The organism is Streptomyces sp. NPDC028289 (assembly GCF_055565975.1).
The window spans coordinates 527,031-584,100 of the sequence record NZ_JBVHTI010000001.1 but is presented as its reverse complement, the minus strand read 5'-3'; the positions used below and the strand labels follow the sequence as shown (position 1 = coordinate 584,100).

Below are 57,070 nucleotides of genomic sequence, written 5' to 3'. Positions count from 1 at the left end.
AGGTTGCGGCGGATCAGGGCCCCGGTGTGCCGCAGGTGCCCGCGCAGCGGGATCCGGACATCGGTGGGGGTTGCGGTCGTGGCGCTCATACGGCGACCTCCTGACGGTCGTCGGCGGTCTTGGCGTCCTGCGGGGCACTGGCGCGGTGGCCGGTGAGGGACAGGAACACCTCGTCCAGGCTGGGCAGTTCGGTGACGATGGAGCTGATCGTGATGCCGCGGGCGGTGACGGCGCCGACCACGGCGGTCAGCTGCTCGTCGCTGAGGATCGGCACCAGCAGCGTGCCGTTCTCGCCGTCCACGGTGGTACCGGCGAGCCCGGTGATGCCCAGCTCGTCGATCATGGCGGCGAGCGGCCGGACCTGCAGCGGGTCGACGGGCCGCACCCGCAGCGTCCGCCCGCCGACCTTCGCCTTCAGCTCCTCCACCTTGCCGCCGGCGATGACCTTCCCGCGGTCCACGACGGTCAGCTCGGAGGCGAGGTACTCGGCCTCCTCCATGTACTGGGTGGTCAGCAGCACGGTCACCCCGTCGCCGACCATGGCCTTGACCTCCTGCCACACCTCGTTGCGGGTGCGCGGGTCGAGTCCGGTGGTCGGCTCGTCCAGGAACAGCACCTGGGGGTGACCGATCATCGAGGCGGCGAGGTCGAGACGGCGGCGCATGCCACCGGAGTAGGTGCTCGCCGGGCGCTTGGCGGCCTCGGTCAGCGAGAACCGCTCCAGCAGCTCGTCGGCCCGGGCCCGCGCGTCCTTCCTCGGCAGGTCGAGCAGCCGCCCGATCATGTACAGGTTCTCCCAGCCCGGCAGCTTCTCGTCCACGGAGGCGTACTGCCCGGTCAGCCCGATCACCCGGCGCAGCTGGCGGGGCTGGCGCAGCACGTCGTAACCGGCGACGGTCGCCTCGCCCGCGTCGGGCTGCAGCAGCGTGGACAGGATCCGCACCAGGGTGGTCTTGCCGGCCCCGTTCGGCCCGAGCACACCCATCACGGTGCCCTGGCGGACGTCCAGATCAACTCCGTCGAGTGCCTTGGTGTCGCCGTAGTGCTTCACCAGCCCCCGTACGGACACGGCGTTGTTGTCGATTCGCGTCATGGGAAGTACGGTGCCAGGCCCCACCGACAAACCACCGACAGGCCGCCTACACGGACCGACAGTGCGCCTACAGCCCACCGATACACCGCCGATAGCTCGCCAACCTCTCGTGCGAGACGCGGGTCCGGCAACGCCCCGTAAGGGGCGCTGGGGGCACCCCCGGCCGAAGGCTGGGGGAGGAAATGCGTGACCAGCCACGACGGCGCGGCAGACGGCATCCGGCGCACCTCGCCGCAGAAAGCAGAAAGGGGACAGCCCGCCGACGGGGGAAGATCGGCGGGCTGTCCTTGGTGTTTCCGCAGTGGCTCTGGGCAGCGCCCCGAAGGGGAGCGCTCAGTGGACGGAGTGCTCCTCCAGCGGGAACGTCCCTCCGACGACGTCCTCGGCGTAGGCCCGGGCCGCGTTGCCCATGACCTCGCGCAGGTCCGCGTACTTCTTCACGAACTTAGGGACCCGGCCCGAGGTCAGGCCGAGCATGTCCGTCCAGACCAGGACCTGCGCGTCGGTCTCGGGACCGGCGCCGATGCCGACGGTCGGGATGTGCAGCACCCGGGTCACCTCGGCCGCGAGCTCCGCCGGGACCAGTTCGAGGACGACCGCGAACGCTCCCGCGTCCTGGACCGACTTGGCGTCGCGCAGCAGCTGCTGGGCCGCCTCCTCGCCGCGGCCCTGCACGCGGTAGCCCATCGCGTTGACGGACTGCGGGGTCAGGCCGATGTGCGCCATCACCGGGATGCCGGACTCGACGAGCAGCCGGATCTGTTCGTGCGACCGCTCGCCGCCCTCCAGCTTGACCGCGCCGACGCCCGCCTCCTTCACCAGCCGGGTCGCCGAGCGCAGCGCCTGTACCGGGCCCTCCTGGTAGGAGCCGAAGGGGAGGTCGCCGACGATCAGGGCACGCCGGGTGCCGCGGACCACGGCCGCCGAGAGCATCGTCATCTCGTCGAGGGTCACGGGGACCGTCGACTCGTAGCCGAGGTGACAGTTGCCGGCCGAGTCGCCGACCAGGAGTACCGGGATGCCGGACTCGTCGAAGACGGACGCGGTCATCGCGTCGTAGGCGGTGAGCATGGGCCACTTCTCGCCGCGTTCCTTGGCGAGGGCGATGTCGCGAACCGTGATGCGGCGGGTGCCCTTCCCCCCGTACAGCGTCCTGCTGCCGTCGGAGGGGCTGTTCTGCACAGTCTGGGCAGCCGAAAGCTGCGTCATGACAACGGCTCCTTCAGTCATCTCGAGGCACCCTGACGGTGTCCCCGGATCCCTCTCATGGTGGCACTTCGTGCCGCCGACGGCCAGAGGACCCCCGTGTGATCCATCGGTCACCGTCCGCCGTCCACGGTCCCCGGGATCCGCCCGGCCCTGTCGCGTTCCGTAAGAGATGGGTAAAGGAATTCAGATACGAGACGGTGCCGTATTGAAATGGTCATAGGCTCGTCCGCATGACAACTCCTGCCGACCACGCTCCACCCGGCCCGCGCATACCCGAGGCGGTGCACCGGCGCCGCTGGGCGATTCTCGGCGTGCTCATGCTGAGCCTGCTGATCGTGGTGCTCGACAACTCGATCCTGAACGTCGCCGTCAAGACCATCTCCACCCCGGCCCCGGTCGGCCTCGGCGCCACCCAGAGCCAGCTGGAATGGGCGATCAACGCCTACACCCTCGTCTTCGCCGGCCTGCTCTTCACCGCCGGCCTCGTCGGTGACCGCCTCGGCCGCAAGAAGGTGCTCATCGGCGGCCTCGTGGTCTTCGGCGTCGGCTCGGCCCTCGCCGCCGAGTCCGGCTCCGCGGACCAGCTGATCGCCTTCCGCGCCCTGATGGCCCTCGGTGCCGCCTTCGTGATGCCCGCCACCCTCGCCGTCCTGATGAACGTCTTCGAGCGCCAGGAGCAGCCGAAGGCGATCGGCATCTGGGCCGGCGGCGTCGGCCTCGCCATCGCCATCGGCCCGATCACCGGCGGTGTGCTGCTCGACCACTTCTGGTGGGGCTCGGTCTTCCTCATCAACGTGCCGATCGTGATCATCGCGCTCGCCCTGATGGTCTGGCTGGTCCCCGACTCGCGCGACCCGCGCCCGGGCCGCCTCGACCCCGTCGGCGTGGTGCTCTCCGTCGTCGGCCTCGTCCTGCTGGTCTACGGCATCATCAAGGGCGGCGAGCTCGCCGACTTCACCGACGCCAAGGTGCTCGCGACCATCTTCGCCGGCATCGCGGTCCTCGCCGGCTTCGTGATCTACGAGAAGCGCAGCGACCACCCCTCGCTGGACGTCACCTACTTCAAGAACAAGGTCTTCTCGGCCGCCATGGCCGCCATCGCGCTGGTCTTCTTCGCGCTGATGGGCGTGACCTTCTTCTCCGTCTTCTACACCCAGAGCGTGCGCGGCTACTCGCCGCTGCAGTCCGGTCTGCTGCTGCTCCCGCTGGCCGCCGCGCAGATGATCTTCGCGCCGCGGGCCCGGCTGGTGGTGGACCGGTTCGGCAACAAGGCCACCACCGCGGGCGGCCTGGTGCTGATCGCCGCCACCCTGGCCACCTTCGCCACCTTCCAGGCCGACACGCCGATCTGGATCCTGGAGGTCGTCTTCTTCCTGATGGGCACCGGCATGGCGCACATCATGACGCCGACCTCGGTCGTCATCATGCAGGCCCTGCCCCGTGAGAAGGCCGGTTCCGCCTCCGCGCTCAGCAACACCTTCCGCCAGGTCGGCGGCGCCCTCGGCATCGCCGTGCTCGGCTCGGTGCTGTCGACGTCGTACCGCAACGGCATCGAGGGCAAGCTCGGCGCGCTGCCGCCCGGGCTGCGCGAGACCGCCGGCGAGTCCATCGAGGCCACGCTCGGCGTCGCCTCGAAGCTCGGGGCGCAGGGCAAGGCCCTGGTCACCCCCGCCAACGACGCCTTCCTGCACGCCATGCACATCACCGCCCTGTGCGGCGCGGGCGTCGCGCTGATCGGCGCCGTGGTCGTGACCCTCTTCCTGCCGGGCAAGCCGCCGGCCGGCCAGCAGGGCGACCGGGAGCAGGAGTTGGTCGTGGCGGCGGAGTGAATACGAACGACCGGAAAGACCGGAACCACCGGAACCACCGGAACGACTGAACGGACCGGCCGGCGCCGGCAGGAACCACGGGGGACGCCTGGGGACACCGGGGGACACCCCGGAGCCACGGGGGAAACCTCGTGGCCTACCACGGGGGGAGGCTTCGGCTGCGGGAGAATTCCCGCAGCCAGTGCACTGAGAGGACGGTACGACGTGACGCTTGCCGACAGCGGACCGCGGTCCATCACTCCGGCCCGCGGCCGCCCCCGCAGCGAGGCGGTGGAGATCGCCATCCTGGAAGGCGTGATGAAGCTCCTGGAGGAGGGCGTTCCGCTCGCCGAGGTCTCCATCGAGCGGATCGCCCGGACCGCCGGCGTCGGCAAGGCCACCATCTACCGCCGCTGGAACGGCAAGGAGGAGCTCTTCGTCGACGTCATGCGCGCCGCCGAGCCCCCCGATCCCGAACTCCCCGGCACCTCCATGCGCGACGACCTCGTCGTGCTGCTCGAGTCGCTGCGCCAGCGCGGTCTGATGAACCGTTCGTCGGCCATCCTGCACAACGTCTACGCCCAGATGAAGAGCAGCCCCCGCATCTGGAACGCCTACCACGCCAACGTCGTCAATCCCCGGCGCGAACTGGGCAGGGAAGTGCTGCGCCGCGGCCAGCGCAACGGCGAACTCCGCGCCGACGTCGACATCGAGCTGGCCAACGACATGTTCACCGGGCCGATGCTGCTCAGGGCCATCCTGCGCCCCGACGCGGAACTCCCCGAGGGCCTGGCCGAACAGATCGTCGACGAGGTGCTGGCGGGGCTGGGCCCCGTCACCTCGCCGTAGCAAGTGTTCGCGTTTCGTCACAGACCCCACCGACCCGCCGGTAACCGGAACCCCTCCTCTCGGCCCGTTCGTCATCCTCTTGCGTACGGCCGTCATGTGACGGCGGGAGAGGAGCCGATCATCCCCTAGGGTCGTAACCGGGGGACGACGGTGTGCACGGCAGGTTGTGAGGCAGGCGGTATGGCGCAGCAGGCGTACATGACGGAGACGGACAACGGCGGCTCGGGACCCGAGCGTCGGGGAGACCGGTTCCGACGCCTGGTGGAACGGCTGCTGAAGGGCTGGCGGAACGATCCGCGCATCTGGCGCCGGGGCGTCGTCACCGCCGTGGTGGCGCTGCTTCTCGCCGGCGTGATGCTGCTGCACTCCCGCATCCCCAATCGCGTCGGCAACCTCGGCAGTCTCACCGAGACCTTCCTGCCCTGGCTGGGCCTGCTGATCCCGGTACTGGTCCTGGTCGGCTTCCTGCGCAGGTCGGCGACCGCGCTGATCGCCGTCCTCCTCCCGGCGATCGTCTGGCTGAACCTGTTCGGCGGACTGCTCACCGACAAGCAGGGCACCGGCGGCGACTTCATGGTGGCCACGCACAACGTCAACGCCGACAACCCCGACCCGACCGGCACGGCCACCCGGCTCGCCTCCTCGGGCGCCGACGTGCTGGCCCTGGAGGAGCTGACGGCGACGGCCGTACCCACGTACGAGAAGGCGCTGGCGTCGACGTACAAGTACCACGCGGTCGAGGGCACCGTCGGCCTGTGGAGCAAGTACCGGCTCACCGGCGTCAAGGCCGTCGACATCAAGCTCGGCTGGACGCGCGCGATGCGCGCCACGGTCGCCACCCCGCACGGCCCCCTCGCCGTCTACGTCGCCCATCTCCCCTCCGTACGCGTCAAGATGAACGCCGGCTTCACCGCCCGGCAGCGCGACACGAGCGCGGACGCGCTGGGCGAGGCCATCGCCGACGAGACCCTGCCCCGGGTGATCCTCCTCGGCGACCTCAACGGCACGATGAACGACCGCTCCCTCAACGGCGTCACCTCGCAGATGCGCTCCACGCAGGGCGCGGCGGGCAGCGGCTTCGGGTTCAGCTGGCCGGCCGCGTTCCCGATGGCCCGCATCGACCAGATCATGGTCAAGGGCGTCGAGCCGGAGAGTTCCTGGACCCTCCCGAGGACCGGCAGCGACCACCTCCCGATCGCGGCGCGTGTGAACCTGACCACATCGGGTTCGTAGAAACCCCTGGTCAGCGCAGCCACTCTCGCTTTGTAAGGACAATCGGACACTGCGCCGTAACCTGGCGGAATACTTGGCCTGGGAGACTTTGTTCCGTAGCTGAACTTAGAACGCACGGACCCCTGCTCCCCGAAAGGCAAAGGCCCTTCATGCCTCTGGCCCTGCTCGCCCTGGCCGTCGGCGCTTTTGGTCTCGGCACCACCGAATTCGTCATGATGGGCCTGCTGCCCGACGTCGCCGACGACCTGCACATCTCGATCCCCACCGCCGGCCACCTGGTCTCCGCGTACGCCCTCGGCGTCGTCATCGGCGCCCCGCTGCTGGCCGCGCTCACCGCGCGCCTGCCCCGCCGCCGGGTCCTCATCTCCCTGATGGCCCTGTTCGTCGCGGGCAACGCGCTCTCGGCCCTGGCCCCCGGCTACGACTCCCTCCTCGCCGCGCGCTTCCTCAGCGGCCTCCCGCACGGCGCCTTCTTCGGCGTCGGCGCGGTCGTCGCCACCGGCCTGGTGGCACCGGAGCGCAAGGCCCGCTCGGTCTCCCTGATGTTCATGGGCCTGACCGTCGCCAACATCGCGGGCGTCCCGGTCGCCACCCTCATGGGCCAGCACCTCGGCTGGCGGGCGACCTTCCTGGGCGTGAGCCTGATCGGCGTCGCGGCGATGGCCGCGGTGTTCTTCCTGATCCACCCCACGCAGACCCCGGTCCCGACGTCCGGCCTGCGCGGCGAACTCACCGCCCTGCGCTCCCTCCCGGTCTGGCTGGCCCTCGCCACCACGGTGGTCGGCTTCGGCGCCCTCTTCTCCGCGTACAGCTACGTCACGCCGATGCTGACGGACGCCGCCGGTTACGCCGACTCGAACGTCACCCTGCTCCTCGCCCTCTTCGGCGTCGGCGCCACGATCGGCAACCTCGTCGGCGGCCGCCTCGCCGACCACGCGATGCGCGGCACGCTCTTCGGCGGCCTGGCGTCGATGGTCGCGGTGCTGCTCCTCTTCCCGGTCCTGATGCGGGCGGAGTGGAGCGCCGCGGCCGCGGTCGTCCTCCTCGGTGTCGCGGCCTTCGTCACCGGCTCGCCGCTCCAGCTGATGGTCATGGAACGCGCGGCCGCCGGCCCCTCCCTCGCCTCCTCCGCCAACCAGGCGGCCTTCAACCTCGCCAACGCCGGCGGCGCCTGGATCGGCGGCGTGGCCCTGGCCGCGGGCTTCGGCGTCACCTCCCCGGCCCTCGCGGGTGCGGCCCTCGCCGTCCTGGGCCTGGGCGTCGCGAGCGTGGCGTACGCGGTGGACCGGCGCCGGGACGTCCCGACGCCGACCGGCCACGTACGGGTGGTCGCCTCGCACGTACCGGAGACGGCGGAACCGGCGCACTCCTCCTGACCGGCTGGTCCACCGCGGCGCACTTGCGCGTCGCCGGATCCGGCCGTCAAGGAGTAGGCGCGGTGTTCACCTTCGGGTGAATCGGTTCAGACGGGGCGTCGGCGATCGGATCTGCCTACGATGATGCTCTCGACACCAGCCCCTGGGAGGCACGCGATGTCCGCCGCAGCCATCGAGCAGCCCTTCGACGACGAGCCGTTCTCACTCACGGCCATCGCTGACGAGATCATGGAACGGCATCCGGGCTACCGAGTCGAGATCATCGGAGGCCACCTCCTCGTGACCCCACCACCGGATGTCGATCACGCATTCGCCCTGACCGACCTAATGATCCCGTTTATTGCCGCAGGTCTGCACGGAGCGGAAACCAAGGTCGCCCAGAACGTCGGCCTCTGGCTGCCCACCGGAGACGAGGACTACGCCATCCCCGACCTCGCGATCGTGGACGCCGACATCGGCGACCACCTGGTCGAGAACAACGCCTATGACCCGGTCTGCTTCCGTCTCGTCCTTGAGGTCACCTCCAGCAACTGGAAGGACGACCTGAAGACCAAGGCCGTCGCCTACGCCCAGGCCAAGCTCCCGGTTTACGTCGTGGTCGACCGCAAGCACCAGCGCGTCCACGTGCTCACCGATCCCAGCGGGGAGAAGTACGAGCACCACCGGCCGTACTCACCCGGCGAGACCGTCACGCTGCCCGCCTCGATCGGCGCCGAGGTCACCCTCGACGTCGAACAGATCCTCAAGGCCGCCCTGAGGAAGACCGACTGATCAGCCGGCGTCGGCGGTCTGCAGTGCCTGCAGCGCGTCATCGAACACCTGGGTGAAAGTGCGCAGCTTCTCGTCGTCGCCGGACAGGCCGACGCGGTCGGTGCGGGTGAGCTGCCAGTACCGGCGGCCCTCCTCGTCGGTCAGCAGCCCCGGGGCGTAGGCGCCGAGCTGGTGCCGGGTCAGGGCACCGATGCGCCACCGCAGTTCCCAGGCGGTCACCTGAGCCTCGAAGAACAGGTGCCGACGTATCCCCCCGGGCTCCGCACCGCTGAGCCGCTGCCCGGCCGCGGCCCGGACCAGCTCCGGATCGACCGCTGCGGCCCGCAGCAGCTCCACCTGCGTCTGCAACACGGTGGCCCGCGCTGTCTCCCGGCGCTGCTCACGACGCCGCACCAGGAGCATCAGCAAGACGGCGACCCCGGCGGCCAACAACAGATCGAACAGAATCGGCACAGCAACTCCCCCGGAGCAAAAGGGGGCCGCACCCGCCAACGGACGCCGGATCAGGAAGCGTTCGCCGAGCCCGCGTACCCGACACCGAAGGTGAACGCGCGGCTCCTGCCGGGTTCGAGGGCGAGGGCGGCGGTCTGGTCCGGGCGGTTGAAGGCGTCGGTCGTCGTCTCGACGGGTTCGAGGGCGATGGAGGCGCGGCGGTCGCGGGCCAGGGTGTCGCCGGTGAAGACGTGCAGGTAGCCGCTGTGCTGCCAGACGCGCAGTTCCTCGCCGGTCACGGGATCGGTCAGTACCGTCTCGATCCGGCCGGCGGGGCCGGGAGTGAGGTCCGCGTAACAGGCGTCGATGACCACGCCGCCCAGTCGTCTCGGCGCCCGGAAGTCGAGGTCGGGGCGGTCGTCCAGGGAGATGCGGCCGTCCTCGCCGGGCAGCGGGATGAGGGAGGCGTCGGTGCGGATCAGGGTGTGCGCGGGGATGCGCAGGGTCAGGTCGTCGATGGGGCGGGACAGGGTGAAGTACGGGTGCCAGCCCGTCGCGTAGGGGGCGGTCGTGTCGCCCACGTTCGTCGCGCGGACGTCGACGGCCAGCTCGTTGCCGCTGAGGGTGTATTCGACCGTGAGGTCGATCGCGAAGGGATAGCCGGAGTATGCGCCCGGCCGGATGGCCGTGGTGCGCAGCAGCAGGCGGGCGGAGTCCGGTGTCGTGGCGGCGTGGGCGAGTGCGAAGGCGGTCTCGCGGACGAAGCCGTGGTAGATCAGCCGGTCGCCGTGGTGGCCCGGGAGCAGGTCGTGGTCGTGGCCGTCGTAGCGGTAGCGGGCATCGGCCACGCGGTTGGGGAAGGGGGCCAGCAGGCCGGCGCGGACGCCGTCCTGCGCCAGGAGCTCCTTCTCGTCGCGGTAGCCGTCCGTCAACTCCTTGAGTTCGCCGGTGACTTCGCTGCCGACCTGCCAGCTCAGCAGGGTCGCGCCGCGCAGGGCGAGGACGGCGCGTACGCGGTCGTCCGGTGCGGAGACGACGAGGGTGGGTTCGCCGCCGAGGCGGCTCTCGGTGATCCGGTACTCGGCGGTCATTCCCGTGCCGTTCCTTTCAGCTCGCCTCGGGGGCGAGTTTCTTCGCGCCCGTCATGATGGCCACCGCGTCCTCCATGGAGTGCGACTCGGGGGTGATGACGCCGGCGCGGGCGCCGAGGCGCTGGATGTGGATGCGGTCGGCGACCTCGAAGACGTTGGGCATGTTGTGGCTGATGAGGATGACGCCGAGACCCTGGTCGCGCAGGTCGCGGACGAGTTTGAGGACCTGGCCGGTCTCGCGGACGCCGAGCGCGGCGGTGGGTTCGTCGAGGATCACAACCCGGCCGCCGAAGGCGGCGGTACGGGCGACGGCCACGGACTGGCGCTGGCCGCCGGAGAGGGTCTCCACGGCCTGGTTGATGTTCTGCAGCGTGCCGATGCCGAGCCGTTTGATGTGGTCGGCGGCCTGCTTCTTCATCTCGCCGGTGTCGAGCATGCGGAACACCGAGCCGAGGACGCCCTTGCGGCGGATCTCGCGGGCGAGGAAGAGGTTGCTGGCGATGTCCAGGGCGGGGGCGACGGCGAGGGTCTGGTAGACGGTCTCGATGCCGGCGTCGCGGGCGTCCTGGGGGCGTTTGAAGTGGACCTCATTGCCGTCGACCAGGATGCTGCCCTGGTCGGGGACGAGGGCTCCGGACAGGCACTTGATCAGGGTGGACTTGCCGGCGCCGTTGTCGCCGATGACGGCGAGGACCTCGCCGGCGTGGAGGGTGAGGTCGACGCTGTTCAGGCCGACGACCCTGCCGAAGAGCTTGACCAGGCCCTTTGCTTCGAGAACGGGGGCGGTGGCGGTCGTCACGACTTCACACTCCGGATCCACTGGTCGACGGAGACAGCCGCGATCACCAGGATGCCGACTGCGAGGACTTGGTAGTTGGGGTCGATGCCGGCCAGCGCGAGGCCGTTGACGAAGACCTGGACGATCAGCGCGCCGATCAGCGAGCCGAAGACCACCCCGCGGCCGCCGAACAGGCTGGTGCCGCCGATCACCACGGCGGTGATGGACTGCAGGTTGGCGTTGAGACCGCTGTTGGGGTCACCGCCGCCGACCCGGCCGACCAGGATCCAGGCGCCCACGGCGATGGCGAAACCCCCCACCATGTAGGCGCTGAGCAGGACCCGGTTGACGGAGATGCCGGCCAGCCGGGCGGCCTCGACGTCGTCGCCGACGGCGTAGAGGTGGCGGCCCCAGGCGGTGTAACGCAGGGCGTAGCCGACCACCGCGTACAGCGCGATCATGAGGAGGACGCCGTACGTGAGGTTCAGCTGTCCGAGCGAGACGGTCTGGCCGCTCCACAGCAGGATGTTGCCCGGCTGCAGGGCGACGGTCTGGCCCTTGGCGTAGATGAGGGTGACGGCGGTGAAGACGCTGAGGGTGCCGAGGGTGACGATGAACGGCGGCAGCTTGATCTTGGTCACCAGTACGCCGTTGACGGCCTGCGCGGCGATCGCGACGACCGCCCCGGCCAGCAGGGCGAACACGCCGGGCCAGTGGTTGTCCGCGACGAGCTTCGACATGAGCAGGGAGGACAGCACCATCACCGCGCCGATCGACAGGTCGATGCCGGCGGTGAGGATGATGACCGTCTGGCCGACGGCGAGCGAACCGATGACGGCCACCTGCTGGGCGACCAGCGAGAGGTTCTGCAGCGCGTAGAAGCGCTCGTTCACCAGGGAGAACACGACGGCGGCGAGCACCAGGACGATGGCCGGGCTGAGGGCCGGCTGGCGGTGCAGCACCGAGTGGATGCGCTGGCTGGGGGTGGCGGGCCTGTTGAGGAACTCCTCCGCCGGTGCCGGTGTGGCTTTGTCCACGTGGGTGGTCACAGGGGGTCCTTCCGGTGTTTTCCCTGGTACGGGCTCATGGGCTCGTGGAGTACGGTGCGGCGCCGGTGCCGTGACGACGGTCCGCGGCGCCGCACCCGGCGGGGTGTCAGCTGCCCCAGCAGGCGGAGGCGGCCTGTGAGGGGGACTGCACGGTCAGGCCGTCCAGGGACTTGGCGGCGACGAGGGCGGTACCGGTGTCGTAGAAGGACTTGCCGTCGGTCACGCCGGGCTTGCTGCCGCCGCGGGCCAGCTTGGCGATCGACGTGACGCCGAGGGCCGCCATCTTGCCCGGGTACTGCACCGCGTCGGCGGCGAACTCCCCGCTGGTCACGTTCTTCAGGCCGGAGCAGCTGCCGTCGATCGCGTAGATCGCGGCCTGCTTCACCTTGCCGGCCGCGTTCAGCGCGTTGTACGCGCCCTCACCCGCGGGCTCGTTGATCGCGTAGACGACGTTGATGTCCGGGTTGGCCGACAGGCAGTTCTCCATCGCGGTGCGGCCGCCGTCGATGGCGCCCTGCGTGGGCTGGTGACAGACGACCTTGTACGTGCCGCCCTTGCCGCCGGTGTACTTGCCGGACTTGGCTTCCTTGCCGTTCTCGGTCTTGCTGCCCGGGTCGATGCCCATGCCCTCCAGGAAGCCGTGGTCACGGTTGATGTCGACCGAGACGACCTGGTTGTTGAACAGGTCGAGCATGGCGATGACGGCCGGCTTGCCGCCGAGGGCCGCCGCCGCGTACTGGCCGATGAGCTTGCCGGCCTGCTCGTTGTCGGTGGCGTAGGTGATGTCCGCGGTGCTCGCCGGGTTCGGCGCGGTGTCCAGGGCGATCACGAACAGGCCGGCCTGCTTGGCCCGGCCCAGGGCCGCGTTCACCGCGTCACCGTTGGTGGTGATGAGGATGCCCTTGTCGCCACGGGCTATCGCGTTGTCGATGGCGGTGATCTGGGTCTGGGTGTCGCCGTCGCTGGTGCCCGCCGCCACCGTGAGACCCACGTTGTCCTTGGCGGCCTGGGCCTTGGCGTCCTTCTCCATGCTCACGAAGTACGGGTTGGTGAGGGTCTTCAGGATCAGCGACACCCCCACCTTGCCACCGCCCCCCGAGGCGGACGAGGAGGCGCTCCCGTTCGAGGAACCGCAGGCCGCGAGCGTCGCGCCGAGGCAGACCGTGACGCCGATCGCCATCGCCCGGGTACGCCGGCCGGAGCGGCTCGACAGGTGACTGGTGGAGAAGTTCATGGCTCGATCCCTTTCGGATCCGTCCCTTGGCCGACGCTGAGACAACGTTGACTGGGCGAGATACTGGGCCTGTATGGACGAGCGCGTCAAGACGCTGATAAACATGCGTCGGCAACGAGTGGGTAACGCGAATCCGGTAGGAGACAACGATGACTCAGGGCGAAACGCCGCCCCGGTCCACCCGCAGCCGCCCCACCATGCGTGAGGTCGCGGCGCTGGCCGGAGTCGCCATCAAGACGGTCTCGCGCGTGTTCAACGGCGTCCCCACCGTCGATCCCGCGATCGTCGCCAGGGTCCGCGAGGCCGCCGACCAACTGGGCTACCGTCCCAACCTCACCGCGAGCAGTCTGCGCCGCGGCGACGGTCGTACCGCCACCATCGGCATGCTCGTCGAGGACGCCGCGAACCCCTTCTCGGCCGCCCTGACCCGCACCGTGGAGAACGTCGCCCGGGAACGCGGAGTCCTGGTGCTGGTCGGCAGCGTGGACGAGGACCCGGCACGCGAACGGGAGCTGGCCCAGGCGCTCGTGGACCGCCGGGTGGACGGGCTGGTCATCGTCCCGGCGGGACGCGACCAGAGCTACCTGATCAGCGAACAGCGCTCCGGCACCCGCATGGTCTTCGTCGACCGCGAGGCCGGTCTGCTGGACGCGGACGCGGTCGTCTCCGACAACCGGCAGGGCGCCGTCACCGCCGTCAACCACCTGCTCAAGGCCGGCCACCGCCGTATCGCCTACCTCGGCGACCGCGCCTCCATCACGACCGCCGCCCAGCGCTTCGACGGGTACCGGCACGCGCTGGAGGTCGCGCACCTCACGTACGACGACGAGATCGTGCGGCACGTGCCGGCCAGTGAGGAGGCCGCCGTCGCCGCCACCAAGGGGCTGCTGGAGCTGCCGGATCCGCCCACGGCACTGTTCACCAGCCAGAACCTGGTCACCATCGGCGCCCTGCGGGCCCTGCGCGCCCTCGGACTGCAGGACACCGTCGCCCACGTGGGCTTCGACGACTTCCCGTTGGCGGACATCCTCGACCCGGGCATCTCCGTCATCGCCCAGAACGTCGAGGAGGTGGGCAGGACCGCCGCCGAGATGCTCTTCCACCGTCTGGACGGCGACGAGTCGCCCACCCGCACCGTCATCGTGCCAACCCGGCTCATCGAGCGGGGCTCCGGCGAAATCCCGGCCGAAGGACCCCGCCATGACTGAAGCCGTACGAGCCGCCGCACAGCCCCCGGCCGTGACCGTGATCGGCGAAGCCCTCATCGACCTGGTCCAGCTCGACGCCCCCGGCGACTACCGCGCCCGGCCCGGCGGCAGCCCCTTCAACGTCGCCATCGGCCTCGCCCGGCTCGGCCACCGCACCGCGCTCATGGCACGGCTGGCCGACAACACCTTCGGCCGGTTGCTGCGCGCGCACGCCGCCGCCGAGGGCGTCGACCTGACCTCGGCCCCGGCCGCCGCCGAACCCACCACGCTCGCCGTGGTCTCCATGGACGGGCAGGGGCGGGCGAGTTACGACTTCTACCTGGACGGCACCGCGGACTGGCAGTGGAGCGAGGCGGAGACCGCGCTCGTCCCCCGGGACACGGCCGTACTGCACTTCGGTTCGGTCGCCTCCTGGACGGCTCCGGCCGACCGGCACATCCACTCCGTTGCCTGCCGCCTGCGCGCCGAGGGCACGACGCTGATCAGCTACGACCCCAACGTCCGCCCCGTCCTCCTCGGCGACCCGGAGCGCGGCAGGCAGGCCGTCGAACGGAGCGTCGGCACCGCCCACCTCGTCAAGGCGAGCCGCGAGGACGTCGAGTGGCTCTACCCCGACACGCCGATCGAGAAGACCGCCGCCCGCTGGCTGGAGCTCGGCGCACTCCTCGTCGTCATCACCGACGGCCCCGACGGCGCCCATGTCTACTCCGGCGCGGGGAGCCTGAGCCGTCCCGGACGGAAGGTCGCGGTGGTGGACACCGTCGGCGCGGGCGACGCGTTCACCGCGGGGCTGCTGGGCGCGCTGACCCGCCACGGACTGCACAGCCCGCGGGCGCTGGCCGCGGCCGACCCGGGCGCACTGCGGATCGCCGTGGACGACGCGATCCTCGTCTCCGCGCTGACCTGCGAACGCCTGGGCGCCGACCCGCCCACCGCCCTGCCCCGCCCCACATCGCCCACCCAGGCACCCCTGGAGGCGACGGACCTGACGTTCCCCGACGACAACCGCCGTACGGAAACGGACGGTCCGGCACCGCGCCCGACGCAGCCGACCGCGAGCTGACCGGGCCGCACGCGAGCCTGCCCTGGTCGCTCACTTCCAGAGGGACGCCAGTTGCCATGCCTTCAGCCGGCCGAGCTTCGCGGTGCCGGCGTCGGCGAAGACGCCGACGCCGGTGTCGGCGGGATCTGGGAAGATCTGGTCGGTGAGGACGACCTGTTCGCCGGATGCGTTCTGCACCCCACGTCGGTACGGCGCGGCGTGCACGGCGTCGAGGCCGCCCGGGAACTCCTCGCCCTTCCCCGGCCGCCCACCGCGCTCTTCTCCGCCCAGAACCTGATGACCGTCGGCGTGCGCAAAGCCCTCCAGGAACTCCGTCTGCAGCACGATGTGGCTCTGATCGGCTTCGACGACCTGCCCTTCGCCGTTTCCGGATGCTCCACCGCTTGTGTACACGGAGGCGTCCTACAGCGGAGACACCGTCGATGATCCGGCCCTCGTAGAGCGGTACCGCAAGGCATACGATCGGCTCAGGGCTGTCGCGTTGTCACCAGACACGTCCCTCGCCATGATCAAGGCAGCGGCGGAGGATTACCGAAATGGGAAGCAACCGGATCGACTTGACTGACGCTCTCTGGTTCAAGAGCAGCTACAGCAACGAGGACGGCGGCAACTGCGTAGAAGTCGCCGACAACATCCCCGGCCTCGTCCCCGTCCGCGACTCCAAGTCCCCCCAGGGCCCGGTGCTCGTCCTCCCCGCCACAGCCTGGACCCCCTTCGTCGCCTTCCTCAAGTAGCCCAGCACGAAGGGGCGTGCGGTCTGAGAAGACCCCACGCCCCTTCGTCGGCCGAGCCGCGCAGCGGGTCAGTGCTTGCGGTGTGCCTTCGTCGGCTTGTACGACGCGACGTAGCCGCCCGCCGGGGTGCCGACGCCGGTGACGTCGTCGTAGCCCTTGACCGCGGACAGGGAGCTGTCCTTGCCGAGGCTGCGGACCGAGGTCAGCAGGCCGTTGGTGGCGTCGTAGCCGTTGGCGAAGTCGACGCGGGCGACCGCGAGGCCCTTGCCGGTCGGGTTGTCGGTGACGTCGTGGTAGGCCTTGGTGCCGTACTTGGAGTAGATCAGCGGGTTGGCGAAGCCGATCGCCTGACCGCCGCGCGCCTCCTGGGCGAGGGCCTGGACCGCCGCGATCACCGGCGCGGCCAGCGAGGTGCCGCCGATGCGGTACTCGCTGTACGCCTCGGTGCCGTCCGCCTGGGTCTGGGTCTGGCCGACCTTGAAGCCCGTGTTGGGGTCGGCGATCGCCGAGATGTCCGGGACGACCCGGTTGCCGCCGGCGCTGTTGGCCGTGGCCAGGGCCTTCGGAACGACGTTCTTCTGGTAGTACGGCTCACCGACCGTCTTGCTGGTGCCGCCGCCCGCGCCCGAGGTGAACGCGCCGGGGAAGTTGGTCCAGCTCTTGCCGTCGGTGGACAGCGAGGCCTTCTCGGTGCCCCAGCCGGTCTCCCACAGGTACGTGTCGCCCTTGCCGACGGCGAGGGAGGTACCGCCGACCGCCGTCACCCAGGCGGAGTTGGCCGGGGTGTCGACCTGCTTCGTACCGGTGTTGGCGACCTCGTCGCCGTTGTCACCGGAGGAGAAGTAGAAGCCGATGCCCTGGACCGCGCCCAGCTGGAAGACCTGGTCGTAGGCGGCCGCGACGTCCGGGGTCTCGTTCGCCTCGATGTCGCCCCAGGAGTTGGAGACGATGTCGGCCAGGTGGTTGTCGACCACCTTGCTGAGGGCGTCGAGGAGGTCGTTGTCCATGCAGGACGCGGCGCCCACGTAGGTGACGTCGGCGTCCGGCGCGACCGCGTGCACGGCCTCGACGTCGAGGGTCTCCTCGCCGTACCAGCCGGAGGCGTCGCACTCGTCGGCGCCGGTGTTCGTGTAGTTCGCCGGCAGCACCTGGTGCAGCTGGCTCGTCTTCCATGCGGCGTCGCCGTGCGCCTTGGCGTAGGTGCCGGCGTCGAAGGCGATGGTCGGCGAGGCGAACGCGTCGGTGATCGCGACGCGCACGTGCTTGCCGGTGTAGCTGCCGGCGCCGTAGGCGGCCCGCAGCTGCTTGCCGGTGTAGCCCTGGACGGCGTACGGGATCTTCGTGCCGTACGCGTCCGGCAGCGTGCTCGCGGTGTTCGAGCCGTAGTACGACGAGAACGGCCCGGAGTTCTTGAACACGGTGGCCGGGGGCGGCAGCGTGTCGTCGTGGGTGGCCTTGTGCGGCGCGTTGTCCAGGCCGGTGACGGTCAGGACGGCGTCGCTGACGGAGGCCGGCACGGACGCGGTCTGCGCCGGGGCGCGGTAGGTCTTGGAGCCCTTGGCGTAGTTGTGCAGCTGGGTGCCGAACGCCTTCTCGGCGGCGGACACGTCGCCGGAGACGGCGATGTAGTGCTGGGTGACCTCGGTGACCTTCAGGCCGGACGCGGTCAGCCAGGACTTGACGGCCTTCACCTGGGCCTTGGTGGCGCCGTAGCGGGCCTGGACCTGCTTGGCGCTGAGGTACTTGCCGTAGAGCGGCGAGCTGGGGTCGGACACGGCCTTCGCGTAGGCCGCGAGGCCCTTGGCGTCCTGGCCGGCCAGGTAGACCCGGGCCTTGACCTGCGCGCTGTTCGAGGTGGCGCCCTTGTCCGCCTTGGCCGTGGCCCAGGTGGGCTTGGTGCCCTTCAGGCTGTCACGGGCCGGGCTGTCCGCGGCGTGCGCCGCGGGTATGCCGAGTGCGAGCGCGCCGGCGATCATCGGCAGTGTCGCTGCCATGCTCACGCTGGCCCGCACCTTGGCACGGTTGGATCTCATACTGCCCCCTGCTATGCGGTTCGACGCATGGAGTGGTCGGTCGTCCGTGGTCACCAGGAGGCCTGCGGCGGAACGGCCCGTGAATGGATCACACGGTGGACGTCACTCTTTCGGTGAACTGTTCATGCCAGGGGAATGAGAAACCCAAGGAAGTCCCAAGTGGGCGTTGATTAGGGGCTTTTGGTCCACTTTCGGCGGCGCGCAGAACATTACAGATCGGTTGCGATTGTTGTTGAATGCTTGCGGTGCCGTTAAGTCGACAAATCCCCCGACTTGTAAGGCGTGTTGGAGACCGCTCAGGCGCGCGGCTTCGCGCCCCGCTCCGTCAGCATCTGCTTCATCGCCGTCAGCTCCGACTGCTGCGCGTCGACCATGCCCTGGGCGAGGCTCTTCTCCACCGCGACGGTGCACCTGGCCACACACCCCTCGGCCATGTGGATGCCGCCCTTGTGATGGTCCGTCATCAGCTGGAGGTAGAAGACCTCCGCCTGTTTGCCGTTCAGGGTCCCCAGCTTCTTCAGCTCGGTGTCGGTCGCCATGCCCGGCATCAGCGAACCGTCCCCGCGCTCGGGCATGTCACCCATGCCCATCCAGGACATCGGCGGCTTCGCCGACACCTTCGGCAGGTCCCACAGGTCCAGCCAGCCCAGCAGCATGCCGCGCTGGTTGGCCTGCGTCTGCGCGATGTCGTAGGCGAGCCGCCGTACTTCCGTGTTCTTCGTGCGGTCGCGGATGATGTACGACATCTCCACGGCCTGCTGGTGGTGGACCGCCATGTCCCGCGCGAACCCCGCGTCCGCCCCGTCCGCGCTCGGGACCTTCAGGCCGCCGCCACCGCCGTCGCCGTCCTCGGCGACCGCGTAGGTGATCGCGCCGGCCGCGACGAGCACCGCCGCGGCGGTCCCGGCGATCCAGCCGATGTGCTTCCTCACGTCACATCGTCCCGCCCGTGCAGGAGGCCCCCGGCTCCGGGGTCTGCTTGCCCTGCACGTACGTCTCGAAGAACGTGCCGACCTTCGGGTCGTCCGCGCTCGTCACGCTCAGCTGGTGCCCCCACGCCGACAGCTCGATCGGCGAGGTCTGGTCCGCGTACGGGCTCATCAGCGAGTACGGCGTCTGCTTCACCTTCGCCGCCAGCTTGTCCACGTCGGACTTGCTCGCCTTGTCGGTGTACGTCACCCAGACCGCGCCGTGTTCGAGGGCGTGCACGGCGTTCTCGTCCTTCACGGCCTTGGTGTAGACGTTGCCGTTGCAGTTGAGCCACACCGGGTTGTGGTTGCCGCCGACCGGCGGGTGCATCGGGTACTTCACGGTCCCCGTGACGTGGGTGCGGGAGAGCTTGCCCGTCCAGGTCCGCACGCCGTCGCTGCCGGTGACGAAGTGCCCGGAGTCCCCGGAGTCGCCCTTCGCGTCGCTCGCGCTGTCGCTCTTGCCCGACTGCGAGTTGACGAGCACCACACCGCCGACGACGAGACCGGCCACGACCACCGTGCTCGCGGCGATGGTCAGGATCCGGTTACGGCGCTCGCGGGCACGCTCCGCCCGCCGCATCTCCTCTATGCGCGCCTTGCGCTCGGCGTTGCTGCTCTTCTTCGCGGAACCCATGGGATGTGTCCTTCTGGGGGAAAGAGACGTGGACGGTGGGGCTCGCTGATCGTAATGGGGGAGATGGGGTCGGCCGTAGGCAGGGCACAGGAAAGTCCTGTAAAGACCCGGGATCCGACAGGAAACCGATAATTTGAATGACGGATGCGTATTACCTACCCTGACCGGTATGCGGCTGCTGCGCTCCACCGACCTGGCCCTACGCCTGCTGATGCGGCTCGCCGTCGCGGGCGACGCCAGCCCCACGACCCGCGAGGTCGCCGGTGACATGGACGTGCCGTACACGCACGCCGCGAAGGTGGTCGCCGAACTGCAGCACATGGGCCTCGTCGACGCCCGGCGCGGCCGGGGCGGCGGGCTGACGCTGACCGGGAAGGGCCGCAGCGCTTCGGTGGGGGCGCTGGTGCGCACCTTCGAGGGCGAGGGCGACGTGGTGGACTGCGAGGGGGCCACACCATGCCCCCTCAACTCCGGCTGCCGGCTGCGGGGGGCCCTGCGCCGGGCCCAGGAGGCGTTCTTCGCGGCGCTGGACCCGGTGACGGTGGCGGACATGGTGGCGGAGCCGACGGGGCCGTTGCTGCTCGGTATCTCCAAGGGGCCGAGGGCGGTTTAGAGGTCCGCAACCAAGCGCGGGCCATGGCTTGCCCTGCGTAAGCCCCACCCTGTTCAAACATTCAACAAAGGGATCTCCGCTACCGACAAAGGGCTCTACCCGCATAGATGATCCCGGTGCTGTCATGCTCACGACCGCCCGGAACTCCTGCCGGGCACCCCACCGGGAGATCCCCCATGCCCCGAATATCCCGCTCCCTGGTCACCGCCCTCTCCTCCCTCGCCCTGGCCGCCGCCGGCCTCACGGTCGCCGCCGGCACCGCGCACGCGCAGAGCTGCAGCCAGGACTACCTCCCCCTCCCCGACCCCAGCTGCCAGCCCGGTGACTTCAACCCGGACGTCACCCAGTCCACCATCGACTCCACCATCTGCGTCTCCGGGTGGACCGCGACCGTCCGGCCGTCCAGTTCCTACACCACCGCGCTGAAGAAAAAGCAGATCGTCGAGTACGGCTACACGGACACCAGCACCTCGGACTACGAGGAGGACCACTTCGTCCCCCTCGAGCTCGGCGGTGCCCCCAAGAGCGAGCTCAACCTCTGGCCCGAGCCGGAGTACGGCACCAAGACCGCCGCCAACAAGGACACCGTCGAGAACAAGCTCAAGAAGGCCGTCTGCGCCGGCACGGTCACCCTCGCCGACGCCCAGGACGCGATCGTCACGGACTGGACGACCGCGCTGTCGGACCTCGGCCTGAGCTGATCCCGTCCGCCCGGCGCAAGGGCCGGCCACCTCCTCCGGGGGTGGCCGGCCCTTCTCGGCTCCTGCCCCGCGGATCAGGCCGCGGCCGCCGCCAGCCACAGGTCCGGACCGAAGACCTCGTAGTGGATGTCGGCCGGGGCCACGCCCTTGGCGAGGAGCTGGGTGCGGACGGCGCGCATGAAGGGGAGGGGGCCGCACAGGTACGCGCGCGTGCCGGGCGCGACGTCGACGTCGGTGAGGTCCACCAGGCCGGTGCGGGTGCCCGGCTCGGCGTCGCGCTCGTAGAAGACGTGCACGGCGGCGTCCGGGAGCTTGGCCGCGTACGCCGTGTGGTCGGTCCGCAGGGCGTGGTCGGCGGGGGAGCGGTCGCCGTGCACGACGGTGACCGGGGCGCGGTGGCCGTCGGCCGAGAGCGCGGCGAGCATCGCCACCATCGGGGTGACGCCGATGCCGGCGGAGGCGAGGAGGAGGGGCCGGTCGGCGGCATCGCCCAGGACGAGGTCGCCGTACGGCTCCGACAGCTCCAGGACGTCCCCTTCGCGCACGCGCGCGTGCAGGTGGTTGGAGACCTCGCCCTCGGGTGCCGTACCGCGGGGGTCGCCGGGCACGCGCTTGACGCTGAACTGGCGGACCGAGTCGTCCGGGGCGCCGGAGAGGCTGTACTGGCGTATCTGGCGGGCGCCGTCGGGGAGGGTGACGCCCACGGAGACGTACTGCCCGGCCCGGAAGCCGCGCACCGGCCCACCGTCGGCGGGCCGCACCCGGAAGGTCACGACGTCGGCCGTCTCCGCCACCCGTCCGACGACCTCCCAGGGCCGGAAGCCGGTGGCCCCGCTCTCCTCGTGCAGCCGCTTCTCGATGGCGATCAGTGCGTTGGCCATCAGCCAGTAGACCTCGTCCCAGGCCGCCGCCACCTCGAGGGTGACGGCCTCGCCCAGCACCTCGACGATGGCGGCGAACAGGTGCTCGTGGACGACCGCGTACTGCTCGGGGGTGACCCCGAGGGAGGCGTGCTTGTGGGCGATACGGCCCAGCATCGCGTCGGGGCGCTGGTCCGGACGGTCCAGCAGATGGGTGGCGAACGCGGCGATGGAACCGGCGAGGGCCTGCCGCTGGGTGCCGGCGGCCTGGTTGCCGCGGTTGAAGAGGTCGCGCAGCAGCTCGGGGTGGGCGGCGAAGAGCCGGGCGTAGAAACGCTCGGTGATCTCGCCGATGGCCGCGCCGACGGCGGGGAGGGTGGCGCGGACGGTGGCGGCTGACGGCTCGGACAGCATCGGGGCTCCTTGTGGCTCGCCGAACGGTTCGACACCTCGACGCTATTAAAACTTGCATCTCAGATTCAAATTTAGGAGCCGTGTCGTCGGTCACTCCGGATCCGGATCGGGCATTACGGATGCCGGTGCGAGCAGGCAAGATGGGCGGCAGGGCAGGACACCTGCCGTACGAGAGCCGTTCAGGCCGAGGTCGCTCGGGCGATCAAGGTGCGCAACGCGCGTGAAATGCTGTTGTGGTGTGATGCTCAGGTGCCCGACCGCCTCCTGCGGGACAGGAAGACAGGCGGCCTGACCAGCAAGGATGGGGAAGCGGAAGATGGACAAGCAGCAGGAGTTCGTGCTCCGGACCTTGGAGGAGCGCGACATCCGGTTCGTACGCCTGTGGTTCACGGACGTGCTGGGCTTCCTCAAGTCCGTCGCCGTGGCCCCGGCCGAGCTTGAACAGGCCTTCGACGAGGGCATCGGCTTCGACGGCTCCGCCATCGAGGGCTTCGCCCGCGTCTACGAGTCCGACATGATCGCCAAGCCGGACCCGTCCACCTTCCAGGTCCTCCCGTGGCGCGCCGAGGCCCCCGGCACCGCCCGCATGTTCTGCGACATCCTCATGCCGGACGGCTCCCCGTCCTTCGCGGACCCCCGGTACGTCCTCAAGCGCGCCCTGGCCCGCACCTCCGACCTCGGCTTCACCTTCTACACCCACCCCGAGATCGAGTTCTTCCTCCTGAAGGACCGTCCGATGGACGGCTCCCGCCCCACCCCGGCCGACAACTCGGGCTACTTCGACCACACGCCCACCAACGTCGGCATGGACTTCCGCCGCCAGGCGATCACCATGCTGGAGTCGATGGGCATCTCGGTCGAGTTCTCCCACCACGAGGGCGCCCCCGGCCAGCAGGAGATCGACCTGCGCTACGCCGACGCGCTCTCCACGGCCGACAACATCATGACGTTCCGGCTGGTCATGAAGCAGGTGGCGCTGGAGCAGGGGGTGCAGGCGACCTTCATGCCGAAGCCGTTCTCCGAGCACCCCGGCTCCGGCATGCACACCCACCTGTCCCTCTTCGAGGGCGACCGCAACGCGTTCTACGAGTCGGGCGCGGAGTTCCAGCTCTCCAAGGTCGGCCGCTCGTTCATCGCGGGCCTGCTGAAGCACGCCGCCGAGATCTCCGCGGTCACCAACCAGTGGGTGAACTCCTACAAGCGCATCTGGGGCGGCTCCGAGCGCACGGCCGGCGCGGGCGGCGAGGCCCCGTCCTACATCTGCTGGGGCCACAACAACCGCAGCGCCCTCGTCCGCGTCCCGATGTACAAGCCGGGCAAGACCGGCTCGGCGCGCGTCGAGGTCCGCTCCCTCGACTCCGGCGCCAACCCGTACCTGGCCTACGCCGTCCTGCTGGCCGCCGGCCTCAAGGGCATCGAGGAGGGCTACGAGCTCCCGCCGGGCGCCGAGGACGACGTCTGGGCCCTCTCCAACGCCGAGCGCCGCGCCATGGGCATCGAACCGCTCCCGCAGAACCTCGGCGAGGCCCTCACCCTGATGGAGAACAGCGACCTGGTCGCCGACACCCTCGGCGAACACGTCTTCGACTTCTTCCTGCGCAACAAGCGCCAGGAGTGGGAGGAGTACCGCAGCGAGGTCACCGCGTTCGAGCTGCGGAAGAACCTGCCGGTGCTGTAGGGGCAGGCAGCCAAGGTAGTCGCGGTCGGGGTCCTCCCGCTGGTCAGGACGCCGTGCGGTCGCGCTGGAGGACGACCAAGGCCATGTCGTCGTCCAGCCGGCCGCCCGTGTACGCGCGGACGTCGGCGGCGAGCTGCTCGACGAGCGGGGCGGGCGCCTGGTCCGCCCAGGCGGTGGCACGTTCGGCGAGCGGATAGAAGTCGCCGTCCGCGTTCCGGGCCTCGGTGACGCCGTCCGTGTACAGGACCAGCCTGTGGCCGTACTCGAACGGGAAGGTCGCCGGCGTGTAGCAGCCGCCCGCGCTCTCCGCGCAGTCCACGTCGGCGGGCCAGACGCCGAGGCCGAGCGGGGGCGACGGCTCGGGGACCGTCAGCGCCAGCGCCGACCTGGTGTGGCCGCGCAGCAGGAGCGGTGGCGGGTGGCCGCAGCTGATCAGGTGCACCACGGGCTCGTCGTCCGGGATGTCCATGACGGCGGCGGTCACGAAGCGCTCGGCCGCGTCCTCGTCCGGCTCCGAGAACTCGGAGAGTCCCCAGCGGACGGCGTCCTCGATGTAGGCGACCAGTTCCGGCAGCGGGATCCGGCGGTGTGCGGCGGCGCGGAAGGCGCCCAGCACGATCGCCGTGTCGCTGATCGAGGAGAACCCCTTGCCCCGGACGTCCCCGATGAGCAGCCGTGTGCAGCCGGGGATCCGGGCGGCGGCGTACAGGTCGCCGCCGACGGCCGTGTCCGCTTCGGCGCTGCGGTAGTGCGAGGCGAGCGTGACGGGACCGGCCTGCTTCGGCAACGGCCGCAGGACGACCCGCTGTGCCGCGTCGGACACCGAGCGCACCCGGACGAGTTCCCGCTCCCGACGGCCCCGCAGCCGGGTGAAGAGAACGAGGAACACGCATACGGCGAGGAGGGCGGCGAGTTCGACGAGAACGCTCTCGGTGGTCAGGGTCCGTCGTTCCAGGCCGGCGCTGACCAGTGCGAGGACCGCCAGCGCCCCGATCAGCGCCGTGGCGCGCGGCCCGCTGCCGACCGCGGTGACCGCCACGGCGACGACGAGGAGATGGGCGAGGTGGATGTCCGGCGGCAGGAACCAGTCGGCCACCGGGATCGCGACGATCAGCAGGAGCGGTCCCGTGAGCCGCAGCGGCCCCGGCGCGTAACGGCGCCAGGCCCGCAGGGTCTCGACCGCGGATGTCGTGGTGGTGGCAGCGCTCACGTCGTGCTCCGGTGCTCGTCTGCTGCTCTTCCTGCAACCACCAACCCATGGTCGTATGTCCCCCATTCCCGTTATTCCGGACTGGGGTCAGCCCACGAACGCGGGCGACACCGCCGAGACGCTGATCCGCCGCGCCTTCCCCGTGCCGTCCGCCGGGATCTGGTACAGGTCCGCCCCGTAGTCGCCCGGCAGGGCGTAGACGAGGGTGTGCCGGTCCTTCCACACGGCCTGGTCGTCGACGCTGCGGGTCTCGGCGAGCGGGGTTTCGCGCATCGTCCGGAGGTCGAGGACGTACAGGTGCCAGGGTGCGTCCTTCGGCAGGCCCTTCACCCGCTTCTTGTACGCGATGCGGGTGCCGTCGGGGGAGAGGGACGGGCATTCCACGTTCGGGTGGAGGGTGGTGACCGTGCGGGTCCGCAGGTCGCCCCGGACCAGGTAGGTCGAACCCTTCGTCGCCAGGGTCGCGTAGAAGGTGTTGTCGTCGGAGGCGAACGTCACGCCCCAGAAGTTGACGTCCGCGGACCGGTAGGGACGGCCGTCCCTGACGATGTGGAACTCCTCCAGGGAGGGGATCAGGGCGCCGGTGCGGGTGTCGGCGATCGCCGTGCGGGTCGAGAAGTTCGTGCCCGCGTAGGAGTCGCCGCCCACGAAAGCCGTCCAGGCCGCGTAGTGGCCGGTGGGGGAGACGCGGGCGCGGGACGGGATGCCCGGGACGTCGTAGTGGGCCCGTTCCTTCAGGTGGGCGTCCAGGATCAGGGCCCGGTACGTGTCCGAGACCGGGCCGTGGACCGCCTGGAGGCAGACGCCGGTGCCCGCGGCGGCGTAGAAGCGGAGGCATTTCACGCCGGAGGCGGTGCGCGGGCCGGAGGGGGCGGCGGCGGGGACCGTGGTCAGCTCGTCGCGGTGCGGGCCCCAGGCCATGTTGCGGAAGACCATGCGGCCGGGGGCCGTGAGGGTCACCGTGCCCGGGGTGACCTTCGGGCCGCCCGCCTGGGTGTGGTCGCGGCGTTCCGCCCGGGCGGAGGCGTGCAGGACGGAGGCCAGGGCCACGGCCGCCAGCACCGCGAGTGCCGACAGGAGGATCAGGAGGCGGGAGCGCAGGGTCATGCGGCGGCCTTCCGGAAGGGGCGCAGGGTGAGGGCGTACGCCGCGCACACCGCCAGGGCCACCGCCGACACGCTCAGCGCCGTACGGTCGCCCCACAGCGTCCACGCCGCCCCGAACCCCAGCGAGCAGGCGAACCGCGCCCCCGCCTGGCCGGTCTGCACGAGCGCCAGGCCCGACGAGCGCAGCGCCTCGGGGACGCTGTCGGAGGCGGCCGCCATCAGGACGCCGTCGGTCGCCGCGTAGAACGTGCCGTGCAGGGCCAGCACCGCGTAGGGCAGCGCCGTGCCGTGCCAGGACGTGAGCAGCAGGGCGTAGGTCAGGAGCAGGGCGCCGTGGCCGGCCAGGAAGACGCGCCAGCGGCCCCGGCGGTCGGCCAGGCGGCCCAGCGGGACGGCCAGCAGGAGGAACGCGGCGGCGGTGCCGAGGGGGAGGAGGGCGAACCAGCGGTCCGGTACGCCGAGCCGGCGTTGCAGCAGCAGGTAGACGAAGGAGTCGCTCACCGTCGCGAGGCCCAGGAGGAGGGCGCAGACGGTGATGCGGCGCAGGTCGCGGTGGGACAGGAGGCCGAGTGCCGCGCGCAGGGTGGGGCGTGCGGCGGATGCGGCCGCCCCGGTACGGCCGCCGCCCGGCACGAACAGGACCAGGACCAGCACGCCCAGCACCGCCACGCAGAAGCTCACCGTGAAGACCGCGTCGTAGCCGTCCACGGTCGCCCGGAGGATGAGGAACGCGGCCAGGGGGCCGAGCAGGGCGCCCGCCGTGTCCATGGCGCGGTGCACGCCGAAGGCGCGGCCCCGGGTCTCCGGGGTGCTGGAGAGCGAGATCAGGGCGTCCCGGGGAGCCGTGCGCAGGCCCTTGCCGGTGCGGTCGGCCGCCAGGATCAGGCCGATGGGGGTGAGGGTGTGGGCGATCAGCAGCAGGGGTTTGCAGAGGGCGGAGAGGGCGTAGCCCGCGCCCGCCACCCACTTGTGGCGGCCGCCGCCGCGGTCGGCCAGGTGGCCGCCGACCAGGCGTACGACCGCCGAGAAGCCGTTGTAGACGCCGTCGAGGAGGCCGAAGCCCAGCGGGGACAGGCCGAGGCCCGCCACCAGGTACAGCGGGAGGACCGCCGTGACCATCTCCGAGGACACGTCGGTGACCAGGCTGACCGTGCCGAGGGCGAGGACGGTGGGCGCGATCGTGGTGCGGTACCGCCCGGCCCGCGAGGGCCGGGCGGTACCTTCCACGGACGCCGTCGTCGGAGTGCTCGCGCGGCTGTCCGCTACGTACACGTCAGGACGCCCAGATCCCGGTGATGTCGGACGAGGACGCCGCGTTGCCCGCGTGCGCGCTCAGGCCCTGGCTGTCCTCCAGGGTGCGCAGCAGGTCGTAGTGGTCGTAGGTGGTGGACGAGGTCGAGCCCGCGGTGACCGGCTGGCCGTACAGGACCGTCGGGATGCGGTTGCCGGCCAGGCGGTTGTCCTCGTCCATGGTGACGACGAGGAGGCTGTTGTGGGTCTTCGCCCAGGTGGCGTACGCGCCCAGGTTGTTCTTCAGCCAGGTGTCACCGGTGGACACCGAGCAGTCGTGCATGTCGCTGCACAGGTTGGGGGTCACGAAGGACAGCTGGGGGAGGGTGGAGTAGTCGGTCGGGAACTGGGCGAACGTCTTTGCGGTCGAGGTCGGCACGTTGCTGAAGCCGAACCACGGGTTGTGCTTGCGCGCGTAGTTGCCGCTGCTGCACGTGGTCGAGCCCTGGCTGGGCAGGGTCTCGTTGTAGCTGGCCCAGGTGCGGCCGGCCGCGAGCTGCTCGGAGGCCAGGTTCGCCGCCGAGGAGAAGCCCGCGGTGTAGCAGCTGTCGTCGGTGATGCCCTGGGTGGAGCCGGAGAACAGGGCGAAGTAGTTGGGCTGGCTCGGGTGGGTCTCCGCGTACATCTGGGTCAGGTTGGCGCCGCCGGTCGCCAGCGAGTTGATGTACGGGGCGCTGGAGGAGCCGATGACCTGGCTGTAGGCGTGGTTCTCGAAGACCACGACGATCACGTGGTCCGGGGTCGGTACGGCACTCGCGGCGTGCGCGGACGTGCCGCCGAGCCCGGTCCACAGGCCGATGGCGGCCGCGGTGAAGGCGGTGGCGGACGCCACCGCCGTACGGGTGCGGCGCAGCATCCCGGAACGTGCGGAACTGCCGGACACATCAACCTCCGGTGCTGGGGAAAGGAGGGGGTGGGGGTGGCGGTGCGGACTGAGCATGCACACGCCAATAATCCCTCGCCCCACCGGACCCGGCCAGGGGGATGAAGAGCGGGTGAACTACTGGACCCGGTGCACTACTCCCACTTCGTCTGGCTGAACGGCTCGCCCTTGCCGAAACCGAGGACCTTGCGCGGCCGCACGGCGAAGACCAGGGCCCGCCCCGGGCCGTGGTGGAAGCAGCCGTCGGCGACCTCGTAGTGCCAGAACCGGCCGTACTTCGCCTCCCAGGCCGCCGCCAGCTCCCGCAGCCGGTCGTCGTCCGTGACCCGCACCGCCTCGCCCTCGACCGTCACGTCGTACCCGTCGGTCCAGCCGTTGGTGCCGGTCGTCAGGACGACGTGCGGGTTCCCGGCGAGGTTCGCCGCCTTGCGTTCGCCCGGGCCGGTGCCGAAGTGCAGGGCGCCGTCGTGCCACACCGCGAGCAGCGGGGTGACATGCGGGCGCCCGTCCGGGCGTACCGTCGAGATCCAGAACAGCTCGGACTCCGTCAGGACCTTCTCCGCCTCCGACCAGTCGTGGGCCGAGGTGCCCTCGCTGCTGTAGCGGGCGTCCAGTACGCCCTGGGGTTCACGCATGACGCCTCCCGTGGTCGTCTGCCCGTACAGACCACGATCCCGCGCGAAACTCATCGGCGCCCGTGACAGCCTCTGCGGTTAGGCTCGTCTGGCCAGCATGATCGTGATCCCAAGGGGAGGCCGCACATGACGCCGGGGCGCAGGAGCAGTACCTTCACGCGGCTGCTGCGGCACGGCTTCACCGATGCCTCGGCCGCCGAGCGGCTGCTGGACAGCGCCGAACTGGCCGCCGTACGCGACGACCCGGTGCTCCTCGAAGCCCTGGGCGCCACCGCCGACCCCGACCTCGCCCTGCACGGCCTGGTACGGCTCCTGGAGGCCCAGCCGGGCCCCACCGCCCGCCGCGAGCTGCTCGACACCCTGATAGCGGCCAAGCCGCTTCGGGACCGCCTGCTGGGCGTCCTCGGCGCCTCCGCCGCCCTCGCCGACCACCTCGCCCGGCACCCGCGCGACTGGGAGGCCCTGGTCACCTACGAGCCCCGCGACCTGCACCCGGGCGTCGCGGAGTTCGAACGCGGGCTCGCCGAGGCCGCCGACCCGGTCGCCCTGCGCGTCGCCTACCGCCGCTGCCTGCTGTCCATCGCCGCCCGGGACGTGTGCGGCACGACGGACGTCGCCCAGACCGCCGCCGAACTCGCCGACCTCGCCACCGCCACCCTGCGCGCCGCCCTCACCCTCGCCGAGGCCGCCGCGCCCGGGGACGCCGCCGCCTGCCGGCTCGCGGTGATCGCCATGGGCAAGTGCGGCGGCCACGAGCTGAACTACGTCTCCGACGTCGACGTCATCTTCGTCGGCGAGGCCGCGGAGGGGGCCGACGAGGCCAAGGCGCTGCGGTCCGCCACCAAGCTCGCCTCGCACATGATGCGGATCTGCTCCGAGACCACCGTGGAGGGGTCGATCTGGCCCGTCGACGCCAACCTCCGCCCCGAGGGCCGCAACGGCCCCCTCGTGCGCACCCTCAGCAGCCACCTCGCCTACTACCAGCGCTGGGCCAAGACCTGGGAGTTCCAGGCCCTGCTCAAGGCCCGCCCGGTCGCCGGCGACCCCGGCCTCGGGCAGGAGTACGTCGCCGCGCTCGCACCCATGGTCTGGAAGGCCGCCGAGCGCGACAACTTCGTCGCCGACGTGCAGAAGATGCGCCGGCGCGTGGTGGAGAACATCCCGGCCGCCGAGATCGACCGCGAGCTGAAGCTCGGCCCGGGAGGCCTCAGGGACGTCGAATTCGCGGTCCAGCTCCTCCAGTTGGTGCACGGCCGCACCGACGCCACGCTGCGCTCCGGCACCACCCTCGACGCCCTCCAGGCCCTCGCCGCCGGCGGCTACGTGGGCCGCGCCGACGCCGTCCAGCTCGACGACGCCTACCGCTTCCTGCGCTCCATGGAGCACCGCATCCAGCTGTACCGGCTGCGCCGCACCCACCTGGTCCCCGAGGACGAGGCCGACCTGCGTCGCCTCGGCCGCTCGCTCGGCCTGCGCACCGACCCGGTGACCGAGCTGATCCGCGAGTGGAAGCAGCACACCGGCGTCGTACGGCGCCTGCACGAGAAGCTCTTCTACCGCCCGCTGCTCGACGCCGTCGCCCAACTCGCCCCCGGCGAGGCCCGGTTGAGTGCGGAAGCCGCCCGGGAACGTCTTGAGGCCCTCGGCTACGCCGACCCCGCCGCCGCGCTGCGCCACCTGGAGGCCCTCGCCTCCGGCGTCACCCGCAAGGCCGCCATCCAGCGCACCCTGCTGCCGGTCCTGCTGGGCTGGTTCGCCGACTCCGCGGACCCGGACGCGGGCCTGCTGAACTTCCGCAAGGTCTCCGACGCCCTCGGCAAGACCCCCTGGTACCTGCGGCTGCTCAGGGACGAGGGCGCCGCCGCCGAGAACCTCGCACGCGTGCTGTCCGCCGGCCGTCTCGCCCCCGACCTGCTGATGCGCGCCCCGGAAGCGGTGGCCCTGCTGGGCGACGGCGACGGGGGCGGCCTGGAGCCGCGCGGCCGGGCCCAGCTGGAGCAGGAGATCCTCGCCGCCGTCGGCCGTGCCGACAACGCCGAGGACGGGGTACGGGCGGCGCGCGGCGTGCGCCGCCGTGAGCTGTTCCGGACGGCCGCCGCCGACATCGTGGACTCCTACGGCACCGAGACCAAGCCCGTCGAGCCCGACCAGGGCGCCCTGGTCGACCGGGTCGGCGGCGCGGTCTCCGACCTGACGGCGGCCACGCTGGCGGGGACCCTGCGCGCGGTGGTCCGGGACGGCTGGGGGGACACCCTGCCGACCCGGTTCGTCGTGATCGGCATGGGCCGGTTCGGGGGCCACGAGCTGGGCTACGGCTCCGACGCCGACGTCGTCTTCGTGCACGAGCCGCGGGAGGGCGTGGCCGAACGGGAGGCCGCCGACGCGGCGGGCAAGGTCGTCGCCGAGATGCGCCGGCTGCTCCAGATCCCCAGCGCCGACCCGCCGTTGCTCATCGACGCGGACCTGCGCCCCGAGGGCAGGTCCGGGCCGCTGGTGCGGACGCTGAACTCCTACGAGGCGTACTACCGACGCTGGTCGCTGGTGTGGGAGTCGCAGGCCCTGCTGCGCGCCGAACCGGTCGCCGGGGACGAGGAGCTGGGGCGCCGGTTCATCGAGCTGGTCGACCCGCTGCGGTACCCGGCGGAGGGGCTCGGTGAGGACGCGGTGCGCGAGATCCGGCGGCTGAAGGCCCGGATGGAGTCCGAGCGGCTGCCGCGCGGCGCCGACCCGAAGCTGCACACCAAGCTCGGGCCGGGCGGGCTCTCCGACGTGGAGTGGACCGTGCAGCTGCTCCAGCTGCGGCACGGGTGGGCCGAGCCCGGGCTGCGCACCACCCGGACCCGGGAGGCGCTGGCCGCGGCACAGGCGGCCGGGCTGCTGGGGACCGAGGAGGCCGCGATACTCGACGAGGCCTGGGTGCTGGCGACGCGGGTGCGCAACGCCGTGATGCTGGTGCGGGGGCGGGCCGGCGACACGTTCCCCACCGAGAGCCGGGAACTGGCCGCCGTGGGGCGGTACCTGGGGTACGGGGACGGGCACGCCGGGGACATGCTCGACGCGTACCGGCGTACCACGCGCAGGGCCCGGGCCGTCGTGGAGGAGCTCTTCTACGGGGCCTGACCGGGCTTGGCGGCCGTTCCGCGGGGGGCGGGAAGCCGGACGGTGACGAGGAGACCCCCTGCGGGGCGGGGCACGAGGCCGAGGGTGCCGTCGTGCGCCCGGACGACGCTGTGCACGATGGCCAGCCCGAGGCCGACGCCGGCGTGCTCGTCGGTGCGGACGCGTTCGGTGCCGCGCTGGAAGGGTTCGGTGAGGGTCGGCAGCAGTTCCGGCGGGAGCGGACGGCCCGTGTTCTCGACCTGCAGCACGCTCGTGTCGTGCTGCCGTTCGGTGTGGACCGTCACGGTGCCGCCGGCGGCGAGGTTGTGGACGACGGCGTTCTGGACGAGGTTCGTCACCATCCGCAGGATCAGCGCCGGGGAGCCCACGGCGTGTGCCGGCTCCCCGGTGACGTCGAGCGTGATCCGGCGCTTCTCGGCGAGGGGAAGCAGCGTCTCGGCGGCTTCCTCGGCGACGAGGGAGAGGTCGACGGGCTCGCGGGTGAAGCTCCTGCCGTCGGCCCGGCTGAGCAGCAGAAGGGCCTCGGTGAGGTCGATCGCCCGCGTGTTGACGGTGCGCAGGCGTTCGATGAGTTCGCCCCGGTCCCGCGTGGGGTCGTTGCGGGCGGCTTCGAGGAGCGTGCGGGAGACGGCCAGCGGGGTGCGCAGTTCGTGGGAGGCGTTCGCGGCGAACCGCTGCTGTTCGGCGACGTGGGACTCCAGCCGCTCGAGCATGGTGTCGAACACGTCGGCGAGTTCCCGGAACTCGTCCCTGGGGCCCGTCATACGGATCCGGTGGGAGAGCGATCCGCTCGAGGCCAGCCGCGCCGCGGACGCGATCCGGGCGAGGGGCGAGAGCATCCGGCCGGCGAGGATCCAGCCGCCCAGCAGGCCGAAGAGGAGGAGAAAGGCCAGTGCCGTGGCCGCGGCGGGGGCGAAGCCGTTCAGGAGGTCGGTGCGCCTGGGCCCGGTGATGATCACGGCGCCGAACCTCTTCTGGATGGACGTGGCGTCTTCGTTCGGCAGCCAGCGCAGCACGAACACCCACATCACGGCCAGCAGGAGAACCCCGGCGACGAGCAGGAATCCGGCGTAGCTGAGGGTGAGCTTCAGTCGGGCGCTGTGGTTCGGGCGTCTGTTCACGGTGCCCCCAGCGTAGGCAGGACGAGACACGGGCGGCAGGTGACTCATCCCGTCGGCGTCAGCGCGCGGCTCGGCCGGTCCGACGGCGCCGGTGCCGGCGTGCGCCACCAGGGGTGCGACGCCAGCCCGGCCAGCAGGGCGCCGGCGGTGTTGACCAGGACGTCGTCCACGGAGGACACCCGGTCCAGGCGCAGGACGTACTGCGCGGTCTCCACCAGGGCCGAGCAGCCCGCCCCGAGCGCCAGGATCCGCGGCACGGACGCCAGCGCCGCGAACCGCACCGGGGCGAAGAACCCCAGCGACGCGAAGACCAGCAGGTTGCCGGCGATCCCGAGCGTCCCCATCGTGACCAGGTCCCGGAACGGCACGAGACTCACCCGGGCGGGCGCGGTGCCGGCCCCCTCGCCCGGCATCATGGTCAGCCACACGAACGGCACCGTCCCGTGCACCATGCCCACCTCGGCCAGCGACGTCCGCCACGCCCACGGGACACCGGCGGCCCGCCGGCGGTGCGCCAGCGCCCACGCCACCAGCGCGGCGAGCGGCAGCGTGACCAGCGTCATGAGCACCACGCCGTTGAACGTGTCGAAGCAGCCGTGCCACTGCCCGGCCATGCACCTCGGGGCGGACATCATGAGCGGTCGCCGCAGGACGAACAGGGCGCCCGCCGTGAAGAGGAGCGCCAGGCCGGGGAGCACGATCCGGCGCGCGCGGCGGAAAGGTGCTGACGGGGTTGCGTTGTGGTTCACGCCCTTCATGGGACCCGGCGGGCCGTTGCCGCGGCGTATGCGTTTTTCGATACGCCCGCGATACACGGAACCTGCTAGAGCATCCGCTGGAGCAGGAGGTCAGCGCGGAAGCAGGGTCCGGGCGTGGTTCATGAGGCCCGTCAGGCCCACCTCGAAGGCGCGGTCCGCCCTGCCGTCCCCCACCGCCGCCAGGGCCCGTGCCAGGTGCGGGGTCGGTGTCCGGTCCGTCAGCTCCCACATCGTCTCCGGGGCCGCCAGGTCCAGCGCCGAGCCGAGCACCAGGTTCTCCAGGGCGATCAGCAGGGGCATCACGTCCGCCGGGGCGAAGCCCGCGTCCAGCAGTACCGTGACCGCCCGCTCGTACTGCTCCAGGACCCGGGGCGCCCGCACCGGCGAGGTCATCAGGAGCGGGATCGTCCGCGGGTGGGCGGCGAACGCGGCCCGGTAGGAGCGGGCCCAGGACTGCACGGCGGTGTCCCAGGGGGACAGGTCCAGGGTCGCCGGGTCGATCGCGGCCGCGACCCGTTCGCGCAGCAGCTCGACGATGCCGTCCCGGCCGTCCACATGGTGATACAGCGAACCGGCCTGGGTGCCGAGCCGCTTCGCGATCTGCGGGACGCTGAAGTCGCCCTGCTCGTCCACGAGTTGCAGCGCGGTCGTGGTGATCCGCTCCCGGTCGAGGAGCGGGGTGCGCGGCCGTCCCATGTGCGTGTTCTCCCCCAGGGGTGTGAAACGGGTCTTCCCGGATGTCCAGGAGGAGGCTACATTGCCAAAACCGAAAGGCTTTAGATTTACGGGTCCGGGGCAGCTCCTGCCCTGGTAGCGCCGGTCATCCCGCACGCCCGGAACCCTCCCGTCCGTCGCGCTCGAAGGGCTCCCTCCCCATGTCCGTCACCGCTCGTGAGGAGAGCACGCCACCCGCCGTGGCCACGCTCCGCTCCGGCTCGCTCGGCACCGCCGACATCGCCTTCTTCGTCATCTCCGCCGCCGCCCCGCTCACCGTGATGGCCGGCGTCGCCCCCCTCGCCGTCCTGCTCGGCGGCATCGGCGCCCCGGCCGGCTACCTCATCGCCGGCATCACCCTCGCCGTCTTCGCCGTCGGCTTCACCACCATGAGCCGGCACGTCAGGAGCGGCGGCGCCTTCTACGCGTACATCACCCGCGGCCTCGGCCGCCCCGTCGGCATCGGCGCGGCGCTGCTCGCCCTCGTCGGCTACAACGGCATGGAGATCGGCGTCTACGGCCTGCTCGGCAGCGCAGGGCGGGACACCGCCAAAGCCCTGTTCGGCCTCGACGTCCCCTGGCTGCCGATCGCCCTCGCCGGTCTCCTCCTCATCGGCTACGGCGGCTACCGCTCCATCGAGTTCGGCGCCAAACTGCTCGGCGTGCTGCTGGTCGCCGAGACCGGCATCCTCGTCCTGCTCGCCGGCGGGGTACTGGTGAAGGGCGGCGCGCACGGCCTGTCGGCCGCCTCCTTCGCCCCGCACCACGTGTTCGTCTCCGGTACGGCCGTCGTCCTGGCCTTCGCCTTCGCCGCCTTCACCGGCTTCGAGTCGACCGTCATCTACCGCCGCGAGGCCCGCGACCCCGACCGCACCGTCCCGCGCGCCACCTACGTGGCCGTCGCGTTCCTCGGCCTCTTCTACGCCTTCATGGTGTGGATCATCATCCAGGCCTTCGGGAACCAGGACGTCATCGCGGCCGCCGCCAAGGACCCCGGCGGGCTCTTCTTCACCGCCATCACCACCTACGTGGGCGGCTGGGCGGCCGACCTGATGCACGTCTTCATCGTGACCAGCATCATCGCCTCGCTCCTCGCCTTCCACAACGCGATCAACCGCTACGCCCTCGCCCTCGCCGAGGAGGGCGTGCTGCCCAGGGCACTGGGCACGATCCACCCGCGCCACCGCTCCCCGTACCTGGCCGGTGCCGCCCAGACCGTCCTCGGCTTCCTGGTCGTGCTCGGCTTCTGGGCGGCGGGCGCCGACCCGTACGACCAGCTGCTGCTGTGGGTCAACACCCCGGGAATGATCGGCCTTTTCGCGCTCCAGCTGCTCGCCGCCATCGCGGTGCCCTGCTACTTCCGCCGGGTACGGCACGAGGAGGGCACCCTGCGCACCGTGGTCGCCCCGACCGTCGCCGCCGTCCTCCTCGCCACCGCGATAGGGCTCGTCATCACGCACATCGACCTGTTCACCGGCGCGTCGAGCACGGTCAACACCCTGCTGATCGTCATCGCGCCCGCCGTCTTCGTCGCGGGCCTGGGCCTCGCGTGGTGGCTGCGCCGCGAACGGCCCGAGGTGTACGCGGACTTCGCGTCCGAACCGACCGAATAGCCCTGCCGAACAAAGGAGTTCCACCGCACCATGACCGCCACCGCCGCCCCCGACCTGATCCTGACCGGCGCCGAGGTCCGCACCCTCGACCCCGCCCGGCCGTACGCCACCGCCGTCGCCGTGCGCGACGGGGTGATCGCCGCCGTCGGCGACGAGCGGGACGTACGCGACTGGCGGGGGCCGGGCACCGAGGTCGTGGCGCTGGACGGCGCGCACCTGGTGCCCGGCCTGGTGGACGCGCACAGCCACCCGGTGTGGGGCCTGGACATGGCGACCGGCGCCGACCTGTCGGGCGTCCGCGACCTGGCGGGTCTGCGGGCGGCCCTGTCCGGGGCCGAACGGACCGGCGGCTGGGTGGTCGGCTTCGGCCTCGACCACAACGCGTTCGAGGGACGGCGCGTCGACCGCGCGCTCGTCGAGGACGTACTCGGCGGCGCGCCCGCCTTCCTCCGGCTCTACGACGGCCACTCCGCCCTGGCCAGCGGCGCGGCGCTCGCTGCGGCCGGGGTCACGGGCGCGCGGGCCTTCGCCCAGCGGTCGGAGGTCGTCTGCGACCCCGAGGGCCGTCCCACCGGGCATCTCGTCGAGCACGCGGCGATGCAGCTGGTCGAGCGGGCGATGCCCCGCCCCTCGTACGCGGCCCGCCGAGCCCGCCTCGTCGAGCTGCTCGCCGCGATGGCGGCCACCGGGCTGACCGGGGCGCACGTCATGGACGCGGGCGACGCGGAGCTGGTCGGGGCGGTGGCCGAGGAGACCGTGCTCCCGCTGCGGCTCCGCTTCGCCCCCTGGTGCATGCCGGGGGTCGACGAGGCCGGGCTGGCGGAACTGGTCGCGGCCCAGGGGCGGGGCGGGCGGCACTGGACGGTCGACGGGGTGAAGTTCTTCATGGACGGCACGGTGGAAGGGGGCACCGCCTGGCTGGAGCACGCGGACTGCCACGGGCAGGGCACGGAGGCGTTCTGGCCGGACCCCGAGGCGTACGCGGCCGCCGTACGGCACCTGCACGCGGCCGGGGTGCGCACGGCCACGCACGCGATCGGGGACGCGGCGGTACGGCATGTCCTGGACGTGGTGGCGGGGCTGGGCCCCGGCGCGGCCGGCCGGCATCGCGTCGAGCACATCGAGACGGCTCCGGACGCGCTGCTCCCTCGCTTCGCGGAGCTGGGGGTGGCTGCGTCCATGCAGCCGCCGCACACGGCGTACACCCGGGCCGACGGCACCGACGAGTGGTCGCGCCGGCTGGGTGCCGACCGCGCCGGACACGCCTGGCGCCTGCGCGACCTCCGCGACGCGGGCGCGACGGTCGCCCTCGGCTCGGACTGGCCCATCGCCCACTACGACGTACGCGCCGTCCTGGCGACGGCCCGCGCACCACGCGGCGCCGCGTCGGGCCCGGGCCTGACCGCCCTGGAGGCCCTGGAGGGCTGCACGAGCCACGCGGCCCGGGCAGCGGGCGAGGCGGCCGTCGCAGGCCGCATCGCGCTCGGCTACCGCGCCGACCTGACGGCGCTCGCCCTGGACCCCGTCGAGTCCGCGTCGGACGAACTGACAGAGGCCCCGGTACGGCTGACGGTGACCGGCGGCCATGTGGTCCACCGGGGAGAGCGGTAGGCGTCCGGGTGGGCTGAGCGGGGCCCGGCACCGCCGGTCACCGCCGTCCTGGTGGGGCGCCGTCGCGGCGGACGAAAGGGGTGCGGACCCAAGCCGGTCCCGGTCGCCCGCAGGGCGCCGGCTCAGCCGCTCGCAGGGCTGCGCAGCAGAGTCGTTCCCGTCGGCTGTCGGGGCAGGGCGTGCGGCAGGGTGCCGTACCAGAGGCGGGCCACCGCGAAGCCGAAGGTCAGGCAGAGGGCGCCGCCCACCGCGTCCAGCCAGAAGTGGTTGGCGGTGGCGACGATGACGAGGAGGGTGGCCGTGGGGTAGAGGAGGCCGAGGAGCCGGACCCAGGGGACCGAGGCCAGGGCGAAGATCGTCAGGCCGCACCACAGCGACCAGCCGATGTGCATGGACGGCATCGCGGCGTACTGGTTGGACATGTGTTTCAGGTCGCCGGAGGCCATCGAGCCCCAGGTGTGGTGGACCGTCACCGTGTCGACGAAGCGGCCGTCGCTCATCAGGCGGGGCGGGGCGAGCGGGAACAGGTAGTAGCCGAGGAGGGCCACCCCGGTGGTGGCGAAGAGGGCCAGGCGGGCCGCCGCGTAGCGGCCGGGGTGGCTGCGGTAGAGCCACACCAGTACGCCCAGCGTCACGACGAAGTGCAGCGTCGCGTAGTAGTAGTTCATGCCGATGATCAGCCAGTCCACCGAGTTCACGGCGCGATTGACCGACTCCTCGACGGCGATCCCCAGGTGTCGCTCGGCCGTCCAGATCCAGTCGGCGTTGCGCAGCGCCTGCGCCTTCTGCTCCGGGACCGCGTTGCGGATCAGCGAGTAGGTCCAGTAACTCACCGCGATCAGCAGGACCTCGAACCAGAGCCGGGGCCGGCGCGGGGTGCGCAACCGCCGTAGGAGTCCCTGTTCTCCCTCGCCCGTGACGGTCCGCGGAAGGGTCTGTGGTGCGCGACCTTCCGGCTCTGTCACGGTCGAGTCACTCATAGGCACAGAGTCTGCCAGAAAAGACGTTGTCGACAGATCATCCCAAGGTTGGGTTCACGGTGCACGTTCTACGGCAGGGCGACTACTTCCCGGGTACTGCCGCCGTGGAACCGCGTACCACCAATTCCGGCATGAAAACGAACTCGCTGTGCGGAGCCGGGGTGCCGCCGATCTCCTCCAGCAGGGTGCGCACCGCCGCCTGGCCCATCGCCGGGACCGGCTTGCGGATGGTGGTGAGAGGGGGATCGGTGAACGCGATGAGGGGGGAGTCGTCGAAGCCGACCACGGAGACGTCCCGGGGGACGTCGAGGCCGCGCTGCCGGGCCGCCCGTATCGCGCCGAGCGCCATCATGTCGCTGGCGCACACGATCGCCGTGCAGCCCCGGTCGATGAGCGCCGTGGTGGCCGCCTGGCCGCCCTCCAGGGTGTAGAGCGAGTGCTGGACCAGTTCGGACTCGATCGTGGCCGCCGGCAGGCCCAGCTGGTCCTGCACCGCCCGCACGAACCCCTCGATCTTGCGCTGCACGGGGACGAACCGCTTCGGGCCGAGGGCGAGGCCGACGCGGGTGTGGCCGAGGGAGACGAGGTGGGTGACGGCCAGGGTCATCGCGGCCCGGTCGTCGGGGGAGATGAACGGCGCCTGCACCTTCGGCGAGAAACCGTCCACCAGGACGTACGGCACGCCCTGCGCCCGCAGCCGCTCGTAGCGCTGCATGTCGGCCGTCGTGTCGGCGTGGAGCCCGGAGACGTAGATGATGCCCGCGACCCCGCGGTCCACCAGCATCTCGGTCAGCTCGTCCTCCGTGGACCCGCCCGGGGTCTGGGTGGCGAGCACGGGGGTGTAGCCCTGCCGGGTCAGCGCCTGCCCGATGACCTGCGCAAGCGCCGGGAATATCGGGTTCTCCAGCTCGGGCGTGATCAGGCCCACCAGGCCCTCGCTGCGCTGCCGCAGCCGTACCGGACGCTCGTACCCGAGGACGTCCAGGGCGGCGAGCACGGACTGGCGGGTGGTGGCGGCGACGCCCGGCTTCCCGTTCAGGACCCGGCTCACCGTCGCCTCGCTCACCCCCGCCTGCGCTGCGATGTCGGCAAGCCGTGTGGTCACGGCACTGGACTGTACCGGCCGTATGTCCCCTTGCACACCGATCGGGCGCCTGATGCGGCCTGGGGGGCGGCCCGTTCCGGGCTGCTGCGTCATCGCACTCCCTACTGAAACATGACGGCAAGAGCTTGCAGAGTCTTGCACAAGTGGCCGCCGCAGCGCTCTACCCCCGTAAACAAGCGTCTCACGGCGGTCGCCGACAGGTCACGCCCGGATAACTTCGGAGATCTCTTGCACTTTTTTGCTGCAAGGTCTTTCGCAAGGCTTACATCGCTGTTACGTTCCCTGACGCCCGGCCGCCGCAGCAACGGCGCAGTCGGCACGACAGCGGGACGGTGGACGGGACCACCCCCGCATCACTCGGGCTTAACCCTCAAGGAGAACTCATGCGGCGTGGCATAGCGGCCTCCGCGCTGGTGGCGTCCCTCGCCCTCACGGCGACGGCGTGCGGCGGGAGCGACAGCGACAGCAAGTCGGACGGCCCGGTCACCATCACCTGGTGGGACACCTCCAACGCCACCAACGAGTCGCCGACGTACAAGGCCTTGGTCAAGGAGTTCGAAGCCGCGAACAAGGACATCAAGGTCAACTACGTCGACGTCCAGTTCGACCAGGCGCAGAACAAGTTCGACACGGCCGCCCAGTCCGGCAAGGGCGCCCCCGACGTACTGCGCTCCGAGGTCGGCTGGACCCCCGCCTTCGCCAAGGCCGGCTACTTCGTGCCGCTGGACGGCACCGCCGCCCTCGCCGACAAGGACAAGTTCCAGTCCAGCCTGATCACCCAGGCCCAGTACGAGGGCAAGACCTACGGCGTCCCGCTGGTCACCGACACCCTCGCCCTCGTATACAACAAGGCGCTCTTCAAGAAGGCCGGCATCACCGCGGCCCCCACCAGCTGGGACGAGGTCAAGGCCGACGCCGCCAAGATCCAGGACAAGGCCAAGACCACCGGCTACTGGGGTCCCGAGGCCGCGTACTACACGCAGCCCTTCCTCTACGGCGAGGGCACCGACATGGTCGACGCCTCCGCCAAGAAGATCACCATCGCCTCGGCGGCCGCCAAGAAGGGCTACCAGACCTGGCTGGACCTCTACTCCGGCAAGGGCCTGCACAAGGCGGACGTCACCGCCGACGCCTACGCCCACCGCCAGGACGCCTTCGTCAACGGCAAGGTCGCCATGACCATCGAGGGCCCCTGGGAGATCACCAACTTCTACAAGGGCTCCGCGTTCAGCGACAAGTCCAACCTCGGCATCGCCACCGTCCCGGCCGGCTCCACCGGCAAGGCGGGCGCCCCGACCGGCGGCCACAACCTGTCGGTCTACGCCGGCTCGGACAAGGCCCACCAGGCCGCGGCCGAGAAGTTCGTCGCCTTCATGACCTCCGCGAAGACCCAGACGGAGATCGCCCTGAAGAACTCCACCCTGCCGACCCGCTCCGACGCCTACACCGCCCAGGTCAAGGCCGACCCGGGCATCGCCGGCTACCAGGCCGTCCTCTCCTCCGCCCAGCCGCGCCCGGCGCTCGCCGAGTACTCCTCCCTGTGGGGCCCGGTCGGCACCGAGCTGACCAAGGTCGCCGGCGGCAAGGAGTCCCTGGACAAGGGCCTGAGCACCGCCGAACTCGGGATCGAGAAGCTCGTCCCCGACTTCAGCAAGTAAGCGCCGGCCGGCCGCCGGAGCGCCCCCGTTCAGGGGGGAGTGCTCCGGCGGCCACCGGCCTGTGCCCAGCCCGATCCCGGAAGAACCAGAAGGTGTCGAACCCATGACAGTCGCCATCGACCGCGCGACCGGCCAGCGTCACGGTGACCGCGCGCCCCGCCCCGGGCTGGGCCAGCGGCTGAAGAACAACTACCAGAAGTACTGGTACGCCTACGCGATGATCGCCCCCGTGGCCGTCGTCCTCGGGGCGCTCGTCATCTACCCGTTGGTGTACGGCTTCTACCTGACGTTGACCGACGCCAACAGCCTCAACACCGCCCGCACCATCGGCGTCAACCACATCGACGCCACCTACAAGTTCATCGGCCTGGACAACTACAAGGACATCCTGTTCGGGCCGACGTCCTACGACCGCTTCTGGTCCCACTTCCTCTGGACGATCGTCTGGACCGCGCTCTGCGTCACCCTGCACTACACGATCGGCCTCGGCCTCGCCCTGCTGCTCAACGAGAAGTTCCGCGGCCGCACCTTCTACCGCATGGTCCTGGTGCTGCCCTGGGCGGTGCCGACCTTCGTCACCGTCTTCGGCTGGCGGTTCATGCTCGCCGACGGCGGCATCGTCAACAGCGCCCTGCACTTCCTCCATCTGCCGCAACCCGCCTGGCTGGAGGACACGTTCTGGCAGCGGGCCGCGGCGATCCTCGTCAACACCTGGTGCGGTGTGCCGTTCATGATGCTCTCGCTGCTCGGCGGCCTCCAGGCCATCGACGGCACGCTCTACGAGGCCGCCGAGATGGACGGCGCGAGCGCCTGGCAGCGCTTCCGGTACGTCACCCTGCCGGGCCTGAGGTCCGTCAGCTCCACCGTCGTACTCCTCGGCATCATCTGGACGTTCAACCAGTTCGCCGTCATCTTCCTGCTCTTCGGCGACACCGCCCCCGACGCGCAGATCCTGGTCACCTGGGCCTACTACCTCGGCTTCGGACAGCAGCCGCGTGACTTCGCCCAGTCCGCCGCCTACGGCATGCTGCTGCTGGCCATCCTGATCGTCTTCACCTCCTTCTACCGCCGCTGGCTCAACCGCAACGACCAGCAGCTCGCGATCTGAGGCAGGAGTTCCCATGAGTACGACCACTGTCCAGACCTCCGCCCAGGTCGCCGAGGAGGCCCCCGTGACCAGCAGCCCGCGCCGCGTCCGCGGCCGGGGCGAGCGCTCCCCGCTCGCCTCCGCCGTCACCCACGGCATCCTGGGTGTCGCGAGCATCGTCGCGTTCTTCCCGGTCGGCTGGCTGATCTTCCTCTCCCTCGGCCCGGACAAGGACGACTACCTGCACCCCAGCGGCATCTGGCACAAGATGACGCTGGACAACTACTCGGTCGTCCTGCAGCACACCGGGTTCTGGGACTGGTTCAAGACGACGATGATCGTCGTCGGCGGTACCACGGTCATCGGCCTGATCCTCGCCGCCACCACCGGCTACGCGGTCTCCCGCATGCGCTTCCCCGGCTACCGCAAGTTCATGTGGCTGCTGCTGGTGACCCAGATGTTCCCGATCGCCGTGCTGATCGTGCCGATGTACCAGATCATGTCGCGGCTCGGCCTCATCGACAGCTACCTCGGCCTGATCCTCGTCTACTGCACCACCGTCGTGCCGTACACGGCGTGGCTGCTCAAGGGCTACTTCGACACGATCCCCTTCGAGATCGACGAGGCGGGCCGCGTCGACGGGCTCTCGCCGTTCGGCACGTTCGGCCGGCTGATCCTGCCCCTCGCCAAGCCCGGCCTCGCGGTCGCCGCGTTCTACAACTTCCTCACCGCCTTCGGCGAGGTCGCGTTCGCGTCGACGTTCATGCTCAGCGACGACAAGTACACGTTCGCGGTGGGGCTGCAGAGCTTCATCAGTGAGCACGACGCGCAGCGGAACCTGATGACGGCGACGGCGGTGCTGATCGCGATACCGGTGGCCGTGTTCTTCTACCTCGTGCAGAAGAACCTGGTGACCGGCCTTACAGCCGGCGGAACGAAGGGGTGACCGCTGGCTGAGCCGCGGGGGCCGGCCGTCGTTCGGCTGCGGCGCCGTTGTGGCTGGTCGCGCAGTTCCTCCCCCAGCCTTCGGCCGGGGGTGCCCCCAGCGCCCCTTTCGGGGCGCTGCACCACCGCCCCTTTCGGGGCGCTGCACCACCGCCCCTTTCGGGGCGCTGCACCACCGCCCCTTTCAAGGGCGCCCCGACTCCCGTGCGCCCGAACGCGCGGGTTGGCGGCCGTGGTCTCCATCCGACCCCGCTGTGACCACGGCCGCCTCTACACCCCACCTCTGACCCGATGACCGTGTTACGACGCATCAAGGACGCCATGAGCCAGCAGCACTCCGCCGCCGACCCGGCCCCGACTACCGCCACCATCGCCCGTCGCCGTGACTGGTGGCGGGACGCGGTGATCTACCAGGTCTATCCGCGCAGCTTCGCCGACAGCAACGGCGACGGGATGGGGGACCTGGAAGGCGTGCGTTCCAGACTCCCGTACCTGCGCGACCTCGGTGTCGACGCCGTGTGGCTCAGCCCGTTCTACGCCTCCCCGCAGGCCGACGCCGGCTACGACGTCGCCGACTACCGCGCCGTGGACCCCATGTTCGGCAACCTGCTGGACGCGGACGCGCTGATCCGGGACGCCCATGGACTGGGCCTGCGGATCATCGTCGACCTGGTGCCCAACCACTCCTCGGACCAGCACGAGTGGTTCAAGCGGGCGCTGGCGGAGGGCCCCGGTTCGCCGTCGCGCGACCGCTACCACTTCCGGCCGGGCAAGGGCGAGAACGGCGAACTCCCGCCCAACGACTGGGAGTCCATCTTCGGCGGTCCGGCCTGGACCCGGGTGGCCGACGGGGAGTGGTACCTCCACCTCTTCGCCCCCGAGCAGCCCGACTTCAACTGGGAACACCCCGCCGTCGGCGACGAGTTCCGCTCCATCCTGCGGTTCTGGCTGGACATGGGCGTGGACGGCTTCCGTATCGACGTCGCCCACGGCCTGGTGAAGGCGGAGGGGCTGCCGGACATCGGCGGCGCCGACCAACTCAAGCTGCTGGGCAACGATGTCATGCCGTTCTTCGACCAGGACGGTGTGCACGAGGTCTACCGGCAGTGGCGGCACGTCTTGGACGAGTATGCCGGTGAGCGCATCTTCGTCGCCGAGGCCTGGACGCCGACCGTCGAGCGCACTGCGAACTACGTCCGCCCGGACGAGCTCCACCAGGCGTTCAACTTCCAGTACCTGAGCACGGAGTGGGACGCCGCCGAACTCCGCAAGGTCATCGACCGCACCCTGGAGGCGATGCGCCCGGTCGGCGCCCCCGCCACCTGGGTGCTCTCCAACCACGACGTCACCCGGCACGCCACCCGCTTCGCCAACCCGCCCGGCCTCGGCACCCAGATCCGCACGGCCGGCGACCGGGAACTGGGTCTGCGCAGGGCGCGGGCGGCCACCCTCCTCATGCTCGCGCTGCCCGGCTCGGCCTACGTCTACCAGGGCGAGGAGCTCGGCCTCCCGGACGTCGTGGACCTGCCCGACGAGGTCCGCCAGGACCCCGCGTACTTCCGGGGTGAGGGTCAGGACGGCTTCCGGGACGGCTGCCGGGTGCCGATCCCGTGGGAGCGGGAGGGCTCGTCGTACGGCTTCGGGTCCGGGGGCAGCTGGCTGCCGCAGCCCGCGAACTGGGGCGAGCTGAGCGTGGCGGCGCAGACCGGGGTGGCCGGTTCCACCCTGGAGCTGTACCGCAGCGCGCTGCGCGCCCGGAGTGAGCAGGCCGACCTCGGCGCGGGCGACGCGGTGGAGTGGCTGCGCGCCCCGGAGGGCGTACTCGCCTTCCGGCGCGGGGAGTTCGTGTGCGTCGCGAACACGAGCGGGGAGTCGGTGACGACTCCGGCGTACGGCAGGGTGCTGCTCGCCAGCGGTGAACTGACGGAGGCGGACGGCGAGGCGAAGCTGGCGGCCGACACCACCGTGTGGTGGACCAACGCCTGATCATCGACTGAGCACCGGCTTGACCTACACCTGACGGGGCGTCACTCGGTAACTTCTTGCAGCAACTTCACAGGGCCCGCTACCCATTCGGGGAGCGGGCCCTTAACATCTGCGCAACCGCAAGGTTTCAGCAAGGTTTCTGCAAGAGCCTTCAATGGTGAAGGAACCCCACATGGCACGTAAGACCCTCTCCGCCGCTCTGGCGCTGGCCGCCTGTAGCGTTGTCATGGCCCCGTCCGTCGCGTCGGCCTCCCCGCCCGGCACCAAGGACGTCACCGCCGTCCTCTTCGAGTGGAACTACGGCTCGGTCGCCAGGGAGTGCACCAACACCCTCGGCCCCGCCGGCTACGGATACGTCCAGGTCTCCCCGCCCGCCGAGCACATACAGGGCTCGCAGTGGTGGACGTCGTACCAACCGGTGTCGTACAAGATCGCGGGCAGACTCGGCGACCGCACCTCCTTCCAGAACATGGTGAACACCTGCCACGCGGCCGGTGTGAAGGTGGTCGTCGACACCGTCGTCAACCACATGTCCGCGGGCAGCGGCACCGGCACCGGCGGCTCGTCGTACACGAAGTACAACTACCCCGGTCTGTACTCCTCCTACGACTTCGACGACTGCACCTCCCTCGTCTCGAACTACGCCGACCGCTGGAACGTCCAGCACTGCGAACTCGTCGGCCTCGCCGACCTGGACACCGGCGAGGAGTACGTCCGCAAGACCATCGCCGGCTACATGAACGACCTGCTGAGCCTCGGCGTCGACGGCTTCCGCATCGACGCGGCCAAGCACATCCCGGCCGAGGACCTCGCCAACATCAAGACCCGGCTGACCAACCCCTCCGTGTACTGGAAGCAGGAGGTCATCTACGGCGCCGGCGAGGCCGTCCAGCCGACCGAGTACACCGGCAACGGGGACGTCCAGGAGTTCCGCTACGCCTACGACCTCAAGCGCGTCTTCAACAACGAGAACCTCGCCTACCTGAAGAACTACGGCGAGGGCTGGGGGTACATGAGCAGCTCGGTCGCCGGCGTCTTCGTCGACAACCACGACACCGAGCGCAACGGCTCCACGCTGAACTACAAGGACGGCGCCAACTACACCCTGGCCAACGTCTTCATGCTCGCCTACCCCTACGGCGCCCCGGACATCAACTCCGGCTACGAATGGTCGGACGCCGACGCCGGACCACCCAACAACGGTGTGGTGAACGCCTGCTGGCAGGACGGCTGGAAGTGCCAGCACGCCTGGCCGGAGATCATCCGCATGGTCGCCTTCCACAACGCGGTGCGCGGCGAGGCGGTCACGAACTGGTGGGACGACGGCGCCGACGCCATCGCCTTCGGACGGGGCGCCAAGGGGTACGTCGCCATCAACCACGAGACGAGCTCGCTGACCCGGACCTACCAGACGTCGCTGCCGGCCGGGACGTACTGCAACGTCCAGGCGAACACGTCGGTGACGGTCAACTCGAGCGGCCAGTTCACCGCCACCCTGGCCGCCAACACCGCCCTCGCGGTCTACGCCGGGAAGTCCACCTGCTGAGGATCCATCCGCTGCGTCCCGATCACCGACAGCAGCCGCAGCGCCTCCTCGGACCGTGACCCCGGGGTGGCGGTGTAGATCACGACCTGCTGGTCCCGGTCGGTGATGTCCAGGGCGTCGCAGTTCACGGTGACCGGGCCCACCACCGGGTGCCGGAACGTCTTGACCAGGGTGGGCTCGGCGGACACGTCGTGCGACTCCCACAGCCGCCCGAACTCCTCGCTCCCTGCGAGGAGTTCGGTCACCAGGCCGGTCACCTCGGGTGAGCCGGGGTACCGGCCGGCCGCGGCCCGCAGGCGCTGCGCAGACAGCCGGGCGAAGGCGTCCACGTCCGACACCCCGTACAGCCTGCTGCCCGCCGGGCGCGGGGTGAGGAACGCACGGCGCATCAGGTTGCGGTCGCGCGGGGGCAGCGCGGAGAAGTCCTCCATGAGGGCGGCCGCCAGATCGTTCCAGGCCAGTACCTCGAAGGTCGCGGAGGTCACGAACGCGGCGGCCTGCGGCAGCCTGCGCAACAGGTCCAGGAGGCTCTGCCGGACCTCGCGCGAGGGCCCGGGCAGCGGCCCCGGCGGCGCCCCGGCGAGATGGTGGAGATGCCCGCGCTCGGCGTCGGACAGCCGCAGCGCCCGCGCCAGCCCGCCCAGCACCTCACGCGACGGGCGCGGCCCCCGCGCCTGCTCGAGACGCGTGTAGTACTCCGTGGAGATGAACGCCAGCTGCGCCACCTCCTCGCGCCGCAGTCCGGGCGTCCGGCGGCGCGGGCCGCGCGGCAGCCCCACCTCGGCGGGGGAGATCCGCTCACGCCGGCTGCGCAGGAAAGCGGCGAGTTCTTGCCTGTCCACGCGTCCAGTGTCACCCGTCCGCCCGACCCCATCCAGGTACCGTCGGTGCCTGGATGGGCCCCGCGCCCGGACGCAGGCTCGACGCCATGGAAAACACTGCGATCACCTACCAGGGCCTGCTGACCGGCAAGGTCGCCTTCGTCACCGGAGCCGGCCGCGGCATCGGCGCGGCCTCCGCCCGGCTCTTCGCCCGCGAGGGCGCCCGGGTCATGCTGGCGGCCCGCACGGAGGCCCAGCTCAAGACGGTCACCGAGGAGATCCGCGCGGCGGGCGGCACCGCGGACCACGTGGTCTGCGACCTGGCCGACGCGGCGAGCGTCCGCGCGGCCGTGGACCGCACGGTGGAGGTCTACGGCCGCCTGGACCTCGCCTTCAACAACGGCGCGATCGGCCAGCACCACCCCGGCCCCGTGGACGAACTCCCGGAGGCCGAGTTCGACCACCTCACCGCCGTCAACCTCAAGGGCGTCTGGCTGGCCATGACCGCCGAGGTCGCCGCCATCCGCGCCACCGCGGGCACCGGCGCCATCGTCAACAACTCCTCCGTCGGCAGCCTGCGCGCCAACCCCGTCCTGCCGGTCTACGGCGCCCTGAAGCGCGCCGTCAACAGCCTCACCGAGTCGGCCGCCGTCACGTACGGCCCCGAGGGCATCCGCGTCAACGCCGTCGCCCCCGGCGGCACGCTCACCGAGATGATCCGCGACTGGGAGGCGGCCACCCCCGGCGTCATCGACCACATAAAGTCCGTGTCGCCCCTGCGCCGCATGGCCGCCCCCGAGGAAATCGCCGAGGCCGCCGCGTGGCTCCTGAGCGACCGGGCCTCCTTCGTGTCAGGCGCGATTCTGCAGGTGGACGGCGGGGCCGGGGCGTAGGCGCCGCCGTCCATGGCGCGGGACGTCAGTCCGTAACGTCGATGTGGCCGGCCAGCGCGGTGACCGAGAGGTCACCGTGGTCGACCCACTGGTGGAACGCCAGCGTCTTGTGCTTGGTCGAGGCGGGCGGGGTGATCTCCAGGTAGGAGGCGTGCACCGCGCCCGAGGTGCCGGTGTTGGCGTGGGTCCAGGCGACGACGGCCTCGGCGCTCTGGCCGTCCTTGAGGACCAGGGTCTTCTTGCCCGGGTCCTTGGCGTACCAGGTGTTGCCCCAGTGCGTGTGGGTCGTGATCGCCTTGTGCGCGGAGTTCTCCAGGCCCAGGCCGGGGTAGCCGCGCAGCGCACAGGTCTTGCCGCTGAGGTTGCGCAGCCTGATGACGACACCCTCGTGGTTCATGCCACCGGCGAGCTGCCGGCCGAAGGTGGCCTTGAGCGCGGCGGCGGAGCAGGTGGGCGTGGCCTCGGCGGCGCTCGGGCTCGCGGCCTCGGCGGTACCGGCCCAGGCGAGCCCCAGGGCGGCGACGGCCGCCGCGGCGAGCACCGTACGGCCGAGCCTGCGGCCGGTGCGGTGCCGGGTGGTGGTGGACAGGTCGGTGGTCTTCCGGTGTGCGTTCACGGTGACAGTGCTCCACTCGCGCTCTGCGGCGCGGACCGCGGCGTGCGGCCCGCGCCGTTCTCGTGTGCCGTACACAAGGTCAGATGCGCGGTACTCCGGATTTGTTCACGAACGCCGACAGGAAATTTCCGTACCTGTCCGCGACCGCCCGGCTACTTCCAGGTGTCACTCGTCGTGTAGCCGGACGAGGTGCCCGTCGTGTACGAGCGGTTCGTGCCCGACTCCCAGGTCACGTTCCCTGAGCTGTCCTTCTTGATGTACTTGTACGTGAAGGCGGTGCTCTTCGGGACGATCACCAGCTTGCTCCACGTCGGGTACGACTCCGACGACAGCGGGATCGCGTCGCCGGTGTTCCAGGAGCCGAGGGAGGCGAGGGAGCCGACGACGTAGACGTTGGTGCCGTAGTCGGTGGTGGCGTACTCGTTGAAGGTGACGTCCGTGGCGTCGGTGTTCGCCACGTTCCAGGAGTTGTCGAGGGAGAGCGCCGATGTGGTGGTCGTGGCCGACCTGTTGGCGTTGGACTCCCAGGTCACATTGCCCGAGCTGTCCTTTTTAATATATTTATACGTGAAGGACGTGTTGATCGGGACGCTCACCGCGCCCGACCAGATCGGGTACCCGGAGGACGAGAGCTGGATCGCCTTCGAGGTGTCCCAGCCGCCCAGGGCGTCGATGGAGCCGACCACGTAGACGTTGGTGCCGGTCGTGGTGGAGGCGTACTCGTTGAAGGTCGCGGTCACCGTGGAGGTGGAGCCGCCGCTGCTGCCGCTGTCGTCGCAGCCGACCGTGCAGGTGTAGGAGGAGTTGTAGAAGGCGACGGCGTCCTTCGCGGGGATCGTGATGCTCGCGTTGCCGCCGGAGACGGTGACCGTGGTGGCGCCGCCGTCGATGACGTCGGAGTACGTGCCGTCCGCCATGCCGGTGGCGAAGGTGTAGGTGGCCGCCGACGAGCCGTTGTTGACGGCGAAGAACCCGGCGCCGCTGCGGCCGAAGCCGATGACGTTCGACGACATGGTCTGCCAGTTGGAGACGGCCGCGCTGCCGGCCGCGTTGTGCCAGGCCACCATGCCGACGACGGCGGTGTCGCGGTCGAGGCAGTTCCAGCCGTTGGAGCAGTCCGTGTCGGTGACGAAGCCGGACGAGTTCGGCGGCGCCTGGTCGCTCTGGGTCCACTGCCAGCTGGAGTAGATGGTCGGCGTCGACCACTTGTAGGCCAGCTCGAAGAGGTTGGCGAGCTTGTAGCTGTCGCCGTCCTTGTAGCTCATGTGCAGGCCGTTGCGCTCGGTGTCGTGGTTGGTCACGAAGGACACCGAGTTCGCGGCGGGCAGGATGCCGGACGAGGGCAGTGACGACAGGTCGCTGACGTTGCCCTGGAAGGCCGACTTCATCTTGCTCGCGTACGTGAAGTCGAGGACGTCGCCGGAGCCGTAGTAGTCGCTGGGCTGCGGGGTGGAGCCGGGGTAGACCTCGTCGAAGACGTACGGCGCCGCGCCGGAGGTCGTGGTGTTCAGCTTGGCGACGATGGCCGCCATGTCGGTGGCCGGGATGTGCTTGGCCGAGTCCACCCGGAAGCCGTCGACGCCCAGGGCGATCTGCTTGTTGAGGAAGGCGGCGAGGCCCGAACGGACGTTGTCGGCGCTGGTCTTGAGGTCGGGCAGGCCGAGCAGTTCGCAGTTCTGGACCTGGGTGAGGTTCGAGTAGTCCTGGATGGTCAGGTCGGAGGTGGGGCAGTCGGCGGAGGTGTGGTAGTCGCTCGGGTTCCAGTCCGGGGTGTCGTACTTGTTGGTGATGGTGGTGCCGTCGTAGCCCGTGCCGGTCTGCGCGGCCGTGTGGTTGATGACCGCGTCCGTGTAGACCTTCACGCCGGCCGTGTGGCAGGCGGAGATCATCGACGCGAACTGCGTCGCCGTACCGAAACGGCTGTTCAGGGTGTACGAGTACGGCTGGTAGACGTCCCACCAGTAGTAGTTGGACTGCTTGAGGGACTCGGAGGGCGGGGCGACCTGGACGGCCCCGTAGCCGGCCGGGCCGAGGACGTGGGTGCACTCGGATGCGACCGAGTTCCAGTTCCATTCCCAGAGGTTGGCGATCACGTCGCCCTTGGCCGTGGTGTCCGCCTGCGCGGGGGCGGCCGGCAGGGCGATCAGGCCCGCGAGCGCCAGGGCGCCCGCGGCGACTGCGCCGGCGGTGCGCCGGAAGACACCCGGGGGGTGGTGTCTGGTGGTCATGTGCGGCTCCGAAACGAGATCCGATACGAACGGGACAGGTTTCAACAACCCGTGAGCGTGCGGCAGTTGAGACAGGCCGTCAATACGCCTCGTGAAAGTTCTTGCTGTGAGTTTCAAGCCTCTTGCTGTAAACCTTTCGTTAGCGGTACGGTCGCGCCGGGTCGGACCCAAGAGAGCCGCTATCGCTAGGAGTTCATACCGGTGATACATGTCAGACGGGTCGCGGCCGTCGCCGTCGCCGCCCTCGCCGCCGCGCTCGTGCAGCCGGTCGCCGCACACGCCGCCGCCCCGCCCGCCCCGCCCTCCGACGCGAAGCTCGCCGCCGAGCCCGCCCGGCACGACGACACCCGCGAGCAGTTCTACTTCGTCATGCCGGACCGTTTCGCCAACGGCGACAAGAGCAATGACAAGGGCGGCCTGACCGGCTCCCGGCTCTCCACCGGCTACGACCCCACCGACAAGGGCTTCTACCAGGGCGGCGACCTCAAGGGCCTGACCCGGCGGCTGGACTACATCAAGGGGCTCGGCACCACCGCCATCTGGATGGCCCCGATCTTCAAGAACAAGCCCGTGCAGGGGACCGGGAGCAACGCCTCGGCCGGCTACCACGGGTACTGGATCACCGACTTCACCCAGGTCGACCCGCACTTCGGGACCAACAAGGACCTTCAGACCCTCATCTCCAAGGCGCATGCCAAGGGCATGAAGGTCTTCTTCGACGTGATCACCAACCACACCGCCGACGTCGTCGACTACGAGGAGAAGTCGTACGACTACCTCTCCAAGGGCGCCTTCCCGTACCTGACCAAGGACGGGCAGCCCTTCGACGACGCGGACTACGCGGACGGGAAGAAGAAGTTCCCGGCCGTCTCCACCGCCTCCTTCCCGCGCACGCCGACCGTCACCAGCCGGTCGAAGGTGCCGTCGTGGCTCAACGACCCGACGATGTACCACAACCGGGGCGACTCGACGTTCGCCGGCGAGTCCGCGACCTACGGCGACTTCTCGGGGCTCGACGACCTGTGGACCGAGCGGCCCGAGGTCGTCAGCGGGATGGAGAAGATCTACGAGCGGTGGGTGAAGGACTTCGCCATCGACGGCTTCCGGATCGACACCGTCAAGAACGTCAACATGGAGTTCTGGACCCAGTGGGCGACCGCGCTGGACGAGTACGCGGCGCAGCACGGCCGTAAGAACTTCTTCATGTTCGGCGAGACGTACTCCGCGGACACGTCCGTCACCTCGCCGTACGTCACCCAGGGCCGCCTCGACGCGACCCTCGACTTCCCCTTCCAGGACGCGGCCCGCTCCTACGCCTCCCAGGGCGGCAGCGCACAGAAGCTGGCGAGCGTCTTCGGCGACGACTACAAGTACACGACCGACAAGGCGAACGCCTACGAGCAGGTCACCTTCCTCGGCAACCACGACATGGGCCGGATCGGGTACTTCCTGGAACAGGACAACCCGAAGGCCACGGACGCCGAGCTGCTGGCCAAGGACCGGCTCGCCAACGAGGTGATGTTCCTCAGCCGGGGCAACCCGGTCGTCTACTACGGCGACGAGCAGGGCTTCACCGGCTCCGGCGGCGACAAGGACGCCCGGCAGACGATGTTCGCGTCCAAGGTCGCCGACTACCTGGACGACGACGAGATCGGCACCGACCGGACCGCGGCGAGCGACTCCTACGACACGAGTGCGCCGCTCTACAAGCAGATCAGCGCTCTCTCCAAGCTGCGCGCGGCCAACCCCGCCCTCGCGGACGGCGTCCAGACCGAGCGCTACGCGGCCGACGGCGCCGGCGTCTACGCGTTCACCCGGACGGACGCGAAGACCGGCCGGGAGTACGTCGTCGCCTTCAACAACGCCGACGACGCGAAGACGGCGACCTTCCCCACCGGTTCGGCCGGCATGCGCTACCGGGCGCTCTACGGCACCGACGGCACCGTGACGTCCGGTACGGACAACGGCGTCACCGTCGCCGTCCCCGCCCGGTCCGCCGTCGTCTACAGGGCGGCCGGCCCCCTCGCCAAGCCCGCCACCACCCCGACGATCACCCTGCAGGCCCCGGCCGCCGGCGCCACCGGCACCGTCGACCTCACCGCGGACGTCACCGGCGGACAGCTCGACCGCGTCGTCTTCGCCGCCCAGGTCGGCAACGGCAAGTGGACCACCCTCGGCTCCGCCGACCACGCCCCCTACAAGGTGACCCAGACCCTCACCGAGGACGTCCCGGCCGGCACCGCCCTGCGCTACAAGGCGGTCGTCGTCGACTCGGCGGGGCGCACCTCCAGCGCCCTGGCCGCGAGCACCAGCGGCACCCCGCCCGCCGCCGAGACGCCCACCGCCTCCTCCCGCGACTACGCGGTCGTCCACTACAAGCGCACCGACGGCGACTACGACAACTGGGGCCTGTACGCCTGGGGCGACCTCGCCGACGGCGAGGCGACCACCTGGCCCGCCGGCCACCCCTTCACCGGCCGCGACGCGTACGGCGCCTTCGCCTACGTCAAGCTGAAGCCCGGCGCCACGAACGTCGGCTTCCTCGTCGTCGACAAGAACGGCGACAAGGACGTCTCCGCCGACCGCTCCATCGACGTCACCAAGACGGGCGAGGTGTGGATCGAGCAGGGGAAGACGGACGTCCTCACGACGAGGCCCTCCGACGCGTACCCCGCGCAGGACACCACCAAGGCGGTCATCCACTACCACCGCGCCGACGGGGACTACGACGGCTGGGGCCTGCATGTCTGGACGGGCGCCGCGAACCCCACCGACTGGTCGGCTCCCCTCAAGCCGGTGAAGACCGACGCCTATGGCGCGGTCTTCGAGGTACCGCTCACCGAGGGTGCCACCAGCCTCAGCTACATCATCCACAAGGGCGACGAGAAGGATCTCTCCGCCGACCAGTCCCTCGACCTCAAGGCCAACGGCTACGAGGTGTGGCTGTTGAACGGCCAGGAGAAGTACCTCCTCCCGCAGCCCGCCGGCAGCGCGGCCGCGCTCGACCTGTCCACCTCCAAGGCGGTCTGGATCGACCGGGACACGGTCGCCTGGGACGGCGCCGACGGCGCGGCCTCCACCCAGCTGGTCTACTCCCACGACGGTTCGATCGCCGTCAAGGACGGGACCCTGACCAGCGACGACGAGCGGTGGCTGCGGCTGACGAAGACCACCCTCACCGACGCCCAGAAGGCGAAGTTCCCGTACCTGAAGGACTACACGGCCTGGTCGGTCGACCCGCGCGACCGGGACCGGGTGCGCGCGGCGCTCGGCGGACAGCTCGTCGCCTCCCAGCGTGCCGCCAACGGGGCCGTGCTGGCCGCGACAGGCGTGCAGATCGCCGGTGTGCTCGACGACGTGTACGCCAAGGCGACGACGGCGGACCTCGGCCCGGTCTTCCAGCACGGGAAGCCCACGCTCTCCGTCTGGGCGCCGACCGCGCAGAGCGTCGCCCTCGAACTCGACGGCTCCCTGAAGGCGATGCACCGCGACCCCGCCACCGGTGTCTGGTCCGTCACCGGCCCCGCGTCCTGGAAGAACAAGCCCTACCGGTACGTGGTGAAGGTCTGGGCGCCCAGCGTCCGGAAGGTCGTCACCAACAAGGTCACCGACCCCTACTCGGTCGCCCTCACCGCCGACTCCGAGCGCAGCCTCGTCGTCGACCTGAGCGACAGGTCCCTGGCGCCGGGCGGCTGGTCGACGTACACCAAGCCCAAGGCCGTACCGATGAAGGACGCCCAGATCCAGGAGCTGCACGTCCGGGACTTCTCGGTGGCGGACTCCACGGTCCCGGCCGCGGACCGGGGCACGTACCTCGCCTTCACCGACAAGAACAGCGACGGCTCCAAGCACCTCAAGGCGCTCGCGAAGTCCGGGACTTCGTACGTGCATCTGCTCCCGGCCTTCGACTTCGCGACCGTGCCCGAGGAGAAGGCCGACCAGGCGAGCCCCGACTGCGATCTCGCCTCCTACCCGGCCGACTCGGAGAAGCAGCAGGCGTGCGTCTCCGCGGTGGCCGCGAAGGACGCCTACAACTGGGGTTACGACCCGTACCACTTCACGGTCCCCGAGGGCTCGTACGCCACCGACCCGGACGGCACCGCGCGTACCGTCCAGTTCCGGAAGATGGTCAGGTCGCTCAACGACGACGGGCTGCGGGTCGTCATGGACGTCGTCTACAACCACACAGCGGCCGGCGGAGAGGCGGACACCAGCGTCCTCGACCAGATCGTGCCCGGCTACTACCAGCGGCTGCTCGCCGACGGCAGCGTGGCCAACAGCACCTGCTGCGCCAACACCGCGCCCGAGAACGCCATGATGGGCAAGCTGGTGGTGGACTCGATCGTCACCTGGGCCAAGGAGTACAAGGTCGACGGGTTCCGCTTCGACCTGATGGGCCACCACCCGAAGGCCAACATCCTGGCCGTCCGCAAGGCGCTCGACGAGCTGACCCTGAAGAAGGACGGCGTCGACGGCAAGAAGATCATCCTGTACGGGGAGGGCTGGAACTTCGGCGAGGTCGCGAACGACGCCCGGTTCGTGCAGGCCACGCAGCAGAACATGGCAGGCACCGGCATCGCCACCTTCTCCGACCGTGCCCGGGACGCCGTACGCGGCGGCAGCCCCTTCGACGACGACCCCGGCATCCAGGGCTTCGCGTCCGGCCTCTACACCGACCCCAACTCCTCGACGGCCAACGGCACCGAGGCCGAGCAGAAGGCCCGGCTGCTGCACTACCAGGACCTGATCAAGGTCGGGCTGACCGGCAACCTCGCCAAGTACCGGTTCACCGACACCGACGGCAAGGAGGTCACCGGCGCCGAGATCGACTACAACGGCTCGCCCGCCGGATACGCCGACGCGCCCGGCGACTCCCTCGCCTATGTCGACGCGCACGACAACGAGTCGCTGTTCGACGCGCTGACGTACAAACTGCCGGCCGGCACCTCCGCGTCCGACCGGGCCCGGATGCAGGTCCTCGCGATGGCCACGGCCGCCCTCTCGCAGGGGCCTTCGCTCTCCCAGGCCGGCACCGACCTGCTGCGCTCCAAGTCCCTGGACCGCAACTCCTTCGACAGCGGCGACTGGTTCAACGCCATCCACTGGAACTGCGCCGACGGCAACGGCTTCGGCCGCGGGGTGCCGACGGCCGCCGACAACCAGTCCAAGTGGTCCTACGCCAAGCCGCTGCTGACCTCGGTGAAGGTCGGGTGCGCGCAGATCGACGGGGCCTCGGCCGCCTACCGGGACCTGCTGAAGATCCGTACGACCGACAGGGCGTTCTCCCTCGGCACGGCCGCGCAGGTGCAGTC

General features: G+C 70.6%; 47 protein-coding genes and 1 pseudogene (2 of these 48 only partly in view). 22 read left to right on the top strand and 26 right to left on the bottom strand.

Going from position 1 to position 57,070, the window contains the following annotated elements:
- The 3 genes from ACZ4UV_RS02655 to panB form a co-directional block, all read right to left on the bottom strand.
- Positions 1-89 carry the beginning of an ABC transporter permease gene (locus tag ACZ4UV_RS02655; RefSeq protein ID WP_351491581.1) on the bottom strand. 721 nt of this gene lie to the left of the window's left edge, so 89 of the gene's 810 nt are visible here — the first part of the coding sequence; the start codon lies at positions 87-89; its stop codon lies off the left edge, out of view.
- Positions 86-1,093 (bottom strand): ATP-binding cassette domain-containing protein, encoded by a 1,008-nt coding sequence (locus ACZ4UV_RS02650; RefSeq protein WP_351717558.1) that lies wholly within the window; start codon positions 1,091-1,093, stop codon positions 86-88. The genes ACZ4UV_RS02655 and ACZ4UV_RS02650 overlap by 4 nt, the downstream gene beginning before the upstream one ends.
- A 333-nt stretch (positions 1,094-1,426) precedes the next feature.
- On the bottom strand, positions 1,427-2,302 hold the full coding sequence (gene panB / locus ACZ4UV_RS02645) for a 3-methyl-2-oxobutanoate hydroxymethyltransferase (protein WP_390037798.1): 876 nt from the start codon (positions 2,300-2,302) through the stop codon (positions 1,427-1,429).
- Between the two features lie 230 nt (positions 2,303-2,532).
- Between panB and ACZ4UV_RS02640 the strand changes: the two genes are divergently transcribed.
- From ACZ4UV_RS02640 to ACZ4UV_RS02620, 5 genes are all read left to right on the top strand, one after another.
- The gene (locus tag ACZ4UV_RS02640; RefSeq protein ID WP_351491577.1) at positions 2,533-4,131 is read left to right on the top strand and encodes an MFS transporter; all 1,599 of its coding nucleotides are present in this window, start codon (positions 2,533-2,535) and stop codon (positions 4,129-4,131) included.
- Positions 4,132-4,335: 204 nt separating this feature from the next.
- Positions 4,336-4,959: a TetR/AcrR family transcriptional regulator gene (locus tag ACZ4UV_RS02635; protein ID WP_351491576.1), complete on the top strand. Its 624-nt coding sequence runs from the start codon at positions 4,336-4,338 to the stop codon at positions 4,957-4,959.
- A gap of 180 nt (positions 4,960-5,139) precedes the next feature.
- Positions 5,140-6,192, top strand: a complete 1,053-nt coding sequence (locus ACZ4UV_RS02630) for an endonuclease/exonuclease/phosphatase family protein (protein WP_451018912.1) — start codon at positions 5,140-5,142, stop codon at positions 6,190-6,192.
- A gap of 149 nt (positions 6,193-6,341) precedes the next feature.
- A complete protein-coding gene (locus ACZ4UV_RS02625) occupies positions 6,342-7,568 on the top strand; it encodes an MFS transporter (RefSeq protein WP_451018913.1) in 1,227 nt (408 codons plus the stop codon).
- A gap of 156 nt (positions 7,569-7,724) precedes the next feature.
- A complete protein-coding gene (locus ACZ4UV_RS02620) occupies positions 7,725-8,339 on the top strand; it encodes a Uma2 family endonuclease (protein ID WP_451018914.1) in 615 nt (204 codons plus the stop codon).
- Here ACZ4UV_RS02620 and ACZ4UV_RS02615 read toward each other — a convergent pair whose 3' ends face one another.
- From ACZ4UV_RS02615 to ACZ4UV_RS02595, 5 genes are all read right to left on the bottom strand, one after another.
- A complete protein-coding gene (locus ACZ4UV_RS02615) occupies positions 8,340-8,792 on the bottom strand; it encodes a DUF6082 family protein (RefSeq protein WP_467835487.1) in 453 nt (150 codons plus the stop codon).
- Between the two features lie 50 nt (positions 8,793-8,842).
- Complete coding sequence (locus tag ACZ4UV_RS02610; protein WP_467835485.1) at positions 8,843-9,862, bottom strand: aldose epimerase family protein; 1,020 nt, start codon at positions 9,860-9,862, stop codon at positions 8,843-8,845.
- Between the two features lie 16 nt (positions 9,863-9,878).
- On the bottom strand, positions 9,879-10,661 hold the full coding sequence (locus tag ACZ4UV_RS02605) for an ATP-binding cassette domain-containing protein (RefSeq protein WP_467835482.1): 783 nt from the start codon (positions 10,659-10,661) through the stop codon (positions 9,879-9,881).
- Entirely contained in the window at positions 10,658-11,689 is a 1,032-nt protein-coding gene (locus ACZ4UV_RS02600) for an ABC transporter permease (RefSeq protein ID WP_390037815.1), read from the bottom strand. The genes ACZ4UV_RS02605 and ACZ4UV_RS02600 overlap by 4 nt, the downstream gene beginning before the upstream one ends.
- A 106-nt stretch (positions 11,690-11,795) precedes the next feature.
- A complete protein-coding gene (locus tag ACZ4UV_RS02595; RefSeq protein WP_451018917.1) occupies positions 11,796-12,923 on the bottom strand; it encodes a substrate-binding domain-containing protein in 1,128 nt (375 codons plus the stop codon).
- Between the two features lie 149 nt (positions 12,924-13,072).
- Between ACZ4UV_RS02595 and ACZ4UV_RS02590 the strand changes: the two genes are divergently transcribed.
- Both ACZ4UV_RS02590 and ACZ4UV_RS02585 read left to right on the top strand, forming a co-directional pair.
- On the top strand, positions 13,073-14,131 hold the full coding sequence (locus tag ACZ4UV_RS02590) for a LacI family DNA-binding transcriptional regulator (protein ID WP_467835478.1): 1,059 nt from the start codon (positions 13,073-13,075) through the stop codon (positions 14,129-14,131).
- Complete coding sequence (locus tag ACZ4UV_RS02585) at positions 14,124-15,194, top strand: carbohydrate kinase family protein (protein WP_390037821.1); 1,071 nt, start codon at positions 14,124-14,126, stop codon at positions 15,192-15,194. Before ACZ4UV_RS02590 ends, ACZ4UV_RS02585 begins: the two co-directional genes overlap by 8 nt.
- A gap of 30 nt (positions 15,195-15,224) precedes the next feature.
- Here ACZ4UV_RS02585 and ACZ4UV_RS02580 read toward each other — a convergent pair whose 3' ends face one another.
- On the bottom strand, positions 15,225-15,518 hold the full coding sequence (locus ACZ4UV_RS02580) for a GH32 C-terminal domain-containing protein (protein ID WP_467835475.1): 294 nt from the start codon (positions 15,516-15,518) through the stop codon (positions 15,225-15,227).
- 40 nt (positions 15,519-15,558) lie between these two features.
- Here ACZ4UV_RS02580 and ACZ4UV_RS02575 point away from each other — a divergent pair.
- Positions 15,559-15,759 (top strand): annotated as a pseudogene (locus tag ACZ4UV_RS02575) (Scr1 family TA system antitoxin-like transcriptional regulator); the annotation flags it as partial.
- Entirely contained in the window at positions 15,731-15,928 is a 198-nt protein-coding gene (locus tag ACZ4UV_RS02570; protein ID WP_451018920.1) for a DUF397 domain-containing protein, read from the top strand. The pseudogene ACZ4UV_RS02575 and the gene ACZ4UV_RS02570, both read left to right, overlap by 29 nt.
- Before the next feature lie 68 nt (positions 15,929-15,996).
- On the opposite strand, the gene ACZ4UV_RS02565 is transcribed toward ACZ4UV_RS02570, so the two are convergent.
- The 3 genes from ACZ4UV_RS02565 to ACZ4UV_RS02555 form a co-directional block, all read right to left on the bottom strand.
- On the bottom strand, positions 15,997-17,961 hold the full coding sequence (locus ACZ4UV_RS02565; protein WP_467835472.1) for a S53 family peptidase: 1,965 nt from the start codon (positions 17,959-17,961) through the stop codon (positions 15,997-15,999).
- A 296-nt stretch (positions 17,962-18,257) separates the two neighbouring features.
- Positions 18,258-18,893, bottom strand: coding sequence for a DUF305 domain-containing protein (locus ACZ4UV_RS02560; RefSeq protein ID WP_467835469.1), 636 nt, complete (start codon positions 18,891-18,893; stop codon positions 18,258-18,260).
- Between the two features lies 1 nt (position 18,894).
- Positions 18,895-19,566 carry a DUF3105 domain-containing protein gene (locus tag ACZ4UV_RS02555; RefSeq protein ID WP_451018390.1) on the bottom strand — a complete coding sequence of 224 codons (672 nt, stop codon included), beginning with the start codon at positions 19,564-19,566 and terminating at the stop codon, positions 18,895-18,897.
- A 169-nt stretch (positions 19,567-19,735) separates the two neighbouring features.
- Here ACZ4UV_RS02555 and ACZ4UV_RS02550 point away from each other — a divergent pair, with 169 nt between their 5' ends.
- Both ACZ4UV_RS02550 and ACZ4UV_RS02545 read left to right on the top strand, forming a co-directional pair.
- Positions 19,736-20,179, top strand: a complete 444-nt coding sequence (locus ACZ4UV_RS02550; RefSeq protein WP_351491550.1) for an Rrf2 family transcriptional regulator — start codon at positions 19,736-19,738, stop codon at positions 20,177-20,179.
- Positions 20,180-20,355: 176 nt separating this feature from the next.
- Positions 20,356-20,880 carry a hypothetical protein gene (locus ACZ4UV_RS02545; protein WP_217560213.1) on the top strand — a complete coding sequence of 175 codons (525 nt, stop codon included), beginning with the start codon at positions 20,356-20,358 and terminating at the stop codon, positions 20,878-20,880.
- Positions 20,881-20,954: 74 nt separating this feature from the next.
- On the opposite strand, the gene ACZ4UV_RS02540 is transcribed toward ACZ4UV_RS02545, so the two are convergent.
- A complete protein-coding gene (locus tag ACZ4UV_RS02540) occupies positions 20,955-22,154 on the bottom strand; it encodes a globin domain-containing protein (RefSeq protein WP_467835465.1) in 1,200 nt (399 codons plus the stop codon).
- A gap of 316 nt (positions 22,155-22,470) precedes the next feature.
- Here ACZ4UV_RS02540 and ACZ4UV_RS02535 point away from each other — a divergent pair, with 316 nt between their 5' ends.
- Positions 22,471-23,832, top strand: a complete 1,362-nt coding sequence (locus tag ACZ4UV_RS02535) for a glutamine synthetase family protein (protein ID WP_390037835.1) — start codon at positions 22,471-22,473, stop codon at positions 23,830-23,832.
- Between the two features lie 43 nt (positions 23,833-23,875).
- On the opposite strand, the gene ACZ4UV_RS02530 is transcribed toward ACZ4UV_RS02535, so the two are convergent.
- The 5 genes from ACZ4UV_RS02530 to ACZ4UV_RS02510 all read right to left on the bottom strand — a co-directional run bounded on the left by ACZ4UV_RS02530 (position 23,876) and on the right by ACZ4UV_RS02510 (position 28,956).
- Complete coding sequence (locus ACZ4UV_RS02530) at positions 23,876-25,042, bottom strand: PP2C family protein-serine/threonine phosphatase (protein ID WP_467835461.1); 1,167 nt, start codon at positions 25,040-25,042, stop codon at positions 23,876-23,878.
- Between the two features lie 87 nt (positions 25,043-25,129).
- Positions 25,130-26,149, bottom strand: a complete 1,020-nt coding sequence (locus ACZ4UV_RS02525) for a TolB family protein (RefSeq protein WP_467835458.1) — start codon at positions 26,147-26,149, stop codon at positions 25,130-25,132.
- Complete coding sequence (locus ACZ4UV_RS02520; protein WP_451018386.1) at positions 26,146-27,420, bottom strand: MFS transporter; 1,275 nt, start codon at positions 27,418-27,420, stop codon at positions 26,146-26,148. Before ACZ4UV_RS02520 ends, ACZ4UV_RS02525 begins: the two co-directional genes overlap by 4 nt.
- A gap of 1 nt (position 27,421) precedes the next feature.
- Positions 27,422-28,294 (bottom strand): alkaline phosphatase family protein, encoded by an 873-nt coding sequence (locus ACZ4UV_RS02515; RefSeq protein WP_351491604.1) that lies wholly within the window; start codon positions 28,292-28,294, stop codon positions 27,422-27,424.
- A gap of 161 nt (positions 28,295-28,455) precedes the next feature.
- Positions 28,456-28,956, bottom strand: a complete 501-nt coding sequence (locus tag ACZ4UV_RS02510) for a pyridoxamine 5'-phosphate oxidase family protein (protein WP_451018385.1) — start codon at positions 28,954-28,956, stop codon at positions 28,456-28,458.
- 126 nt (positions 28,957-29,082) lie between these two features.
- On the opposite strand from ACZ4UV_RS02510, the gene ACZ4UV_RS02505 reads away from it, so the two are divergent.
- Positions 29,083-32,076, top strand: a complete 2,994-nt coding sequence (locus tag ACZ4UV_RS02505) for a bifunctional [glutamine synthetase] adenylyltransferase/[glutamine synthetase]-adenylyl-L-tyrosine phosphorylase (protein ID WP_467835455.1) — start codon at positions 29,083-29,085, stop codon at positions 32,074-32,076.
- Here the strand turns inward: ACZ4UV_RS02505 and ACZ4UV_RS02500 are convergent.
- The 3 genes from ACZ4UV_RS02500 to ACZ4UV_RS02490 all read right to left on the bottom strand — a co-directional run bounded on the left by ACZ4UV_RS02500 (position 32,064) and on the right by ACZ4UV_RS02490 (position 34,651).
- A complete protein-coding gene (locus ACZ4UV_RS02500) occupies positions 32,064-33,197 on the bottom strand; it encodes a sensor histidine kinase (protein ID WP_467835453.1) in 1,134 nt (377 codons plus the stop codon). The two genes, ACZ4UV_RS02505 and ACZ4UV_RS02500, sit on opposite strands and share 13 nt — an antisense overlap.
- Before the next feature lie 44 nt (positions 33,198-33,241).
- Positions 33,242-33,955, bottom strand: a complete 714-nt coding sequence (locus tag ACZ4UV_RS02495) for a VanZ family protein (RefSeq protein WP_451018382.1) — start codon at positions 33,953-33,955, stop codon at positions 33,242-33,244.
- Positions 33,956-34,045: 90 nt separating this feature from the next.
- A complete protein-coding gene (locus tag ACZ4UV_RS02490; RefSeq protein WP_451018381.1) occupies positions 34,046-34,651 on the bottom strand; it encodes a TetR/AcrR family transcriptional regulator in 606 nt (201 codons plus the stop codon).
- A gap of 179 nt (positions 34,652-34,830) precedes the next feature.
- Between ACZ4UV_RS02490 and ACZ4UV_RS02485 the strand changes: the two genes are divergently transcribed.
- Both ACZ4UV_RS02485 and ACZ4UV_RS02480 read left to right on the top strand, forming a co-directional pair.
- The gene (locus ACZ4UV_RS02485) at positions 34,831-36,282 is read left to right on the top strand and encodes an APC family permease (RefSeq protein WP_451018380.1); all 1,452 of its coding nucleotides are present in this window, start codon (positions 34,831-34,833) and stop codon (positions 36,280-36,282) included.
- A gap of 30 nt (positions 36,283-36,312) precedes the next feature.
- On the top strand, positions 36,313-37,893 hold the full coding sequence (locus tag ACZ4UV_RS02480) for an amidohydrolase (RefSeq protein ID WP_467835451.1): 1,581 nt from the start codon (positions 36,313-36,315) through the stop codon (positions 37,891-37,893).
- 122 nt (positions 37,894-38,015) lie between these two features.
- Here the strand turns inward: ACZ4UV_RS02480 and ACZ4UV_RS02475 are convergent, their stop codons facing one another.
- The gene (locus tag ACZ4UV_RS02475) at positions 38,016-38,873 is read right to left on the bottom strand and encodes a phosphatase PAP2 family protein (protein WP_467835449.1); all 858 of its coding nucleotides are present in this window, start codon (positions 38,871-38,873) and stop codon (positions 38,016-38,018) included.
- Positions 38,874-38,955: 82 nt separating this feature from the next.
- Positions 38,956-39,978, bottom strand: coding sequence for a LacI family DNA-binding transcriptional regulator (locus tag ACZ4UV_RS02470; protein WP_351491514.1), 1,023 nt, complete (start codon positions 39,976-39,978; stop codon positions 38,956-38,958).
- Between the two features lie 383 nt (positions 39,979-40,361).
- On the opposite strand from ACZ4UV_RS02470, the gene ACZ4UV_RS02465 reads away from it, so the two are divergent.
- The 5 genes from ACZ4UV_RS02465 to ACZ4UV_RS02445 all read left to right on the top strand — a co-directional run bounded on the left by ACZ4UV_RS02465 (position 40,362) and on the right by ACZ4UV_RS02445 (position 47,200).
- Positions 40,362-41,636 (top strand): extracellular solute-binding protein, encoded by a 1,275-nt coding sequence (locus ACZ4UV_RS02465; RefSeq protein WP_451018377.1) that lies wholly within the window; start codon positions 40,362-40,364, stop codon positions 41,634-41,636.
- A 103-nt stretch (positions 41,637-41,739) separates the two neighbouring features.
- A complete protein-coding gene (locus ACZ4UV_RS02460; protein ID WP_351491508.1) occupies positions 41,740-42,744 on the top strand; it encodes a carbohydrate ABC transporter permease in 1,005 nt (334 codons plus the stop codon).
- Between the two features lie 13 nt (positions 42,745-42,757).
- Positions 42,758-43,669: a sugar ABC transporter permease gene (locus ACZ4UV_RS02455; protein WP_467835443.1), complete on the top strand. Its 912-nt coding sequence runs from the start codon at positions 42,758-42,760 to the stop codon at positions 43,667-43,669.
- A gap of 320 nt (positions 43,670-43,989) precedes the next feature.
- On the top strand, positions 43,990-45,654 hold the full coding sequence (locus tag ACZ4UV_RS02450) for a glycoside hydrolase family 13 protein (RefSeq protein WP_467836485.1): 1,665 nt from the start codon (positions 43,990-43,992) through the stop codon (positions 45,652-45,654).
- A 172-nt stretch (positions 45,655-45,826) separates the two neighbouring features.
- The gene (locus tag ACZ4UV_RS02445) at positions 45,827-47,200 is read left to right on the top strand and encodes an alpha-amylase (RefSeq protein WP_467835441.1); all 1,374 of its coding nucleotides are present in this window, start codon (positions 45,827-45,829) and stop codon (positions 47,198-47,200) included.
- On the opposite strand, the gene ACZ4UV_RS02440 is transcribed toward ACZ4UV_RS02445, so the two are convergent.
- The gene (locus ACZ4UV_RS02440; RefSeq protein ID WP_451019981.1) at positions 47,176-48,042 is read right to left on the bottom strand and encodes a helix-turn-helix transcriptional regulator; all 867 of its coding nucleotides are present in this window, start codon (positions 48,040-48,042) and stop codon (positions 47,176-47,178) included. The genes ACZ4UV_RS02445 and ACZ4UV_RS02440 overlap by 25 nt on opposite strands.
- 86 nt (positions 48,043-48,128) lie before the next feature.
- Here ACZ4UV_RS02440 and ACZ4UV_RS02435 point away from each other — a divergent pair, with 86 nt between their 5' ends.
- Positions 48,129-48,914 (top strand): SDR family NAD(P)-dependent oxidoreductase, encoded by a 786-nt coding sequence (locus tag ACZ4UV_RS02435; protein WP_451019980.1) that lies wholly within the window; start codon positions 48,129-48,131, stop codon positions 48,912-48,914.
- Between the two features lie 25 nt (positions 48,915-48,939).
- On the opposite strand, the gene ACZ4UV_RS02430 is transcribed toward ACZ4UV_RS02435, so the two are convergent.
- Both ACZ4UV_RS02430 and ACZ4UV_RS02425 read right to left on the bottom strand, forming a co-directional pair.
- On the bottom strand, positions 48,940-49,530 hold the full coding sequence (locus ACZ4UV_RS02430) for a DUF4232 domain-containing protein (protein WP_467835437.1): 591 nt from the start codon (positions 49,528-49,530) through the stop codon (positions 48,940-48,942).
- Positions 49,531-49,682: 152 nt separating this feature from the next.
- A complete protein-coding gene (locus ACZ4UV_RS02425) occupies positions 49,683-51,758 on the bottom strand; it encodes a carbohydrate-binding module family 20 domain-containing protein (protein WP_467835435.1) in 2,076 nt (691 codons plus the stop codon).
- Positions 51,759-51,959: 201 nt separating this feature from the next.
- On the opposite strand from ACZ4UV_RS02425, the gene pulA reads away from it, so the two are divergent.
- Positions 51,960-57,070, top strand: partial view of a pullulanase-type alpha-1,6-glucosidase gene (pulA, locus tag ACZ4UV_RS02420; RefSeq protein ID WP_467835431.1) — the 5' portion only. It continues 262 nt past the right edge of the window; the window shows 5,111 of its 5,373 coding nt (coding positions 1-5,111); its start codon is at positions 51,960-51,962; the stop codon falls past the right edge of the window.

Bases quoted from the DNA above. Each gene is read 5' to 3' on its own strand.
- ACZ4UV_RS02425 (WP_467835435.1), bottom strand. From the start codon at position 51,758: ATGACCACCAGACACCACCCCCCGGGTGTCTTCCGGCGCACCGCCGGC.
- ACZ4UV_RS02565 (WP_467835472.1), bottom strand. From the start codon at position 17,961: ATGAGATCCAACCGTGCCAAGGTGCGGGCCAGCGTGAGCATGGCAGCG.
- ACZ4UV_RS02510 (WP_451018385.1), bottom strand. From the start codon at position 28,956: ATGCGTGAACCCCAGGGCGTACTGGACGCCCGCTACAGCAGCGAGGGC.
- ACZ4UV_RS02610 (WP_467835485.1), bottom strand. From the start codon at position 9,862: ATGACCGCCGAGTACCGGATCACCGAGAGCCGCCTCGGCGGCGAACCC.
- ACZ4UV_RS02570 (WP_451018920.1), top strand. From the start codon at position 15,731: ATGGGAAGCAACCGGATCGACTTGACTGACGCTCTCTGGTTCAAGAGC.
- ACZ4UV_RS02465 (WP_451018377.1), top strand. From the start codon at position 40,362: ATGCGGCGTGGCATAGCGGCCTCCGCGCTGGTGGCGTCCCTCGCCCTC.
- ACZ4UV_RS02650 (WP_351717558.1), bottom strand. From the start codon at position 1,093: ATGACGCGAATCGACAACAACGCCGTGTCCGTACGGGGGCTGGTGAAG.
- ACZ4UV_RS02545 (WP_217560213.1), top strand. From the start codon at position 20,356: ATGCCCCGAATATCCCGCTCCCTGGTCACCGCCCTCTCCTCCCTCGCC.
- ACZ4UV_RS02630 (WP_451018912.1), top strand. From the start codon at position 5,140: ATGGCGCAGCAGGCGTACATGACGGAGACGGACAACGGCGGCTCGGGA.
- ACZ4UV_RS02620 (WP_451018914.1), top strand. From the start codon at position 7,725: ATGTCCGCCGCAGCCATCGAGCAGCCCTTCGACGACGAGCCGTTCTCA.
- ACZ4UV_RS02455 (WP_467835443.1), top strand. From the start codon at position 42,758: ATGAGTACGACCACTGTCCAGACCTCCGCCCAGGTCGCCGAGGAGGCC.
- ACZ4UV_RS02525 (WP_467835458.1), bottom strand. From the start codon at position 26,149: ATGACCCTGCGCTCCCGCCTCCTGATCCTCCTGTCGGCACTCGCGGTG.
- ACZ4UV_RS02495 (WP_451018382.1), bottom strand. From the start codon at position 33,955: ATGAAGGGCGTGAACCACAACGCAACCCCGTCAGCACCTTTCCGCCGC.
- ACZ4UV_RS02585 (WP_390037821.1), top strand. From the start codon at position 14,124: ATGACTGAAGCCGTACGAGCCGCCGCACAGCCCCCGGCCGTGACCGTG.
- ACZ4UV_RS02485 (WP_451018380.1), top strand. From the start codon at position 34,831: ATGTCCGTCACCGCTCGTGAGGAGAGCACGCCACCCGCCGTGGCCACG.
- ACZ4UV_RS02435 (WP_451019980.1), top strand. From the start codon at position 48,129: ATGGAAAACACTGCGATCACCTACCAGGGCCTGCTGACCGGCAAGGTC.
- ACZ4UV_RS02625 (WP_451018913.1), top strand. From the start codon at position 6,342: ATGCCTCTGGCCCTGCTCGCCCTGGCCGTCGGCGCTTTTGGTCTCGGC.
- ACZ4UV_RS02490 (WP_451018381.1), bottom strand. From the start codon at position 34,651: ATGGGACGGCCGCGCACCCCGCTCCTCGACCGGGAGCGGATCACCACG.
- ACZ4UV_RS02555 (WP_451018390.1), bottom strand. From the start codon at position 19,566: ATGGGTTCCGCGAAGAAGAGCAGCAACGCCGAGCGCAAGGCGCGCATA.
- ACZ4UV_RS02445 (WP_467835441.1), top strand. From the start codon at position 45,827: ATGGCACGTAAGACCCTCTCCGCCGCTCTGGCGCTGGCCGCCTGTAGC.
- ACZ4UV_RS02460 (WP_351491508.1), top strand. From the start codon at position 41,740: ATGACAGTCGCCATCGACCGCGCGACCGGCCAGCGTCACGGTGACCGC.
- ACZ4UV_RS02480 (WP_467835451.1), top strand. From the start codon at position 36,313: ATGACCGCCACCGCCGCCCCCGACCTGATCCTGACCGGCGCCGAGGTC.
- ACZ4UV_RS02595 (WP_451018917.1), bottom strand. From the start codon at position 12,923: ATGAACTTCTCCACCAGTCACCTGTCGAGCCGCTCCGGCCGGCGTACC.
- ACZ4UV_RS02535 (WP_390037835.1), top strand. From the start codon at position 22,471: ATGGACAAGCAGCAGGAGTTCGTGCTCCGGACCTTGGAGGAGCGCGAC.
- ACZ4UV_RS02475 (WP_467835449.1), bottom strand. From the start codon at position 38,873: ATGAGTGACTCGACCGTGACAGAGCCGGAAGGTCGCGCACCACAGACC.
- panB (WP_390037798.1), bottom strand. From the start codon at position 2,302: ATGACGCAGCTTTCGGCTGCCCAGACTGTGCAGAACAGCCCCTCCGAC.
- ACZ4UV_RS02505 (WP_467835455.1), top strand. From the start codon at position 29,083: ATGACGCCGGGGCGCAGGAGCAGTACCTTCACGCGGCTGCTGCGGCAC.
- ACZ4UV_RS02550 (WP_351491550.1), top strand. From the start codon at position 19,736: ATGCGGCTGCTGCGCTCCACCGACCTGGCCCTACGCCTGCTGATGCGG.
- ACZ4UV_RS02515 (WP_351491604.1), bottom strand. From the start codon at position 28,294: ATGCTGCGCCGCACCCGTACGGCGGTGGCGTCCGCCACCGCCTTCACC.
- ACZ4UV_RS02640 (WP_351491577.1), top strand. From the start codon at position 2,533: ATGACAACTCCTGCCGACCACGCTCCACCCGGCCCGCGCATACCCGAG.
- ACZ4UV_RS02590 (WP_467835478.1), top strand. From the start codon at position 13,073: ATGACTCAGGGCGAAACGCCGCCCCGGTCCACCCGCAGCCGCCCCACC.
- ACZ4UV_RS02450 (WP_467836485.1), top strand. From the start codon at position 43,990: ATGAGCCAGCAGCACTCCGCCGCCGACCCGGCCCCGACTACCGCCACC.
- ACZ4UV_RS02540 (WP_467835465.1), bottom strand. From the start codon at position 22,154: ATGCTGTCCGAGCCGTCAGCCGCCACCGTCCGCGCCACCCTCCCCGCC.